This is a genomic window from Pandoraea sp. NE5, from assembly GCF_024363545.1.
Lineage (GTDB): Bacteria > Pseudomonadota > Gammaproteobacteria > Burkholderiales > Burkholderiaceae > Pandoraea > Pandoraea cepalis.
The window spans coordinates 969199-1025806 of sequence record NZ_AP025517.1; the positions used below are offsets into that span (position 1 = coordinate 969199).

Below are 56608 nucleotides of genomic sequence, written 5' to 3' on the forward strand. Positions count from 1 at the left end.
GCCCGGACGATCCGCTCAAGGGCGAAGCCGCCTTCTGGAAGACGGTGCCGATGGTCGTGCTGGTGAATGCCTACTCGGCCTCGGCCTCGGAGATCGTGTCCGGTGCGCTGCAGGATTCGAAGCGCGCGCTGATCATGGGCAAGACGACCTTCGGCAAGGGCTCCGTGCAGACCGTGCGTCAACTGTCGCCGGACACAGCGCTGCGTCTGACCACGGCCTACTACTACACGCCGAGCGGCCGCTCGATCCAATCCATCGGCATCACGCCGGACGTGCCGGTCGACCAGAATCCGAAGGGCGATCCGGAAGACGTGCTGGTTACGCGTGAAATCGACTACCAGAACCATCTGCACAACACGCAGAAGCCCGACGAGCAGAAGGCCATCGACGCCCGCGAAGCCCGTCGCCTGGAAGAATTGCGCCGCCTCGAGGAAGAAAACGCCAAGAAGACGCCGGAAGAGCGCAAGAAGGAGCGAGACGCGCGCCTGCCGGATCTGGGCAGCGCCGACGACTTCATGCTCCAGCAGGCCGTTCATCAGCTCAAGGGCGAGCCGGTCCAACGCACGAAGTCCCGTCTGGAAGCCAACGCCGGCCCGATGCCGAAGGACGCGTCCAAGGCTGCCAGCCCCGCCGCGACGCCGGCCAAACCGTCGGACAAGAAGTAAGCATCGGCTTTACACTACAAACCGTGCCCGCGAAAGCCGGCACGGTTTTTTTATTCTTTTCCGTTTTGCGATGAACGACGACCAGTTGCTGCGTTACTCCCGCCACATCCTGCTCGACGAACTCGGTATCGAGGGTCAGGAGCGTCTGCTCGCGGCCCACGCCGTGATCGTGGGCGCAGGCGGTCTCGGCTCGCCCGCCGCGCTTTACCTCGCGGCCTCCGGCATCGGACGCATCACGCTGATCGACGACGACGACGTCGATCTCACCAACCTGCAACGCCAGATTCTTCACGACACCGACAGCGTCGGTCGGCCCAAGGTGGTCTCCGGACGCGACCGCATTGCGCAGATCAACCCCGGCGTGGTCGTCGACGTCGTCACCGCACGGGTGGACGAAGCGCAGCTCACAGCGCTCGCCCGCGGCGCCACCGTGGTGCTCGATGGGTCGGACAACTTCACCACGCGTCACGCCGTCAATCGGGCTTGTGTCACGGCGAGGGTGCCGCTCGTGTCCGGCGCGGCCCTGCGCTTCGACGGGCAGATCAGCGTATTCGACGTGCGCGACGACGCGTCGCCGTGCTACGAATGCATCTTTCCCGCCGACGAACCTTTCCCCGAGCAGGCCTGCGCCACGATGGGGGTTCTCGCCCCGCTCGTAGGCATTATCGGCAGCATGCAGGCGGCCGAAGCGATCAAGCTCATCACGGGCATCGGGAAGCCGCTCGTTGGGCGCCTACAGATGCTCGACGCCCTCAGAATGAGCTGGCACACCATGCACTGCGCCCGCAATCCGGAGTGCAAGGTCTGCGGCCAGCGCCACTGAAGGCATAGGGTCCGGCCGACGTTGACCGGGCGTCGCACGAACCCTCAAATCGCGCTCAATGCCCGCTGAGCGCGGGCGAAAAAAACGGGCCCCCTGTGACAGGACGCCCGCTTTTTCGTACTTGTGGGGGATGCGCGACGCCCCGGCCTGCCCGTCAGGCCGCCGCCAGGCGCGCCAGCGCCGCCTGCATCTCCTCGGGTTCAGTGGCGGCGAGCAGCTCCTGGACCGGCCGTTCCAGATCCGGCAGATGCGCCCGCAGGATTTCCTGCTTGACCTGCAGCAGTTGGCTCGGATGCATTGAAAACTCGCGCAGGCCCATGCCGAGCAGCAGACGGGTCGCCGTCGGATCGCCCGCCATCTCCCCGCACACTGCCACCGGCACGCCGAACGCATGCGCTTCGCGAATGGTCATGGCGATCAGTCGCAGCACCGCCGGATGCAGCGGGTCGTACAGATGGGCGACGGCGTTGTCCGCGCGATCGATCGCAAGCGTGTATTGAATCAGGTCGTTCGTGCCAATGGACAGGAAGTCGAGCCGCTTCAGGAACATCGACACCGTGAGCGCCGCCGCCGGCACTTCGATCATTGCGCCCAGCTTCACGCCCGGGTCGTAGAGCAGGCCCGCCGCGTCGAGCTGCGCCTTCGCTTCGCGAACGAGTTCGAGTGTCTGGTCGATTTCCTGCGCATGCGCGAGCATCGGGAACAAAACCTGCACCTTGCCGAAAGCCGACGCGCGCAAAATGGCGCGCAACTGCGTGAGGAACATGCGCGGCTCGGAGAGGCTCCAGCGAATGGCCCGCAGCCCCAGAGCGGGGTTCGGCGCCGTCTCGTACGACTCATGACTGTCGAGTGGCTTGTCGGCGCCAACGTCGATGGTCCGGATCGTCAGCGGCAGACCTCGCATCGATTCGACGGCGCGCTTGTACGCCTCGAATTGCGCCTCTTCCGCCGGCGCCTCCTTTTCGTTCATGAAGAGGAATTCCGTGCGAAACAGCCCCACGCCCACCGCGCCGGCGGCGACCGCCGTCGCAGCGTCCTCCGGCAATTCGATGTTGGCCAGCAACTCGATGTGGGTACCGTCGATCGTCTGCGCGGGCGAATGCTTCAGACGCTGCAGACGGCGCTCCTCGAGCGCACGCTCGCTTTGGCGGTAGCTGTACTCCTCGAGCACGATCGGCGCCGGGTCGACGATGACGATACCGTGATCGCCGTCGATGATGATGATGTCGTCCTGCTTGATGAGCAGGCTGGCCTGCGCGACACCGACCGCCGCCGGAATGCCCAGGCTGCGCGCGACGATGGCCGTATGCGACGTCTTGCCGCCAAGATCCGTGACGAAGCCTTTGAACGTCTGCGACTTGAACTGAAGCATGTCGGCCGGCGCGATGTCGCGGGCCACGACGATCATGTCGTCGCGTGGCGTCTCAGCCACCACATGGCGAATGCCGGGCGTACCGGCGAGCGCCTTGAGTACGCGCTCGGTCACCTGTTCGATGTCGGCGCGGCGCTCTCGCAGATACTCATCGTCGATCTCCTCGAAACGGGCGACGAGCACCTCGAGCTGTGTGGTCAGCGCCCATTCCGCGTTGTAGCGGCGCTCGCGAATCAGCTTGATGACGGCGTCGGCGAGCAACGTGTCGTTGAGGATCAGCGAGTGAACATCCAGGAATGCGCCCATCTCGCCCGGCGCATCGTGGGGCAGTTCAACCTTGAGGGTATCGAGTTCGTGCTGGACAGTCGCCTGCGCGCCGTGAAAGCGCGCGATTTCTTCATCGACCTGGGTGGCGTCAAGCAGATAGTGCGGGACATCGAGCGTGGCGGGCGCGAGCAAGTAGGCGCGTCCGATTGCGATGCCGCGGGAAACGGGAATGCCGTGCAGGGTGAAAGACAAGGAAGTCTCCCGGTTCAGAGGCGGATGATTCGACCGAAGTCCGTGTATTTTGCCGCGTACGGGCGGCGCTCGGCACGGTGAGTCGCCATTGGGCACAGGCGCGATCGACGCTCGCGGCGCACCGCGACTCACCGCAACGGCGTGTTACTCCCCTTCGCCGAACTTGCTCGCGATGAGCGCCAGGATTTCATCCATGGCTTGTTGCTCGTCAGTGCCTTCGGTCTCCACTTCGACCGTCGCGCCAATCCCGGCAGCCAGCATCATGACGCCCATGATGCTCTTCGCGTTGATGCGCCGACCATTCCGGGTCAGCCAGACCTCACTCTGAAATTTCGCCGCCAATTGCGTCAGCTTTGCCGATGCCCGGGCATGCAAGCCCAATTTATTTACGATCGTCGTTTCTTGTCGAAGCATGTTTCAGTGTGACGTAGTGTGTGTGGCCGGCGCACCCGCGCCGACTTCCAGAATACCTTTAGATCCGCCCGAAAGCACCTTCTCCACCAGCGTGTCGAGCGGCACCGAGCGATAGCACACCGCCTTGATGAGCATCGACAGGTTCACCCCCGAGAGCACGCGCACCTTTGGATCGACGAGTTGCGCAGCAACATTCGACGGCGTGGCCCCGAACAGATCGGTGAGGACCAGCACGCCGTTGTCTTCGTGCAACTGCGCGAGGCGTTCACGCGCCGTGACGACGAGTGCCGCCGTGTCCTGGTCGGGCACAACGTCGATCGCGCCGATGTGCGCCGGACAACCGCCGTAGATATGCGAAACACACTCGCGAAGTGCCGAGGCGAGCGGTGCGTGAGCAATAATCAGAATTCCAGCCATGATGCTAGGTACGCCAAGCGCCGCGCGTGTTTGGAAGACAAACACAACGGCGAACGCGAACCTGTCGTTTTTGGGACTGTTATTTTAGCAGGCGCGCAAAAAACCCGAATTTTCATCAAGTTAGGGGCTGTCTGAAACGACTCGTCGCCCGACCGGCCCCGGATTTGCCTTACACCGCCCGTTCCAGCGCGTCGATGAACATCTTCGGCACGTCGAAGCCGGTTTGCTCCGTAATTTCCTGGAAGCACGTCGGACTCGTGACGTTCACTTCCGTGAGGCAATCACCGATGACGTCGAGCCCTACGAGCAGCAGACCACGTTGCCAGAGGATCGGCGCCAGTGTTTCGGCAATCTGACGATCGCGCGCCGTCAGGTCGCGCGCCTCGCCCACGCCGCCGGCAGCAAGGTTGCCACGCACTTCATTGCCCTGCGGGATGCGCGCCAGCGAGTGCGGCACGACCTGGCCGCCGATGACGAGAATCCGCTTGTCGCCCAGCACGATCTCGGGAATGAAGCGCTGCGCCATCACCGAGCTGGCCCCGTATTCACCGAGCATTTCGATGACCGACCCAAGGTTGCGGCCATCCGGCCCGATGCGGAACACCCCCGTGCCGCCCATGCCGTCGAGCGGCTTGTAGATCACGTCGCCATGTTCGTCGTGAAAGGCGCGCAGGCGGTTCGCGTCGCGCGTGACCAAGGTCGGCGTCACGAACTGCGGAAACTCGGCGATCGCCATCTTTTCGGAGTGATCACGAATCGAACTCGGCTTGTTGAACACCCGGGCACCGGCGCGCTCGGCGACTTCCAGCAGCCACGTGGCGTTGATGTACTCCATGTCGAACGGCGGGTCCTTGCGCATGAGCACGGCGTCGAACTCGGTGAGCGCGCTCACCCGCGTTTGCACCACGTCGTACCAGGCTATCGCATCGCCCGTCAGGCGAATTTCCCTGACGCGCGCATCGACCGCCGCGTTTTGCCATGCCATCTCGTGCGTCTCGCACGCAAAGATGCGGTGCCCTCGACGTGCGGCCTCGCGCATCATCGAGAACGTGGTGTCCTTGTAGATCTTGAACTGGTCGAGCGGGTCGGCGATAAAGAGAATCTGCATCGATCGGCGGGAGTCTTTGGGGGTTCGGATGCACACACCGCGGGCAGCGGCGACAGGCGTCTATTCTAGCCGAGGCGCCATTTTGCCGCTGTGCGTCGCCTCGACGAGCGGCGCGCCGCGCCCTCCCAGCGCACGTGCGCCGCTTCCGAGCGCCGCCGTCCCGCCCAGCCCGAGCAGCAGCGATGCGTCGCGCACGGGGTCCAGACGGGCGCGCATGAGCGACAAATGCGTCTTGAGCGTTTGCACGCCAATCGCGCAAGCCTCGCGCGTCTGGGCGCGCGACTGCCCAGCCAGCAACCGCATCGCGATCTCGCGCTGCACCGGGGTCAGTCCCGTCTCCCAGAGCCGCAGCAGCAGCCGGATGGCGGGCGGCACGGCCAGGCGCAGGGCAATGCGCACGCGCTCGGTCGCTCGCCCCCCCATCCCGCACAAGTGCGTGGCGTGCAGATGCAGCGTGCCGCCCGGCACCTCGACCGCCGTGCAGACCGGCACACCCGGCGACAAGGCATCCGATGGGTGGAGTCTGAGTTCGTCGACCAGCGTCTGACACGCCTGCACTACGACGCACGCGTCGGGCCAAGCCCGCCCCGGCATGCGTTGCCAGACCCGTCGCATGAGCGTCAGCGCCGCGGGGTCGGCCCACTCCGGCTGACGCCGATGCCAGACAATCGTACCCGCCACGTCATCGCCAATCGCGCCCGACGGCTCGGGCCGAAGGGACTGCGCAGGCGATGTCATCGCGGTCATCGCGGTCATCGGCGGAAAACCGGGGCGCTTGGGTGGCGTGGCGAATTCGGCGGCGGCTGTCTCGAACGCCATCACTTCGCGCGCAGTGAAACGCGGCTGCGACCTGCGGCGCGAAACAAACAATCGCAACACGCCGGGGGGTGCGATGGGCAACAGATCGGCGCCGTCGCTGCGCGCCGCTTCCTCGTCGCACGCCCGGGGCGCCGGCAACAGACAAACGTCGAGCAAGTCCCCGTCGGCGAGGCATCCCGCCAGTTCCGGCGGACGACGCAACGACCAGGGCGCCGCGGCCAGACCGCCCCGCGAGCGCCGCGCATGACCGCATAACAGCTCGCCGTGCGCGAGCGAGCGCTGTAACTCCGCCACCGGCGGCATCGCCCAATCGCTGGCGGCAAACCGCTCGCAGGCCGACAGCGGTGCCTGCGGTGCGTACCAGCAGGTGGCCTCGGCCGTCGCGGCCGGGTCGTCCGACGCATGACACCAGAGCGCGGCGACGCCATCCGCTGCCAGACGTCGGCGCAGCGTCTCCAGCCACAGCGGCAGATAGCCCAGCGTCGGTACCGGCAGTTGATGGATTTGACGAAGGCCCGTGCGCAAATCCCCGTGCATTTCCATGTGCCTCCCAGACACCCCCATTCCGAGGAAATTTCCTATTCCGCATCGAGACGGACGCGCATCCCCCGTTCGGGGGATGTGGTGCACATCAAACGGTCGCATCATCGCTTCAATGCTGACGCGAACGAGACGGCGGATCGGCACAGTACACCGATCCAACCGTCGAAGGGGGAGCGCAGGAAACCAGTTTGCGGGGGGAACCGCCCAGGGAAGCCCCGATTTCCGGTCGTTGCATGAGGCGACCGGTAAATGTGACGCCCGGCTAGTCGGGGGGCCAGCCGGGCGTCTTTTTCTTTTCGCCCCACGGAACTTGAAGCGTTCAAGGCCGCCGCCGCACAGGCAGGGCCTCACCTCAAATTCGGAAACATCTCAAACCAACGCGTGACCGAAAAGGCGTGAACGGATGCCACTGGTCGCCGCGCCGATCGTGCCGCGTCAATACGTTTCCGGATCCGGATCGGTGCGCTCAAGTTCGACCGACGCCGCGAGCAGCGCCAGACGCGCCACCACACCGTACATATAGAACCGGTTGGGCGGTGCCGCCCCCGGCTTGGCGTGGACATCGGGCAGTGCCGTATGCTCGAAGGCGAGCGGCACGAAGTGCATGCCCGGCGCGTTGAGGTTCTCGTCGGTCCCGCGTCCGGTGTGCACCCGGTAGAAACCGCCGACCACGTACCGATCGATCATGTAGACGACCGGTTCGGCCACGGCTTCGTTGATGCGCTCGAACGTGTAGACCCCTTCCTGCACGATCACGTCGTGCACTTCGAGGCCTTCCTTGACCACACTCATCTTGGTGCGCTCGCGCCGGTTCAGGTTTTTGATCTCGGCGGCGTCGTGCACCATCATCACGCCCATGCCGTAAGTACCGGCATCGGCCTTGATCACGACGAACGGCTTCTCGCTGATGCCGTACTCGCGATACTTCTTGTTGATCTTCTTGAGCACGGCGTCGACCGTATCGGCGAGCTTTTCTTCGCCCACGCGCTCGTCGAAATCGATGCCCTCGCACTTGGCGAAGTACGGGTTGAGCATCCAGGGATCGACGTCGATCATCTTGGCGAACTTCTTGACGATGTCGTCATATGCCGAGAAATGCTGGCTCTTGCGGCGCACCGCCCACCCCGCATGCAGCGGCGGCAGGAGGTACTGTTCGTGCAGACCTTCGAGAATCGGCGGAATGCCGGCGGACAGGTCGTTATTGAGCAGGATCGAACACGGATCGAAATTCTTGAGGCCCAGCCGGCGCGGTGTACGCTCGAGCGGCTCGATCACAACGTGCTGACCGTCGGGCAACTCGATGGTGGTCGGCTCGGTGATGTCGTCCGAGAGACTGCCCAGACGCACATGGAGCCCTGCGTGACGCATGATCGTCGACAGCCGCGCAAGATTCTGCAGGTAGAAGGTATTGCGCGTATGCCGTTCGGGAATGAGCAGCAGGTTCTTGGCGTCGGGGCAGATCTTCTCGATGGCGGCCATCGCCGCCTGCACCGCAAGCGGCAGCACCTCCGGCGCCAGATTGTTGAAACCGCCGGGGAAGAGATTGGTGTCGACCGGAGCAAGCTTGAAGCCGGCATTACGCAGGTCGACCGAACAATAGAACGGCGGCGTATGTTCCTGCCACTCGAGCCGGAACCAGCGCTCGATGGCGGGCGTCGCATCGAGGATCTTTTTTTCCAGGTCGAGCAAAGGGCCTTTCAGAGCCGTGACGAGATGCGGAACCATGCTTCTCTCATATCCAGATGGAATATCGATTGTAGAGCATACGCTCGGCGCCCCCCACCCTTGGGCGGGATCGGAGGACGTAGAGTGCGCACGCCGCGGTGAGAGAAGATGGGGACGAAGCGGGGAATCGCAAGCGAAAAAAACGGGTACCCGCCGGGTACCCGTCCAATGCCGGGGGCGGCTGTCCGACCAGCCACCGGCAACCTCTCTTGCTCGCCCTGGGCCGAGGTTGGCAGCGCATCGTTGCCGATTCGCGGGCGCTTGTTGGAAGTCACGCCCGGCCGGAGCCGGGCCTAAACCATGCGATGTCACAGCGTCGAGCGGTGGGGCAAACGCCCCCCACCGACGTCTGCGTCATCAGTTGTGATAAGCGGATTCGCCGTGCGAGGTGATGTCCAGCCCCTCGCGCTCTTCGTCTTCCGGCACCCGCAGACCCAGCACGATGTCGGCGATCTTGAAGGCGATGAAGGCGACCACGCCCGACCAGACGACCGTGGTGAGCACGGCCTGCAACTGGATCCAGACTTGACCGGCGATCGAGTAGTCCGGCGCCACCTTGTTGGCCACGTAGTCGTAGATGCCCGTGCCGCCAAGCGACGGGGCCGCGAACACGCCCGTCAGAATCGCGCCGAGCATACCGCCCACGCCATGCACGCCGAACACGTCGAGCGCGTCGTCGGCCTTGAGCAGGCGCTTCAGGCCATTCACCCCCCACAGGCAGATCAGACCGGCAAGCAGGCCGAGCACGATCGAGCCCATCGGGCCGACGAAGCCGGCGGCCGGCGTCACCGCCACCAGACCTGCGACAGCCCCCGAGGCACCACCGAGCATTGACGGCTTGCCCTTGCCGATCCACTCACCCGCCGTCCATGACAGCGTTGCAGCTGCGGTGGCGAGCAGCGTGTTCACGAAGGCGAGCGCGGCACCGCCGTTGGCCTCCAGCCCCGAGCCGGCGTTGAAGCCGAACCAGCCGAACCAGAGCAGCGAGGCACCGATCATCGTCATCGTGAGCGAATGCGGCTTGAACGCTTCCTTCCCGAAGCCAACACGCTTGCCGACCATGTACGAGCCGACCAGACCGGCGATAGCGGCATTGATGTGCACCACCGTACCGCCTGCGTAATCGAGCGCGCCCTTCTGGAAGAGCCAGCCGGCATGTGCCGTGGCGGCGTCGGCGGCGGCAGGGTCAGTGTAAGCGTCCGGACCCGACCAGAACCACACCATATGGGCGATCGGCAGGTACGAGAACGTGAACCAGATCACGGTGAAGAGCAGCACGGCCGAGAACTTGGTACGTTCGGCAAACGCCCCGACGATCAGCGCACAGGTAATGGCGGCGAACGCGGCCTGGAACGCCATGTACGCGTATTCCGGCACATTCACGCCCTTGCTGAAGGTCGCGGCGATCGAGTCCGGCGTCATGCCCTTCAGGAACAGACGATCAAAGCCCCCGAAGAACGCCCCGCCCTCGGTGAACGCGATGCTGTAGCCGTAGATCGACCACAGCACGACCACGAGCGAGAAGATGATGAAGCACTGCATCAGCACCGAGAGCATGTTCTTCGAGCGGACGAGACCGCCGTAGAACAGGCCCAGGCCGGGCAGCGTCATCAAAATCACCAGCGCGGTACAGGTCAGCAGCCAGGCCGTATCGCCTTTGTTCGGTGGCACGGGCGTTGCGGCGGCGGGTGCCGGCGCAGCGGCCTGAGCCGACGGTGCAGGCGCAGCCGCCGGCGTCGCAGCCGTCGCTGCGGGTGACGCCGTCTCCGACGCGGCGGCAGGCGCCGAAGCGTCCTGCGCGAGCGCGGCGGTCGAGCCGAGGCCCATCGTGCCCGCGACGCCTGCGAAGGCGGCGACGAGCAACAGTTTGGCAAGCAGTTTTTTCATGATTTGTTGTCTCTTTTGTAGGACCTTCACAGCGCGTCTTCGCCGGTCTCTCCCGTACGGATTCGGACGACGTGTTCGACGTTGGACACGAAAATCTTGCCGTCGCCGATCTTGCCGGTGCGGGCCGCCTGCTCGATGGCGTCGATCGCCTGATCGAGCAGGGCGTCGCCGATGACCGCCTCGATCTTCACCTTCGGCAGAAAGTCGACGACATATTCTGCACCCCGATACAGCTCGGTATGGCCCTTCTGGCGGCCGAAGCCCTTGACTTCGGTCACCGTAATCCCCGCCACGCCAATGTTCGAGAGGGCTTCGCGCACCTCGTCGAGCTTGAAGGGTTTCACAATTGCGGTTATCAGCTTCATATTGAGTCGCTCCTTAGAATGTCTTCGACAACCCCACGACGACCGTCGCCTTGGAGAGTACCTTGCCGGAATTCGCGGCGGTGTAGTACTTCTCGTTGGCGTTCGTATCGACGTAGGCGACCGACACGGAGAAGTTCTTGCCCAGGTCTTTCGACAGGCCGATCTTCCAGTCGGTGTAGCCAGCCGCGCTGAAGTTGTGCACCCACTGATGCCCCACGTGACCCACCGCGGAGAGGCCCCAGACGCCGATGTCATAGGTTGCCGTGAGGTCGAGGTAGCCGCTGTTCGACGTATCCTGGCCGTCCGGACTCACGAGGCCGAACAAACGGGTCATGGAGTGCGAGTACTTCAGCGTTACGGTTTTCCAGCCCAGGGCGGCATACAGTTCGAACGTATGCGGACGCGGGAAGAAGGCCCCGGACGGATAGGTGCCCGGGTAGTAGTACTGCAGGCCCCCGACATCGATGGTCCAGTCCGGGATGATTTCCTTCTTCCAGCCGCCGTAGAAATCCATTTCGATCGGCGCGCTCACCGCCGAATTGCCATCCGAAATCCAGCTGATGTTCGACGCCCATACGCCCGCATACAGCCCGGATTCGTGTGCGATATCGAAACCGCCCTGCACCGCCGGGCGCTTGCCCGTTTGCGAGATCCCGCGGAAGCGGTAGTCGGAGAACAGACCGATGTTGGCGGTCACGGTCAGCGGTTCGGCCGCGGCACTCGCCGCTGTGGCGGGCGCCGCGCCATCGGCGCTCGTTTGCGCAAAAGCGCCGGCAGACATCGCCATCGCACCGGAGAACACAACGCCAGCCATCGCAGTTGACACTTTCTTCATCACTTTCCCCTGAGTTGTTATCTAACGTCTTGGTGCAGCGTGCGGCAGTTTCTGACCTGAGTAGAGCAACTCTCGTGCCAGGTCTCGCATCCCCATGCGCTGCGATGCGCAAGATACAAATTCCGGGATAAAAAATTGGCAAAATTGCGGGGACAAAGTGGCGCGCCGGTGCCGGCACCGGCGACAACCCAGCGTGTCGAACGAGATCAAATCCTTGCCGGGTAACGGTTGCGCCGTTGTGTGCGCTGGCTGGGTGCAGGAAACGGTGTTAGAGTTGCGCCAACGTTGGCGGCCGCCCTGATGCACCACCTTGCACCGGTCAGACCGGCGCGCCGAAGCACACTGACGGTGCAAGCACCACGTTGGTGCGAAGAATCGAAGAGAGGAAGGCTTATGAAACCGAACGAGATCCTGCAAGACATGCAAGCCAAGGTGAGTGAGTTGCTCAAGCAATCCCCCGCCAAGGATATCGAGCGCAACGTCAAAAGCCTGCTCAACCAGGGCTTTAACCGGCTCGATCTGGTGACCCGCGAGGAATTCGACGTGCAGGCGCAGGTGCTCGCGCGCACGCGCGAAAAACTCGAGGCGCTCGAAAAGCGCGTGGCCGAACTCGAAGGCCTGCGCAACGAAGCGCAAGACTGACGAAACACAAGGGGCGCGTGGGCGCCCTTTGTCATCTTCGGCGGCCGAAGGCCAACGCCATGCCCCGCTGCGGCGCACCCAACTGCCGCGTGTCGTCACTTCCCGATTCTCAGTCTGAGATCAGAATCCTCCTAAATCGTAGCGGACCTTGCCGAACCGTCGGTGCCGTCGCTCCGAAAACACCCTCCACGCCCCCGATTTCCTCCGATTGAACATTGTGCGCCGCGGCGTTCTGCGACGACTATCGACATCGATGTGATGCGTCGCAATAGTTCGAAGGAGGAGAGATGTCAGTGGCAGTTGTCAGCAGCCGTGCGATCACGGGGATGGCGGCCCGCGCGGTCACCGTCGAAGTGCACTTGGCGAACGGGCTGCCCGGCCTGTCGCTGGTCGGCCTGCCCGATACCGAGGTCAAGGAAAGCCGGGAGCGCGTGCGCTCTGCGTTGCAGAACAGCCGGTTCGAATTTCCCGCCCGGCGCATCACGGTCAATCTGGCGCCGGCCGATTTACCCAAAGCGTCTGGCTGCTTCGATCTGCCGATTGCGCTTGGCATCCTCGCGGCCAGCGGTCAGCTCCCCGACATCGGATTGCGCTCGCACGAGTTTGCGGGAGAGTTGTCGCTCACCGGCGAGTTGCGTCCGGTTCGCGGGGCATTGGCGATGGCGAGCGCCATGCTGGCCGAACCGTCGGCGCGTGCGCTCGTGCTGCCCGCGGCAAGCGCGCAGGAAGCCGCATTGGTGGAGGGCGCCACGGTCTATGGCGCGCGCACCTTGCTCGATGTCTGCGCGCATCTCGCCGAGCCCGACGTGGCGACGCCGCTGCCGCGCGCCGTTGTCCCACTGGCGCTGGCGGCGTCGGCCGACAGCGGCGTCGCGCAAGCAAGCGACCTCCCCGACCTGGGCGATATCAAGGGACAAGAGCACGCCAAGCGCGCCCTGGAAGTTGCGGCGGCAGGCGGACATCACATCTTGTTCTACGGCCCACCGGGTACCGGCAAGTCGATGCTGGCGACGCGGCTCGCGGGACTGCTCCCGGCGCTGAGCAAGGCGCAGGCCGTGGAGGCCGCCACGCTGGCCAGCCTGAGCGCACAGGGATTCGATATGCGCCACTGGGGCCGGCGACCGTTTCGCGCGCCGCATCATACGGCGTCGGCCGCGGCGCTGGTGGGCGGAGGTAGCGCGCCGCGGCCCGGTGAAATCAGCCTGGCCCATCGCGGGGTGCTCTTTCTCGACGAACTCCCTGAATTTCAGCGCCGCGTGCTCGAAGTCCTGCGCGAACCGCTGGAGTTGGGCCATGTCACGATCTCCCGCGCGGGCGGACACGCCACGTTCCCCGCCGCGTTTCAACTCGTGGCCGCGATGAACCCGTGCCCGTGCGGCGACCTGGGACATCCGTCGCGCAATTGCCGCTGTACGAGCGAGGCCGTGGCGCGATATCGCAATCGTCTCTCGGGCCCGCTGCTCGATCGCATCGACCTGCACGTCGAAGTGCCGGCGCTGAGCGCCGAGACATTCGCCGCGCCGGCCAGCGGCGAGCGCAGCGAAGTCGTGGCGACACGCGTCAGGCAGGCGCGGGAGCGCCAGCTATCTCGCCAGGGCCAATTGAACTGCGGCCTGTCGAGCCGTGCGCTGGAGGCGCAATGCGCCCTGCAGCCGAACGCGCAGGACGTTCTGCACCGCGCAGTGACGCAACACCATTGGTCGGCACGCACCTATCATCGCGTGCTGCGCGTGGCGCGCACGGTAGCCGATCTCGCAGGCATTGGCGATATCGATGCCCATCACGTCGCAGAGGCCGTGCAATACCGCGAAGCCCCGTCATCGTAACGGGCGCGAGGCGCAGCGGCGATCACTCCAGCGTGAACGAATCGAGAAATTGGTCGACCTGGTCCTTCGCGGGAGCCTTCGTCGCCAGCACGACCACTTGATAAACGTGATTGCCGCGACCGACGAAACGGGCGGCAACGTAACGCTCCGTCTTGTCGCTGGCCTTGCCTTGCGCGGATACGCCCAGTCCGGGAATCGCAGGCGCGTCGCCCGCCTGACGCACCATGACCTGCACCGGCGTGGCGGCCCCGTCGTTCACGTTCGCGAGCAAGCCATGCTGCAACTCGGCGAGGACTGCTTGACGTAGCGTTGCGTCGTCCTTGGGCAGCGTCACCACGCCCACGGCGAAGAGTGCCGCATCGACGCGGGCAGCTTGCATGCGCATAGGCAGTGGGCCGGAGGCGAACTTCACTTCGCGCGCGTCCTGCGTCGGTTTGGCGGGATAGGTTGCGGCATACCCGCCGTCTTTGTCGTGCACCTCGCGCCAATCGTAGCGAGGGGAACAGGCGGCGAGCACCATGGCCGCGGCAAGCATGACGTAGACACGGATAACGCGATTCATAGACAGGAGGATGAGCCTGAAGGGAAGGAGATTGCCATTATCCGCCATGTGTTGCGACACGAAAAACGCGCCGTTGCAGATCCCGGTATCATCGGCGGCATGGAACCCACCACGGCCGCCTCATCCCGCCCATTGCCTACCGACGTCTGCGACACACGCGGGGCGATTGCATCCGCGCTGGCGCTCAAGCCCGGGTGCCACGCCCCTGCGCCCCGGCAAAGGACCGGTCGCCTGATGCGGGGGCTGGCGGTGCTGACGACGGGCTTCGCCATTGGCGCGGCTGTCGCGGCGCCGGCATCAGATGGTAGCCCGCGCCCTGCCGCGGGGAATTTCGCGTCGGCGCAAACCGCGGGCGTCACGTCACCGCGTGACGGCGGCGGCGGGTCGGCAACGCCCGCGCAGAACGACGGGGCGCGTGCGGTGCAAGCACAGGCCAGCGTGCCGCTGGCGACGGACTTCGCCGCTCACGCCCACCGTGCCGCTTCGCTCGACACCCCGCTGATCGTGCTGGTATCGCTGCGCGACTGCGTCTATTGTGGCCCGATCCGCCAGCGCGAACTTGCGCCGCTCGTGCGCGGCGGCAAGTACGAGGTGCGCGAGATCGGCATGGACAGCACAGCGCCGGTGCGCGAGTTCGACGGCTCGACGACGACGGGCGTTGCCTGGGCGCGCGCTCACGGCGTGAAGGTGTCGCCGACGGTTTTGTTCCTCGATACGAGCGGACACCCCGTCGCCGACCCGCTGATCGGCGCAGGACTCCCCGACTTCTATGGCGCCTATCTCGACAACGCCATCGCGCAGGGCCGCACCCAGCTACGCGCCGGCCGCGCCGCCGCAACGCGCTGAGAATCGGGGCTGCGGAATCGGGGCCGTGGAATCGAAGCAGCAGAATCCGGGCGGCAGAAACCCGGTTGGAAATCAGAGTAGAATCGTCGTCACCCATTGAACAATCCGCCCACACAGCTGTGTCATGAGCGCTACGACCCCCCGCAAGTCTCCCATGAGCAAGATCCTCGCCATTGCGATCGTCGCAATCGTGGCGATCGCTGGGTATTTCACGTTTGTTGGACAGAAGCGCGCGCCCGACGCGACGTTCACGCTGCTCTCGGGACAAAAGCTCGGCACCGAGCAACTCAAGGGCAAGGTCTATCTCGTCAACTTCTGGGCGACGAGCTGCACAACGTGCATGAAGGAAATGCCGTCGATGGTGCAGACGTACGAGAAGTACAAAGGCCGAGGGCTGGAATTCGTGGCGGTTGCCATGAGCTACGACCCGCCGATGTACGTGGTGAACTATGCGCAGTCGCGTCAACTGCCGTTCAAGGTGGCGATGGATTCCGACGGCAGCGTGGCCAAGCAGTACGGCAACGTCCAGCTCACGCCGACGACCTTCGTCGTGGATCGCAATGGCAAGGTGCTCAAGCAATACGTGGGCGAGCCGGAATATGCGGAACTCGACAAACTCATCGAGACGGCACTGGGCAAGCAGGCTTGACGTCGCGGCTCCGGGCCACGTCACCGAATCGCCTGGCCTCCCTCGCCTCAACGCAAGCGCCCTTCGGGGCGCTTTTGTTTTGTCGCCGAATTCGGCGTCCTGCATCACCGAGTCCCCTCAACGCCCGCTGTCGCCGCCCTCGCCCTGACTGCGCGTGTGAAGTCCGTAACGCTTGAGCTTTTCATACAGCGTCGCCTTGGGCACGTGCAGCGCCTCGGCCGTCGCCGCCACGTTGCCCTTGCTGTGCTCCAGCGCCTCTTGCAGCACGGCGCGCTCGAAGCGGTCCACCTGCTCCTTGAGCGGCAGCGGCGCGAGCGAGTCGCCCTCGGGCGCACTCGCCACACCGAGCACCAGACGATCCGCCGCATTGCGAAGCTCGCGCACGTTGCCCGGCCAGTCTGCCTGCATCAGCTCCTGACGCATCCGATCCGAGACCACGGGCGCCGGACGTCCATAGCGCACGGCGGCGTCCAGCATGAAGTGCTCGAACAGCGGCAGGATATCCTCGCGACGCTCGCGCAGCGGCGGCAACGCCAGCGTCACCACATTCAGCCGGTAATACAGATCGCGACGGAATGTGCCCTCGCGCACCAGCGCTTCCATATCGCCCTTCGCAGCAGCGACCACGCGGCAGTCGACACGCACCGACTGATTCGAGCCCAACCGTTCCAGCACACCTTCCTGCAAAACGCGCAGCAGCTTGACCTGCAACGCAAGCGGCATGCTCTCGATCTCGTCGAGAAACAACGTGCCGCCCGACGCATGTTCAAGCTTTCCGATGCGACGTTTGGCCGCGCCGGTAAACGCGCCCACCTCGTGACCGAACATCTCGCTCTCGAAAATCGCCTCGGGCAACGCGCCGCAGTTCAGCGCGACGAACGGCGCATCGCGGCGGCGCGACAGTTCATGCAGACTGCGCGCCACCAGCTCCTTGCCCGTCCCCGTGTCGCCGTTGATGAGCACCGGCGCATCGGTCATCGCCACGTTGGCGATGAGCGTGCGCAGCGTCTCCATTGCCGGACTGCGCCCGATGATGCGCGAGGCGCGGCCGCCCTGTTCCGCCAGTTCGCGCCGCAACGCCTGGTTCTCCAGCATGAGCTTGCGCGTTTCCAACGCACGCTTGGCCGATTCGATCAGACGGTCCGGCGCAAACGGCTTCTCGATGAAGTCGTAGGCACCGTCGCGAATCGCCTGAACGGCCATCGAAATATCGCCGTGACCGGTCACGAGGATCACGGGCACCTCGGGCGCGTGCTGACGCAGATGCGAGAGCAGCTCAAGTCCGCTCATGCCGATCAGGCGAATGTCCGACACGACGATGCCGGCGAAATCCGGCGTGATGCGTTCGCGCGCGGCTTCGGCCGAGGCAAGCCCGAAGGCGTCGAGTCCGGCGAGTTGCAGGCTCTGCAGCGTGGCACGCCGCACGAGTTCGTCGTCTTCGACAAATAAGATCTGAAGGTTCTTGTACATCATGCGATTGTCGCGCCGGTGCGTTGCACGCGGCGCAGCGTCACGAGAAATTCTGCGCCACCGCCAGGAACGTTGCGTGCGACCAACTGGCCGCCGTTCTCCTGGGCGATGGATGACGAGATGGCGAGTCCGAGCCCCATGCCCTGCCCCCCCTCCTTGGTACTGAAAAACGGCTCGAACAGTCGCGGCATATGTGCCTCAGAAATGCCCGGCCCGTTGTCGCGCACGTAAATGCGCACCCACAGGTCGTCGGCCTCCACATCGATCCAGATCGACGGCGGTGCCTGCGGGCTGGAAACGCTTCCTACCGCGTCGATAGCGTTACCCACCAGATTGATCAGCACCTGCTCGAGACGCAGTCCTTCGCAGGCGACGTACACGTCGTCTAATCCGTCGGCAAACGTCGTCGTCAATGGGATGTCCTCCAGACGCCCGCGCAGCAGCGTCACCGTATTGTCGAGCGCGCGGCGCACCGACGCCTCCATGTCGCCACGGCGTGCGCGGCCTGCGAAGAGCCGCAGTTGTCCGGTGATCTTGCCCATGCGATCGGTGAGCGACGCGATGGCCTCCAGGTTCTCTTGCGCCGCCCCGTACTCGGCACGTTCGAGCAACACGCGTGTGTTGTCGGAAAAGCTGCGCAGCGCCGAGAGCGGCTGATTGAGTTCGTGCGTGATACCTGCGGCCATCTGCCCCAGCGCCACGAGTTTGGACGCCTGCACGAGTTCGCTCTGTGCCTCGCGCAGTTCGTGCTCGGTGCGCGAGCGCTCCTGCACCTCTGTCTGCAAGCGTTCATTGGCCGACTGCAGATCGGCGGTGCGCTCGGCCACGCGCTCGCCCAGTTCCGCGTACGCCGATTGCAACAGCTCACGGCTCTTGAGCATGTCGCGTACGCGCTGACGCCGCTGGTTCCATGCCACCCCCAGCAAGCAGGTAAACGCCGCGAGACAGCCCGCCGCCACCGCCGCGATCCGGGCGTTGGCGATCACCTGATCGAGCGGCGCGAAGTACATCAGTGTCCAATTCGGCTCGCCCAGCCTGCGCTGCACAGCAAGAAAGCGGCGCATCTTGCCGGCGCCGCGTCCGTCGCGCACGGTCACGACCTCGCCGTCGGCGTCGAGCCGCTCGTCCTCGCTCCAGGCGAGCGGCGTGATGTGCTGGTTGTAGTACTGACGCGAGCTGTCGAGCGCCGCCTTCACCGCGGGGGTGAGCGGTGCGAGCGCCCGATACTGCCAGCGCGGCTCGGACGACAGGAATATCACGCCGTGATCGTCGGCCACGACGACGGGCTCGGAGGCGTCGGCACCTGCACGCTGGAACCACTCCAGGTTGAGCTTGAGGACCACGACGCCGCGAATCTGGCCATCCACCACAATCGGCTGCGAGACGAAGTACCCTGGCTCGCCCGACGTCGTACCCACGCCATAGAAACGGCCCAGTGCGCCCCGGATCGCATCGATGAAGTACGGGCGAAAACGATATTGCTGCCCCACGAACGTGGCCTTCTCGCGCCAGTTGCTCGCGGCCAGCGCGATCCCGTTCGCGTCGATCACATAGGCGGCCGACGCCTTGGCGCGCTGGTTCACGTCGAACAGATAATCGTTGGCGCGCTGCACGACCGCGGGATCGTTCGGATGAAGCAACAGATCGCGCACATCCGGATGCAGCGAAAGCAAGTACGGCAGGAATTCGTAGCGATCGACGGTGCTGCGCAGACTGCCCGCGTAGCGCTCGACCCGCGCGCCGGCGTTCACGCGCAGGTCGGTCACGCCGCGCTGCCAGCTCAGGGCGTACGTCAACCAGCAGAACAGAACGCTCGCCAACAGCATGACGGCGATCCACGACCAACGGCGCATCGGCACGGTCCTCTCGAAATCGATGGGGACTTCGTCGCGCCGGGGGGGCGAAACGTCCGTACGTGAAGCGGAGGCACCTGCCGGTGCCTGGCGCTCGCGTGGGCGAATCGGGTTGTCGTGCTGAGTGGCCATTGGGTCGCAGCGTACGCCTTGTCGACGTCGATGACGGCCGGTTCTGGCGATGGCGGCAGGCGGCGCGGTCGTGCCGCCTGTCGTCATCGCAAAACCAGGAAAAACCAAAGGACCACCGGGCGGCGAAGCTCAGGCGCTATTGTGCCTGTGCCGCGCCGCCCGGTGGCGAATCTTGCGTTGGCGGGGGGGCCGGTGGCGTCACGCGAAACGACTCACGTGACGCTCCTGCACCCGCCGCCGCCGGCCGTCAGGCCAGCTCAGGTTCGCGGTTCTTGGACATGGCCTGCGCGAGCTGCTTGCGGTCCAGTTCCTTTTCCCAGGCCGACACGACGATGGTCGCCACGCCGTTGCCGACGAGGTTCGTCAGCGCACGGCACTCGCTCATGAAGCGGTCGATACCGAGGATCAGCACCATCCCGGCCACCGGAATCGTCGGGATCACGGCGAGCGTGGCAGCCAGCGTGATGAAGCCGGCGCCGGTCACGCCCGACGCGCCCTTCGAGGTCAGCATCGCCACGGCGAGCAGCGTGAGCTGCTGGCCCCAGGTCAGGTCAATGTTGGTCGCTTGCGCAATGAACAGCACGGCCATCGTCATGTAGATGTTGGTGCCGTCGAGGTTGAACGAGTAACCGGTCGGAATCACCAGACCCACCACCGACTTCGAGCAACCGGCGTTCTCCATCTTCTCCATCAGTTGGGGCAGCGCGGCTTCCGACGAGCTGGTGCCCAGCACGATCAGCAGCTCTTCCTTGATGTAGGCGAGGAAACGGAAGATCGAGAAGCCCGTGAACTTGGCGATCAGACCCAGCACGACGATCACGAACAGGAACGACGTCAGGTAGAACGTGCCCATGAGCTTGGCGAGCGGCACCAGCGAGGCGATGCCGTACTTGCCGATCGTGAAGGCCATCGCACCGAAGGCGCCCAGCGGCGCAACCTTGGTGATGATGTGCACCACGCGAAAGAGCACGCCCGAGACGCTGTCGATCCAGTTCGTCACCACGCGGCCACGCTCACCGATCATGCTCAGGGCGGCGCCGAACAGGATGGCGATCACGAGGATCTGCAGAATCTCACCCTTGGCGAACGCGTCGGTGATCGTGCTCGGGATCAGGTGCATCAGGAAGTCGACGAACGTCTCGCCGTGGGCAGCCTTCGCGGCATAACCGGAAATCGCCTTCGGATCGAGGGTATTGATGTCGACGTTGAACCCCGCACCCGGCTTCAGGATGTGCGTCGCCGCCAAACCGATGACCAGCGCAAACGTCGAGACGATTTCGAAGTAAAGGATCGCCTTGCCGCCGACGCGGCCGACCTTCTTCATGTCTTCCATGCCGGCAATACCGGTCACGACGGTACAGAAGATCACCGGGCCGATGATCATCTTGATCAGCTTGATGAACGCATCGCCGAGCGGCTTCATCTGCACGGCCAGATCGGGCTTGAAGTGACCGAGCACGATGCCGATGACGATGGCGATCAGCACCTGTACGTACAGGATGCGGTAGAAGGGTTTTTTGGTCTGAGTTTGCATGTTGTTTCCTCTTCAGGCGGCGGGGCAAGCCACCGCCCTTGTTATCAATCCGCGGTGACGCCGCGAATTTCGCTTTGCGCAAAGCGCATTTGCTCCTCCATCACCATCTGGGCCAGCGACTTCTTCAATTCATTGAATTCGCTGCCTGCCGTATCGCGCGGACGGGGTAGGTCGATGACCATGTCTCGCTTGACCGTGCCCGGCCGGTACGTCATGACGACGACCCGGTCGGCCAGATAGATCGACTCCTCGATGCTGTGTGTGACGAAAATGATCGTCTTCTTGAACTCCTCCCAGATGCGCAGCAGCTCGTCCTGCAACGTACGTCGTGTGAGCGCGTCGAGCGCGCCGAACGGCTCGTCCATGAGCAGGATCGGGCTGTCGAGCGCGAGCACGCGGGCAATCGCCACGCGCTGGCGCATGCCGCCCGACAGATCGCGCGGAAACCGGTCGCGAAACTCGCGCAGGTTGAGCTTGCCGAGCAGCAGGTCCACGCGCTCGTTGATCTCGGCGCGGCGCATCCCCTTGATTTCCAGCCCGAACGCAATGTTCTGCGCCACCGTCATCCACGGAAACAGCGCGTACTCCTGGAACACCATGCCGCGATCCGGGCCCGGCTCGGCCGCCGCATGCGCACGACCGTCGATACGGATGGCGCCCGAGGTCGGTTGCACGAATCCTGCCAGCGCGTTGAGCAGCGTCGACTTGCCGCAGCCCGACGGTCCCAGCAGGCAGACGAACTCCCCCGCGCCGATGGTCAGGTCGATGTCCTTGAGCGCGTCGACGACACCGCCCGGAATCGGGAACTGCTTACCCACGTGTTCAATTTCGATCAGCATGTCGCTCGCCTCACTTGGTTTCGAGACCACGGTGCCACTTGAGCAGGTGGTTGTTGAGACGATCCATGCCGAGGTCGATCACCAGGCCGAGCAGACCGATGGTCAGCATGCCGGCGATGATCTTGTCGGACCACATGTACTCGCGCGCTTCCAGAATGCGGTAGCCGAGCCCGTTGTTCACGGCAATCATCTCGGCCACGATCACAACGATGAACGCCGTGCCGATGCCGATGCGAATGCCCGACAGGATGTACGGCGTCGCCGCCGGCATGATGACGCGGCGAAAGATCGTGAACTGGCTCGCCCCGAGGTTGCGGGCCGCGCGCAGATAGATGCCGTCGACGTGACGTACGCCTGCGATGGTATTCATCAGCACCGGAAAAAACGCCCCGAGCGCGATCAGGAAGAACGCCGGCGGATTGCCCAGGCCGAACCAGAGAATGGCCAGCGGAATGTAGGCGATCGGGGGAATCGGGCGCACCACCTGCACCAGCGGATTGAACAGCCCGTAAATGCGGCTGCTGGTGCCCATGAGCAGGCCGAGCGGCAACGCGATCACCGCGCCCACGAGGAAGCCCATGACCACGCGATACAGGCTGTTGGCGGCGTCCATGAGCAATTCGCTCGAATTCAGCCACGCGCCGACGCCGTCGGCCATCGTTACGGTCGGTTTGAGGTATTGCCACCACTTGGCGACAACCGCCAGCGGCGACGGAAGAATGATCGGGTTGATCCACCCGAGGCCCGTGACGATCTGCCAGATCACCACGACCGCGAGCGGAATCAACACACCGCGCATCATGCGCGCGGTGCGCGTGGCGCCCGAAGAAGCAAGGACAGCGGCCATCCGTTCGCCTCGCTTTACTTGATGTTCAGTTGGGTCTTCGCCTTGGCGAGCAGGTCGAGCTTGACCCAGTCGTCCGCCTTCGGCACCGGATCCTGCAGCCGGCCCACGCCATACTGTTTCATCAGGTCGGTCGTGAGCTGTACGTGCGAGGTGCTCAGGTCGTAGCTATACGGCGAGTTGCCGATGGCATCCGAGAAGTCCTGCGGCGTGATCTGGTTCTTGAACATGTCCTCGCGCACGAACTTCTCGGCCGCTTGCGGATGCTGGATAAAGAAGTTGGTGGCTTCGACGAACGCATACATCAGGCGCTGCGCCACGTCCGGCTTTTCCTTGTAGAGCTTCTCGGTGATCACGAGCGCCCGCACCGGTTCGCCGAGCGGCGTGTCGTACGGCTTGAGCACTTCCACGCCGAAGCCCTTGTTGATGGCCTGCGACGCCTGCGGCTCCGACTGGCACATCGCATCGATGCTGCCGGCGGCAAGCGCCTGGTTCAGGTCGGCGTAGGCCATGAAGAGGATCTGCACGTCCTTGCCCGGCTTGTCCGACCACGTCAGGCCGGCCTTGGCCAACTCGGCGTACAGAATCAACTCCTGGGCACCGCCACGGGCCACGCCCACTTTCTTTCCCTTGAGGTCGGCCACCTTGGTGATCGGCAAGCCCTTCTTCGCCACGAGGCGCACACCGCCCTTCGCGAACCCGGCCACGGCGTAGATCGGCGCGCCCTGCGCACGCCCCGCAATTGCGGCATCCAGCGCGCTTGCCGACACGTCGACCTGCCCCGCCACAATCGCCGGCATGATGTCCACCCCCTTGGCGAACATCCGCTCCTCGATCTTCAGGCCGTATTTCGGCCCGATGACCTTCATGTACGACACTGCGCCGTAGTGGGCGAACTTCAGATTCCCCAGACGCACGACGTCGTCGGCAAACGCGTGTAGCGAAGCTGCGCACAGTGCCGCAGCGGCAAGACATTGCTTGAACATAAGGTCTCCTCTCTTATTAGGTCGGCTTGCCTGGCACGTCTGGATTCCCGTAGGGACGCCGGATCATGCGGCAGCACGTACTCTACAAAAGCAATACCCATGCCAACAACGCAAGTCTTTGATTTTAATAATGGAAGCTGTGGAAAACCCGAAGATCGATAATACGGAAACCTGGAAAACGACGTCATAAACTTTCTGGATTTCCAGAAAATCCACGACGCGCAGTGTGTCGCACAAGGCGCCAGGGCAAATCCCGAGGTCGCATCAACGACACGGCCCGACCACTCGCTCAGGCGGACAGCGCTTCCGGCAGGGGCGTCTGATAGCCCAGTGCAGCCGAGATCTCGGTGGCACAGGCCGACAGGCGCGACGAGATGTCGGGCAGCAGCGCCCGCGTCATGCGCGACGACGGACCAGACGCCGACAGCGACGCGATCACTTCGCCGGAGGCATCGCGCACCGGCACCGCGACCGATACGGCCTCGGGCGCGAGTTCACCGAAGCTCACCGCGCAGTCCTGACGGCGCACGTTGAGTAGCTCGGCAGCCAGCTCGTCGCGCTCGATGAGCGTGCCTGCGGTGTAGCGCTTGCGCGGACGGCCCAGCACCTGCGCGCGAACATCGTCGGACGCGAATGCCAGTAGCACGCGGCCTGATGCGCCGACATACAGCGGACGACGATTGCCGACCACGCCGTGCACGCGCAACTCGTGGGTCGACTCGACGCGTGCCACGCACAGCGACTCGAGCCCGTCGCGTACGCGAAGCTGGATATTCTCGTTCAGCGCGCGATTGAGCACCTGAAGATGGCGATGGGCGACCTTCACGAGATTGACCTGCTCGTGCCCGGCCACGCCCAACACCAACGCCTGAGCGCCCAGCACATAGGTCACCGGGCTGCCTTCGCGCACCACCCAGCGGTGCTGCTCGAGCGTTGCCAGCAGACGAAAGGCGCGCGACTTGTTCAGGCCGGCGCGATGCGCCAGTTCCGTCACACCCAGGCCAGGACACTCCCCGACCAGCGACAGCAGCGTAAGCGCCGTATCGACCGAAGCGACTGTATAGTCCATCAAACATCCTCACTATGTTGTTCGGCATAGGCGGCGAGCGCCGCCGCGAATTGGCCAAGTTGCGATTGCAGCGTGGAGAAGCCGTCATGCTTCTCCACGCGCGATTCATTCAGATAAAGCGCCTGATTCAGCTCGATCTGCACACTGTGGCGCCGCGCCTCGGGACGTCCGAAGTGACGCACCAGATCGCCGCCGCCGTCCTCACCGCACGGGGTGTTGTACGCCACGCGATAGCCCAGTCGCGTGAACTCGGCAATGATCCAGCGCGAGAAGGCCGGATCGGCCGTGGTCCCACCGCCGTCGCTCACGAGCACGTCGGCACGCGACATGCCGGCATCGACATCGAGCGCCCCGCCGCGCGAACGCATCGAATGACAGTTCAGGTGCCAGACCGCACCGTGCCGCTGCCAGGCGGCATCGAGCACATCGCGCAGGGCGTGACGGTAGGGCAGGTAATAGTCATGAATACGCCGCTCGACTTCGGCCACCGACAGTCGCCGGTCGTAGAGCGGCACGTTCGGCGCGGCAAACCGATGCAGCAGGCCGACACCGCGCTCGCTATAGGCTTGCGGACGCGCGTCGTGCGGCCACAGGCTTGCGAGCAATTCGGGATCGATGTCGTGCTCGGCGCGGTTCGCGTCGATGTAGGCGCGCGGGAAAAGCGCGGCAACGAGCGTCGCACCGTGATGCGTGGCCACGGACCACAGCTCGTCGACGTAAGCATCGCCGCACGCAAGAATCGCAGCCGTCGGCGCAATGGTGTCGAAATCGGGGGGAAACACATGCCCGCTGTGCGGTGCGTCGATCACCAGAGGCAAGCGCCTCCCCAGGCCCCCTTGTGGCGCTTCCACAAAATATCGGCCCTCGGTGACCTGACGGGACATGCAGTCTCCTCGCGTGCGTCGGGAACGTCTGTTCGCGAATTCCCATGACAGCCGCATTGTTTTGTCAAGCAAAACAAGGTTTCAATATTCTGAAACAATGCCGGAGAACCGACAAGGTGAGGGTTGTTACAGCATATTTCGTGGCGCGATGAGGCGCGACTGGCGGGTGAGGCGCCCGATTCGTCGACGTTCACCGCAGATAGCGACACATTTGGAGCGACTTAGTCGGCACGGGCCCACTTGTGCGCGCGTATTGCGTATTGAACCGAGCCCATCCTGTGACGCGTCGTAATCGAAAGGCAAACAAAAACGCGGACCGTCTTTCGACGGCCCGCGTTCTGTGTCTGACGACGAGGTGACGCTGGCGAATCAGATAGCGTCGGCCACACCCGCTTCGTGCGCCTGCACGTCGGCGTGATAGCTCGAGCGCACCATCGCGCCGACGGCCGCATGCGTGAAGCCCATCTTGTAGGCCTCCTCCTCGAACATCTTGAACGTGTCCGGCGTGACGTAACGACGTACCGCCAGATGGTGCTCCGACGGCTGGAGATACTGGCCGATCGTGAGCATGTCGACGTTGTGGGCACGAAGATCGCGCATCACTTCCAGGATTTCTTCGTCCGTCTCGCCCAGGCCGACCATCAGGCCCGACTTCGTGGACACGTCCGGATGCTTCGCCTTGAATTCCTTCAGGAGCGTGAGCGAGTGCTGGTAGTCCGACCCCGGGCGCGCTTCCTTGTACAGACGCGGCACCGTTTCGAGATTGTGGTTCATCACGTCGGGCGGCGCCGCATTCAGAATGCCCAGCGCGCGATCGAGACGCGCGCGGAAGTCGGGCGTGAGGATTTCGATGCGGGTTTGCGGCGACAGCTCGCGCACGTGGCGGATACAGTCGACGAAGTGCTGAGCCCCGCCGTCGCGCAGGTCGTCGCGGTCGACGCTCGTGATCACCACGTACTTCAGGCGCATCGCGGCGATGGTCTTCGCGAGGTTGATCGGCTCGTCGACGTCGAGCGGATCCGGGCGGCCGTGGCCGACGTCACAGAACGGGCAGCGGCGCGTGCACTTGTCGCCCATGATCATGAACGTGGCCGTGCCCTTGCCGAAGCACTCGCCGATGTTCGGGCAGCTCGCCTCTTCACACACCGTGTGCAGGTTGTGCTCGCGCAGGATCTGCTTGATCTCGTAGAAACGCGACGTATGGGTGGCCGCCTTCACGCGGATCCAGTCCGGCTTCTTCAGACGTTCGATCGGCACGACCTTGATCGGGATGCGGGCCGTCTTGGCTTGCGACTTCTGCTTGGCGGTGGCGTCGTAGTCGCCGTCGATCGTGCGAACTTCCTTGTTCGCGGTGTCGTTCTGAGTCACGGTGGTGGTCATGTTGGGGGCTTTCCAGACGTCCAATCAGGCGGCGGCGTTTGCGCTGGGGGCCGGATCGGCCTGCGGCGCGGCTTCGGCCGACGCGGTGTGCTGTTCGAGATGATGACCGAGTTGCTGCGCCAGTCGCGCGGCCACTTCGTCCCAGCGGGGGGCCACGCCGAGCGTGGCCATGTCTACGGTTTGCAGGCCGGCATAGCCGCACGGATTGATCCAGTCGAACGGCCGCAGATCCATCGCAACGTTCAACGACACGCCGTGATAACTGCATCCGTTGCGGATCTTCAACCCGAGCGCGGCGATTTTCGCACCGGCATGCGCTGCGGCACCGTCGCCCGGGCTCACATAGATTCCCGGTGCGCCGGCCCGGCGCTCAACGTCGAGATTATACGCGCCCAGGGTGTCGATCACCGCCTGCTCGATCAAACGCACCATTTCGCGCACGCCGAGCTTGCGCCGGCGCAGATCCACGAGCAGGTAAATCACCACCTGCCCTGGGCCGTGATATGTGATCTGGCCTCCACGGTCGACCTTGACGAGCGGAATACCGGTATTCGAAACGAGCAAGTGAGCGGGGTCGCCGGCCAGTCCAAGCGTGTAGACAGGCGGATGCTGAACGATCCAGAGCTGGTCGGGGCCGTACGCGCCACGCGTGTCGGTGTACGCGCGCATGGCGTCGAACGACGCGGCGTAGTCTTCGGTGCCGCGCCAGCACACTTCGATCGGGGAGGTCATGCCCGCAATTTTAACGAAACCGGCGCAGTCGTGCTCGAAGCCGCGCTCGCGGGCGCGAGATGGCGGCTTCTCCGGCGTAGTTACGCTCTGCGGGCATTCAGCTCATCGCGCAGATTGTTGTGAATTCCATTGACACATCGACGACGTCGACGTCACCCTCTGAAATGAAACGCGCGCCCGTTGGCAACGAAGGCCAAGGGGCGCGCGATGTCGATGACCCCGCGCGCCAAACCTGCGCGCCGGACCCACGACCGGCGTTCGTCAGGCGGCGGCCGCGCAGGCGTTCGCTGCGCGCGATGCCCGGCGCCCGGCGAGCCACCGGCGCAGCACACGAGCCAGTGAGAAACGGTGCGCCACTTCACGCTGCAGCTCGGCTTCCGCCACCCCGTCGGACGACATCCAGTAACGGCGACCCGGTTCGACGGCGAGACGCTGACCGGGCATGAGCCAGTAATCGCGCGGATCGCCTGCACGCGTAACCCAAACCGCCGCGCCGCGTGCCACCAGCGTATGCTCGTGATGCAGGTCGAGGCTGATTACGTCCCCGGGGCGGATACCGTAGAAGTACTGCACCTTTGTTAAATTGTTTTGCATTTTACGACCCCCACTCAGTGCGAGACAATGACTGAATCATAGGGACTGGCGGGCGCTGCACCAAACGACATATTTTCACGGCGTTGCTAACAAAATTCACATGGATATTCGGAGACTTCCTAACCTGAGTGCCCTGCGCGCCTTCGAGGCGGCGGCCCGCCTGGAAAGCTTTTCGCGCGCGGCAGAAGAACTGTTCGTCACGCACGGCGCCATCAGCCATCAGATTCGCGCGCTGGAGCAAGAGTTGGGGACGACGCTTTTCGCGCGCAACGGCAAACGCATCAGCATCACGCCGGCGGGACGCCAGTACGCCGCGTCGATCCGTACCGCGCTCGGCGACATTGCCCAGGCGACGCGCAAGTTGCAAGCGGGCACGCGCAGCGAGCGGCGGCTGGTACTGACCACCATGCCGTCGTTTGCGAGCCGGTGGCTCACACCACGCATCGGGCGCTTCATTGACCGGCATCCGGAGCTGGAAGTGGAGTTGCGGTGCAGTGCCCAGTTGATCGACTTCGAGCGCGAGGATGTGGACGTCGCCCTGCGCATGGGCAAGGGCAACTGGCCAGGGCTGCACATTGAGAAAGTGCTCGACGATGTGTTTTTCCCGGCCTGTAGCCCGTCATACAACCAGGGGCATCTGCCGAAGACGGCGGAGGAATTCCGCCGCAGCACGTTGCTGCGCTCTGAAGGCGAGCCGTGGGCGCCGTGGTTCGCGGCGGCGGGCTTCGATCTGCCCGAGCCGACGCAGGGCATGATGTACGAAGATTCCGGCATGTTGTCGCAAGCGGCCATCGTCGGCCAGGGGCTGGCGCTCGTACGCCGCTCGCTGGCCGTGGGCGACATCATGGCGGGACGTCTTGTCCGGCTGTCCGACGTCGATACGCCGTGTGACTGGGATTATTACTTCGTGTGTCCGCCCGCCGTGCTGGAAACGCAGCGTGTTCAGGCGTTCAGAACGTGGTTTCTGGAAGAGTTGAAGGCGTTCGAGTCGGTGAAGGACATGCAGCGCCGCCCGGCGCGCCCAACATCGGTCGACTGGGAGGCCGACATGGTCACCACTGCGGGTGAGCCCGCACCGGGCATCCAACCGGGGCGCACGGCCTCATCGCCGCCCGACGACGGCGCACCGACGCACGCGTGATGCGCGTACCGCAAGCGCGTTCGTGAGGCGCCTGCGTGCGTCGCCTGCGCCTCACACGCGGTGCACGCTTACAGCACCACCTTGACCATCGGATGCCCAGTCAGCGCGCGATAGATATCGTCGAGATGGGCTTTCGAGTGGGCGCGCACCGTGACGGTCAGGCCGAGATATTTGCCCGTGCTGGACGGGCGCATCTCCACGGTCGCCGCGTCGAATTCGGCATCGAACTCTCGCAGCAATGCCACGATGGCGTCGGCGAAACCGTCCTGCGTCGTCCCCATCACCTTGATGGGAAAGTCGCACGGAAACGCCAGCAGGCTTTCCTTCTTGTCCAGGGTCACAATGCCTCCTTGGCGCGTTGATACGCGGCATACAGCGCCTGGAAGACGGGGCCCGGCCGGCCATCGCCCACGGGCTTGCCGTCAAGCGTGACGACCGCCAGCACTTCCTTGGTCGCGGACGTGATGAGCAGCTCGTCGGCGTTGCGCACGTCCGCTTCGCTGACCAGGCACTCATGGAACCGGATGCCGCATTCGCGTGCAAGTCCTTCGAGCACGCCGTAGCGAATCCCTTCCAGAATACGATTGTCGCGCGGCGGCGCAAACATTTCACCGCCCTTGACGACCCACACATTGCTCGACGACGCCTCGGTCAGATTCCCGTCACGGAACTGGATCGTTTCCTGAACGTCGTGATCGGCGGCGTACTGTGCCATCAGCACGTTGCCCAGCAGCGACGTCGACTTGATATGGCAATTCAACCAGCGTCGATCCTCATGCGTGACCGCGCCCACGCCGTGCGCCACTTTGTCGCGGCTGGGCAGCGTGAGCGGGGTTGCGATGCCGAACACCGTAGGCACGATGTCCTTCGGAAATGCGTGCTGACGCGGTGCCACGCCGCGCGTGACCTGCACATAGACGCTGTGCGGATCGGCCGAACATGTGGCCGACAGGCGCGCGAAGAGCGCCTCCCATTCGGCGCGTGTGTACGGGTTCGCGATGCGGATCTCGGCGAGGCTGCGCTCGAGCCGGTCCAGATGCTGCGCAAGCCGGAAAGGCTTGCCGCGATAGACCGGCACGACTTCATAGATGCCGTCGCCGAACAGGAAACCCCGATCGAGGACGGAGATTTTCGCGTCGCCGAGCGGGATCAGGTCGCCATTGAGCCAGACGGTGGGGTTATCCATGCTTACTTCTTCACGAACATCAGGCGCAGCGCGTCCCATGCGCGGCCGACGAAGCTGGCTTGCGCAACGTCGGCGAGGGCCACAACCGGGAATTCGGCCAGCGACTTGCCGTCGGCCATGACCTTGACGGTACCGACCTGCGCCCCATTGGCGATCGGCGCGATCAGCGGCTCACGCAGTTCGAGTTGCGGCTTGATCTTGTCGGCGGTGCCCTTCGGCACGGTGATGAAGGTGTCCTTCTTCACGCCGATCTTCAGCTCGCTGTCCTTGCCCTTCCAGACCTTGGGCGTGGCCACGACCTGATTGGCGCCGTACACACGCAGCGTGTCGAAGTTCTGGTAGCCGTAGTTCAGGGCCGAGAGGCTGTCCTGCACGCGCGCGCGCTCGGTCGGCTCGCCCACGACCACGGACAACACGCGGCGGTTGACGCCCGCCGCCCCCGGCATCGGACGCGACGCCGTCGCCACGAGGCAGTAACCCGCCTCCTTCGTGTGGCCGGTCTTCAGGCCGTCGACCGTCGGATCGAGGTACAGCAAACGATTACGGTTCGGCTGGCGAATGTTGTTGTACGTAAAGCTCTTCTCCGCGTAAATCTTGTAGTACTCGGGGAAGTCCTGAATCAGGTGCGTCGACGCCGCCGCGATATCCGCCACGGTCGTGTAATGCTGCGGATCGGTCAGCCCGTCAACGTTCGCGTAATGGGTGTGCTTCAGCCCCATGCGCTGCGCCGCGCGGTTCATCAGTTCGACGAAGCCCTGTTGCGAGCCACCGACGAGTTCGGCCAGCGCGATCGACGCGTCGTTACCCGACTGGACGATCATGCCGTAGATCAGATCGTGCACCGAAACCGGCTTGCCCGCCTCGATGAACGTGCGCGACTCGTCGCGACCCACCTTGCGAACCGAATCGCTCGGAATGACCGTCTGCTCCATCGAAATGCGCTTGTCGCGCAGGGCTTCGAAGATCACATAGGACGTCATGATCTTCGTGAGCGACGCGGGCTCCACGCGCGTATCCGCATTACCGGCGGCCAGCACCTGACCACTGTTGACGTCGACAATCGTCCACGCCGTGGCCGACATCGGCGGCGGCGGAATCTGTTGGGCACGAGCGGGAAGCGAGGCAAGCGAGCCGCAAGCGACGAGCGCCGCGGCAGCGGCGGCACGGGACAGCGAAGCGTTGAATTTCATGGGCGATGAGGAAAACGATGTGAGGCTCAGGGGCATCTGCGCTTGAAGAAACGCCGTGCCGCCGACACGTTGACGAGCGCGCGGCACAGCGAAGAAGACGGCGGCACCGGAGCGCCGGGGCCATGCCTGTCGGAACCATAGACCCGACCCGGCATGACAAGGTTCAGGGTCGAATTATACGCGTCGTGATTTCACGTCCCCAGCGGGGCGGGCCTCGACGGTCGAAATCGGCCGAAATTCGCCCCGGGTGTATCAATGACGCCACGCGTCGACCACGAGCTGTTTCAGCAGGGGTAACAGACCGTGGAAAAAGTGTTCGCCGCCCGGTATGACCACTACGGGCAAGGTCTGGGGACGCGCCCAGTCCAGCACCGATTGCAGCGGCACCGTGTCGTCGAGTTCGCCGTGAATGACCAGCGTGTCGGCCGGTACGGTCGCCACCTCCCAATTGCTCGCTGCCGTGCCCACGAATACCAGACGCTGCGCGGCGGTCCCCGCCGCCTCCAGCGTCTTCGCGACATGCGAGAGCACGAAGGTGCCGAACGAGAAACCGGCGAGTGCGAGCGGCAATGTCTCCCAGCCCGGTTGCTGGCGCATCCAGTCGATCACGGCGAGCAAGTCGTCGCGCTCGCCGATGCCGTTGTCGTGCTCGCCCGTCGACTTGCCGACGCCACGAAAATTCGGGCGCACCACGGCGTAGCCGAGCTGGACGAACGCGCGGGCGAGCGTCTGGGCGACCTTGTTGTCGAGCGTGCCGCCGAACAGCGGGTGCGGATGGGCAACGAGCGTGATGCCGCGCGGCGCGCCGGCCGGACGGTCGATGGCGATTTCGATGGCGCCGACCGGGCCGTCGATAGTGAAGCGTTCAGTCTGGGCGTTCATGAGCGATGGTGGGCTGAAGTGCGGCGAGGGCCGTGCGCGGGGCCGTGCCTGTGTCGCCGGGATCAGTCGATCAGCAGACGCTCGACGATCTCGCCTTGCGCCAGATGCTTTTCAACGATCTCGTCGATATCGGTTTCGTCGATATACGTGTACCAGGTCCCTTCGGGATAGATCACCACGACAGGTCCTTGCTCGCAGCGATCGAGGCACCCGGCCTTGTTGATCCGCACCTTGCCGGGACCGGCCAGGCCGAGTTGTTTGACCTTGGCCTTGGCGTACTCCTGCATCGCCTGCGCGTTGCAGTTGGCGCAGGACGGGCGATCGGCGCCGGGTTCGCGCTGATTCAGGCAGAAAAACACGTGATGCTGGTAGTACTGCGGCTGGGTGGCCATGTCGGGGCTTTGGCGGAGTGGCAACGTATTGCGGGCCATTCTAACCGACCTGCCGGGGCACTGCGGCGTCGGCCCCCGTGCGCTCACGAAGCGCAGCATGGCGGGACATCAGGAAATGCGAAATCCGGGACGTCCGGCGCGGCGCAAGGCGGCGCGTGCCGTACGCCTAGCGCAGGCGTCGCTGCACAGCCATAAAGATAGCGCAGAGCGCCGCCAGGCACGCGAAGCCGAAGAACACGTTAACGCAGGCCAGCACGAGCGCCTGTTGCGACGCGAGGCCGCCCACCCAGGCCGACGCCATGTGCGCGGCGGTCGTCGCATCGACACTGGCGCCGAACGCCTGTTGCGCTTGTGAAACGGCCGCGTTGTACGCCGGGTTGAGCGGCGTCATCGACGGCGTGAGTTGATGCATGAAGACCGCCTGCCGGTCCTGCATCAGCACGGCCATCACCGACACCGACATCGAACTCACCAACTGACGCACGATGTTCTTCGTCTGATAGCCGTGCTGGAAGACGTACTCGTCCATGCCTCGAAACGTCAGCTCGGCGATGGGAATCATGGCGAACACGCCGCCCAGCCCGCTCAGCACCATCGGCAGGATCAGCCACTGACTCGACACACCCTGATAGCTTTGCGAGAGCAGGAAGGCATAGCCGAGGAGGCACAAGTAACCGAGCAGCACAAACGGCTTGAGTTGCACGAACTTCGGACGCGCGAGGGTGTATATCACGGCCACGACGAGGCTCGTCACCGACGCCACGGCCTGCAGATAGCCGGTGTGCTCCACGCTCCAGTTGAGCCCTTGCTGCATGTAGATCGGGAACAGATACGACGTCGAATACGAAAAGAAGTAGTACACGGCATAGCCGCCCAGCCCCAGCACATAGGCCGGATTGCGCACCAGCACGCGAAAGTCGATCAGCGGCTTGTGATGCGAATACTGATGCCACATGTATCCCATCGCGCAGATCGCCCCCACCAGGCAGAGTTCGAGCAGATGCAGCGGATCGGAGAAGAAGTCGAAGCGCGAGCGCTGCATCATGACTTCGACGAACAGCACGCCGGCGGCGAAGAAGACGATGCCACGCATTTCAAACTCGCCTTCGTCGCGCAGGCGCTCGCGAAAGTCCGGGATGACGAGCCACGACGCGATCGCCCCCACAAGCGCGATCGGCACGACGGCGAAGAACACCGACGACCAGACGAAGTGATCGACGAGATAGCTCGCGAGCAGTGGCGCGGAGATTTGTCCGCCGAAGAAGCCATAGGTAAAGAAGAGCAACGCCCTGAGCCGAAGCTCCGGCGCGAAACACAGGTTGATGAGAATCCGGCTGGCAGTAAACAGCGACCCCGCGCCCAACCCGAGCACAAAACGTGCGACGGCGAGCTGCGTCGACGTGTGCGCCATGCCGCACAGCCATGCCCCAAACGCCATGAGCGTGAGCGCGCCGGTGAGGAACGCGCGATACCCCAGGCGCGAGGCCAGCCAGCGCTGCTTGAGAATGACGAGGATCCCCGCCACCGCATAGAGCGTCGAGACAAACGCGTACTCTTCGGGGGCGGCACCGACGCCGCCCGCGATATGGGACGACGCGAACACGAACATGCCGTTCTCCAGCATTTCAATGCCTGTGGCGGCGGCAATCACGGCCATCAACACGCGCTGCCGTGTCGTGTGTGCCAACCGCAATCCCCAGGAATTCATCTTCGCCTCGCCAATGAAAACCGCCCGGGATCTGCCTGAAGATGCCGGGCGGTCATGACACACCGAGTGTCAGCGTGCCTTACATGGGAGTCTAGGCGTTGCCGGCTTGCGGACCAATGGGATGGCGGCCAATACGCTATTGCCGATTTGGCAACAATGCGCCGCTCAACAAGCCGTTCGGCCAGGCCGGGGCGACCTTAGCGCCGCACGCCAGCGGTGCGGGCGGGGCCGCGGTGGCTCGGATCGAACATCGCGAGCAGGTAGATCAGCACGAGGTACGGCCATGTCCAGGCGAGCCAGCGCGCCAGCACATTGAAGTGAACGTAGCGGCCTTGCCGCCAGGACTGGAGCGCCGCCTCGTAGTATGGATTCGCGGGCAGGAGATTGACGAACACCAGCAGCACGACAAGCGCGCCCAGCGCGACAGCCCCGCGCAGCGCACGCGGTCCGCGGCCGGCGACGAGCAACACCAGCGCGCCGATGACCACGCCGTAAATGGCGCCCGCCGTCACCCAGTCGAATGCCTGCGCGGGCGAGAATTGCCACGCCGACGCGATGGCTTTGATCGCGAACGCGCTGGTAAACATGGCGCACAACAACGGCACACGCGGTGCCGTCCGGCGCATCGCGAGCGTGGCGAGCAGCCCGGCCAGCACGGTACCGCTGGCGCTCACTACCGTCTCCCACAGGGCATGACTGGCGACGGCATCGAGTTCGGAAAGATAGTCCTGCAACTGCCCCAAGCGCGGTACCCAGTCGATCACCCGACCGGTGACGTCGGGATCCTGCCAAAGCCATATTTGGCGCACCAGATCGCCATCGCCAAAGAGAAACTGCTGCGGGTAAGCCTGTGCCCACGGCCACAGGGCCAGCAACACAAGCAGCAGGCTCGCGTGGCGTTCGAACCATGCGAAGCGCAAATGCCGCAGCCATCCCCGATCGAGCAGCGGACTCGTGAGCGGCACCGCAATGGCGCCGCCGATAAGTGCGCCGAGCGCGTTCGTGGCGAGATCGACGTTCGATGCCACCCGCGTCGGCAAGTACGTCTGCAACGCTTCGATGCCACCGGAAAGCCATGCGCCGAGCACGAAGGCGGCGACGACGGCCCGCACGCCCCGCCAGGCCGGATGCAGGGCCAGTACGGTCAACATGCCCAGCGGCAGGTATCCGAGCACGTTGGTGATCACGTCGAACTGCGTGATCCAGCGAGGTAACGGCGCGAACAGGTAGTCGAACGGCCCCACCGCCGCACCCTGGAATTCGAACGGATACAGGCTCGCATAGGCGATCAGCAGTATCAGGCATAGCAGCGCCTGACGCGCAAGCGGCGAGGCGCGTCGTTGCCAGGGTTTGACGTCCTGCTCGGTCATTGGCGGCACGGCCCTATCGTGCTGTCGCGCCCGAGGCCGACGACGCGGCAGGCAACGTCCGCGACGGCAACGGCGACCGGGCACGTGCCGCTGTCCCGGCCGTAGCCGTTGGCGCCGGCACGCGCCCGGCGAGCCACTGAATCAGTTGCGTCTGCACCGCGTCGCTGGCCGCGGCAAGCGCGCGGGTGCCGCCGGCCGCGTCGGCACTCGCGGCAGGGGCCTGCGCACGTAACGTCGTCTGCGCGAGCAGCTTCGGCCCATCGAACAGCGTGGCGCGTATCTGGACAACGCCGTGGCTTGTCGACGCACTGTCGAAGTACTGCGCAAACTCCTCGAGCTCCACACGTAGCGCCGGCGCAGCGGTCGGATCGCCTGCCGCGAGCACCGGGCGGTCGACCGACAACGCCGCGCGCAGACGATCCCCGAAGAGCCGCGCGGGCGACGCCAGCCATCGGCTGTTCGCATACCCGCGAGCCTGATCGCCATCGCTGGCGGGCAAGCGGTAGTAGATTGTGTCGACGTCGAGCCAACTTGGCGCGTTGACCACCACTTTCAGCGGCGACATTCGCAGGCCACCGGCCGCGGCCACGTCCGATGCCGGGGCGGCGGTGTTGGCGGTGGTGTCCCCGGCATTGGCAGCGACATTGGCCGACGCGGCAGGGATCGTCGGCGGGCCGAGATCGAAGCGCGTCAGCGAGGCCGACGGTGCCGGGGCGGCGCACCCCGCCACCAGCACCACCGCGGCGGCGCAAAGCCACCCGGCGGCGAGCGCACGCTTGCCGCCGGGTGGCGCGACACCTGCCTCGCTGACTTTGCCCGCGTCGATCGGCTCAATCATCTCGATACCCTCTTGCATGACGGTGTTGCGCATTATTGACGTTCTCCCCCGGGCCACGAAAAACCCGCTTCGCCCGGACCGGGCGGCGGCGGCGACGTGCCGAAGAGCAGCGCGCGCGGATTGCGATTGATCGTCTCGGCCGCTTGCCCGACCGCCTGCGTCGTGAAGCGCAGATCGTCCGAGAGCGTGTTCAGGCGCGGCAGCGCTTCCTGTTGCAGCGACCCTTCGAATGTTTCCATCGTTCCCTGGAACGCCGCCAGACTCGACGCCGCCTGATCGGCCGCGCGTCCCACGCTATCCAGGTTGCGCACGAGCGGCCCCTGAGGATCGGTCAATTGATCGGTCAGACGATGGGCCCCGGCAAGCGTGCCGGTGAGTTCGCGCACGGTGTCCGGCAACTGCGCCGTGACGGGCTCGAGCTGCTGCGCCACGCGATCCACGCTTTGCGCCGCGGCCTTCACGCTGTTGATCGAATCGAGCATGGCCTGCCGGTTGTCGGGCGACAACAGCGTATTGACCGAAGACGTTGCCTCTTCGAGCTGATGTACCAGGTTGTTGCCGCGCCGCTGCAGTTCGTCCACAAAACTCGGGCGCAGTCGCAATTGCGCGACGTGCTTCTCGGACGACGGCAGCAACGTTCGGTCATGCCCGTCGTCGTCCAGTTGTACGAAGGCCAGCCCCGTAACCCCTTGATAGCTCAACGTGGCGAACGTCGACCGGGTCATCGGCGTGCCTTCGTTCACGAGAATGCGGATCAGAATCTGCCCAGGCGTGCGCGGGTCGAACTTGATCGACTCGACCTTCCCGACGGACAGACCGCGATACCGCACGGCGGATTCCGGATTGAGTCCGGTCACGTTGGTGTGCGAGACCAGATCGTAGGGAAGGCGCACACGATTGTCGCGATTGAACCAGTACACCGACGCGGCGACAGCGGCAAGCAACACCAGCGTGAAGAGGCCCGCCATGAAAGCGTGCGATTTATTTTCCATCGTCGAGTAACTCCGAAATCTTGGCGCGCCGCGCCGCAGGCAACGCGAGCAACGCGCGTCTGCCGCGTTCACCGAGGAAGAAGCTGTGGATGAACGGGTGATCGACACGGACCACGTCTTCCACCGGCGCATTGACGAGCACCCGACGCTCGGCGAGCACCGCCACGCGCGTGGCGAGCATCATCACCGTGTCCAGATCATGCGTGACCATGACGACGGTCAGGCCCAGCGAGCGGTGCAGGCCGCGAATCATGTCCACGAACTCGTCTGACGCCTGCGGATCAAGCCCAGCCGTGGGCTCGTCGAGAAAGAGCAGTTCCGGCTCCAGCGCAATGGCCCGCGCGATCCCAACGCGCTTGATCATCCCGCCCGACAGCTCCGACGGCATGCGGTTGGCCATGCGCCCCGACAGCCCCACCATCTCGAGCTTGTACATCACGACATCGCGAATCAGATCTTCCGAGAGCGTGTGCAGTTCGCGCAGCGGTTGCGCAATGTTGTCGAACACCGTCATCGCGGAGAACAGTGCACCGCGCTGAAACAACATGCCCGAGCGGCGGCGCAGCAGGTGCGCGCTGCGCCGATCGATCGTCGTGATGTCGTGACCGAAGACGCTGATGTGGCCAGTGGTCGGCGACTCCAGCCCGATGATCTGGCGAATCAGCGTGGTCTTGCCCGAGCCTGAGCCGCCGACAAGCGCAATGATCTCGCTTTGCCGTACGGTGAGATCCAGATGCTCATGAATCGTGTGCGTACCGTAGCGCTTCGTGAGATCGTGCACCTCGATCACCGGGTCGGCGTCGCCCGGCAGGCTTGACGACACAGGCGGACAACCCGCCGCGGCGCCGGATATCACATCGCTGGCGTAAGCCTGCGCGACGGGAGCGGCCGCGACGGCCGACGTGGCGAGCGCTGGGGCCCGATCGGGCACGGGGGATTGGGACATCAGCCGATCCCCGTGTTGCGAAACAGAATCGCGAAGATGGCATCGGCCAGAATCACGACGGTGATCGAGGTCACCACGGACTGTGTCGTGCCCTCCCCCAGGCTCTGCGTGTTCGGTTTGACCCGCATGCCGAAATGGCAGGCCACGAGTGCGATCAGCATGCCGAAGACGCCCCCTTTTCCCAGGCCGATCCACAGATTGGCGATGGGCACGGCATTGGGCAACGTGGTGAAGAAGTAGCGCAGTCCGATACCGAGTTCGTACTTTGCCGCGAGCGCGCCGCCGAGCAGCGCGATGATGTTTGTCCACATGACCAGCAGCGGCATGGCAATGGCCAGCGCAATGACCTTCGGCAGAACGAGCCGCAACCCGTGCGGAATATCCATTACGCGCATCGCGTCGAGTTCTTCGGTCACGCGCATCACGCCGAGCTGGGCGGTGATGGCCGACCCCGAGCGACCCGCCACGAGAATCGCGGAAAGCACCGGGCCGAGTTCGCGGATCACGGCGAGACCGAGGATGTTGACGATGAACGTGCTCGCCCCATACAACTTGAGTTGCTGGGCCGACAGATAGGACAACACGATGCCGATCAGAAACGCCACCAGCGCCGTGATACCGAGTGCCTTGGCCCCCGCGCTGTAGATATTGGCGGACATCTCCAGCCATGGCGCGCGAACCGGATGACGAATGACGCGGCCGAGGTCGATCACGAAGCGTCCGAACATCGTGACGCCGTCGCGCAAATGCTCGCCCAGCGTGAAGAGCGACGCCCCCAGCCGGCTGATCGGATCGAGGCGGCGGGTGGGCGCCGGACTCTGTCGCGAGCGATCGAATTCGGCGAGGTGATCGAAGAGCGCCCGCTGTGTCGGCGTAAGCGCGACGCGCTCGGGAAACCGACGTTGCCAATAGCGCCACAGCGCCTGCGCGCCGACGTGGTCGAGCCGTTCGACGCGGGTCAGGTCCCACGCCAGGTCGCCCTGCGGCAGCGAATCGACCAGGCGCAGCAGCGTCTTCTTGCGCTGCGAGAGGGCGAGCGCTGTCCACAGGCCGTGCAGCATGACCACCGGGCCTTGCGCCGTGGTGGTCAGCTCCAGAGTGGGCACGGCATCGAGGTTCAAAACAGACGATCTCCTGGCGACAAACTCGTCGAAATCCGGCAAAACGCGGTCATTGTACGGTACAGGGGCGACCGGTCGATGGCAACCCGGCGCAGGCTGAAAACGCGTCGGCGCTGGCCGATCGGGTCCTCGGACAATACCGAAAAACGGGGACGACGGCAGTGCAGACCGGCGCGGCGCCGGCCTCGCCGCTACAATAGCAACCATGAATAAAGCCGCGCCCTCCTCGCCGAACGCCCCCCTCGCCCCTATGGCGGCGGATTCGTCTGAACGCCCCGCCGACGCGGGTGGCGAGCCGTCGCGCGACACCGCATCCCGCCAGCTCGATGGCGACCGAATTCGCTCGGCGCTGGCCGCCACTTGCCGCGACTGGCAGATCGACGTGGTCGAGACCACGGGCTCCACGAACCTCGATCTGCTGACCCGCCTTCGCCGGGACGCGTCGTGCGCGCCCCTGCTGCGCGCCGCGATGCGCCAGACGGGCGGTCGCGGACAACGTGGCCGCGCATGGCAGAGCGTGCCGGGCGACAGCCTGACGTTTTCGCTCGCCTATACGATGCCTGGCGGACCGGCCGAACTGGCCGGGTTGTCGCTTGCGACAGGCGTCGCGGTGGTGGAAGGGCTCTCTGATCTGCCGCTGTCGGCGCCGCACGCGCTCGGCCTCAAATGGCCCAACGATGTGCTGCTGCGCGGCGGCAAGCTGGCGGGCATCCTGATCGAGACGCTCCCGGCCGGACCGGGCCGCATCGGCGTCGTGATCGGCATCGGGGTCAATCTTCGGCGGGCTGCGGACGTCGCCGCCCGCATCGACAACGCCGCGCCTTCCGACGACGGCACGACCTCATCTGCCGCCGTGCCGGTCACGCCGCCGGCGGCGCTCGAATCGGTGCTGGTCGATCCGGATATGTCGACGGTGTTGATCGCATTGGTCCAGCGTCTCGCCACCATGCTGAATCGCTTCGCCGTGCATCGTTTCGGTGTCTTCCGTGACGACTGGGAAGCCATGCACGCCTATGGCGGAGCGTCGATTCGCGTCATCGAAAATGGTCGCGATCTGTTGCAGGGCGTGGCGCTCGGCGTCGACTCGCAAGGTCGGCTGCGCGTCGCGACCCCTGACGGCGAGCGCACGATTGCCAGCGGAGAAGTCTCCGTGCGATTGCTCGATGCGTCTGGCACGCGTGACGCCCAACGGGGCCGTGGATGAGCGCCGCCCGACAGACGCCGCCCCCACGACCGGTGGACACCGCGAAGTCCGCGGCAACGGCGGCGGACACTCGCCTTGCGAAGACATCGCGCGGCAGCCTCGACACACAGGGCGCAAGCAGCGCTGACGGTGCACCTTGGCTGCTCGTCGATGCCGGCAACAGCCGGATCAAATGGGCGCTTGCGCCGGCCGTGCGCCCAGAGGGTTGGAGCGCAGCGGCGCCGTCCTTTCTGGCCAGCGGTGCGGTCGATCACGCCGAATGGCGCACGCTCGCCACGCAAATTCGCGCGGGCTGGGCCGCGCTGGTCTCGGGCTCGGGAGAGGCTCACTTCGCGCCGAACATGGCACCGCTCGCCACCGGCCAGGGCCGACAGGACGAAAGCTTCGTCTGCCCTGCACCCGCGGGTGTCTGGCTTGCCAATGTGGCGGGCGAACCCGCGGAACAAGCCGTGCGCATGACACTGCAAACGCTGTGGGGCATGGCGTCGACCGATTGGCTGCAGGTCTTGCGCGCCAGCGAATCGCGAGCGGGGGTGCGCAATGGTTATCAAGTCCCCACACAGCTCGGCAGCGACCGCTGGGCCAGCCTGATCGGCGCGCACGCCGCGTGGCCGGGCGAACATCTGCTGATCGTCACGTTGGGCACGGCCACCACCGTCGAAGCCTTGTGTGCCGACGGCGATTATCTCGGCGGGCTGATCGCCCCGGGGCCCGCACTGATGCTCCAGTCGCTGGCCCACGGTACCGCACAATTGCCGACGCTCGACGCCACCATGCCAACCGGCGGACAAGCATTCGCATGCAGCACGACCGATGCCATCCTGCGCGGATGCGCCGCGGCGCAAGCCGGCCTGGTCGAGCGCAGTCACGCACAACTGCAGGCACAACTCGGCGCACCCGTGCGTTGCGTGCTCTCGGGCGGCGCACGCCAGGCGCTCGCGCACACCCTGACCATGCCCGTTACCGAACACGATCAACTGGTACCGGCCGGCTTATACGAGGTGGCACTTCGGGCTGCCGAGTGCGGCGCAGCGGCGAGCGCGACATCCGCCCCCCACATGACCGATATTTCGGTATCCCCATCGCAAGATGCCGATCCATCCCCCGGGGGTGCTTGAGATGTTGCGTGCGCTGTTGCTTGTCATGTTTCTCGCGGCGAATGCAGCACTCGCCGCTGTGCAGTTCGGCTGGCTGAAATGGCACGATGTGCTGCCTGCCACCGGCCGCGAACCGGCGCGGGTCGAAAGGCAACTCGAACCGGAGCGAATCCGCTTGACCGGAGCAGCGATCAGCGGTCAGTCGCCCGCCGCCTCCCTCCCTGTCGGTGCGTCGGGCGGGAGACACGAATCGCAAGCCTCAGGAGCGGCGACGTCGGCCGGCGCTTCAGGCGCTTCAGGCGCTTCAGGGGCGACCGCCGCATCGGCAGGGTCTTCCAGCCCCGGAACGTCCGAGTCGGCATTGACGACGATGGCCGCAAGCCGGGCCGTCGCCGCCGCGACAACGAACGCGGTATCGGGCGATGCGGCGGCTTCGCAGGCCGCCGCCGCGAAGGTCGCGCCCATCTGTCTGGAAGTCGGCCCGTTCGCCGCCAACGACGCGCAGCAAGCGCGCGGCCTTTTGCTCGCCGCGCTGCCTTCAGGGCAAGGTGACATTCAATCGGTGGCGCTCGACAAGCGGTACTGGGTACATCTCGATCCGGTGCCCAACAAACCCGCCGCCGATAAACAGGTTGCGCAATTGCGTGCAGCAGGGGTGACGGAGTATTTCCTGCTCAACGGCGAAGGCTCGACGCTCGTCGTCTCGCTCGGACTGTTCAACGACAAGGAGCGTGCGGTGCGCTTGATGACCGCCGCGCAGAAGCGAGGCATCACGCCGCAACTGAGCGAAAGGCCCAATGCCAAGAGCCGGATCGTCTACCGGATTGTCGGCATCAACGCGAACGCGGCCGCCCAGATTCGCGGCGTCGTGACACAACAATGGACGGCGCAGTGGGTGCGGACATGCCCCGCCCCGGCCGGTAGCGCGCCGGGGTAATTGAACCGGCCTGCGCCTGGCTCAGCCGACGCGCTTCAACGACACGACCGGCCGCACAATCCCGGTCTGGATACCCCGTGCGTTCTTGACGATCGGCGACACCCACGGCGCCAGTCCGGTCGCCTCGGGCGACTCGACCAACCCGAGAGCCTTGAGTACGGCCACCGCTGCGGTATATAGCGCACGCATATTGCCGTCGACAACTTTGATGGCAATGCCCAGGCCCGCCGAGCGAACGCCGATCGTCTGCACGCCATCGGCGCCGATCTTGGCCACCCAGTCCCCGGGCGCCATGCGCATGAACGCCAGATCGTTGCGCGCCGTGCCGGACACCATCTCCGGCTGCTGCGTCATGGCGGCGAACAAGGTCGAGAGTGCCGCGTCGTCGCTCGCGGCGAGTCGGGCGTACGCGGCAGCGAGCCTGTCGAGCGGCAACGCGTAGTTCGGCGCGGAGCATCCGTCGATGCCCAACGCCAGCGTCTCGCCCTTCACGCCGACGACATCGCCGACGCGTGCGCGAATCGCCTGTTGCAGCGGATGCGCCGGATCCAGGTAGGTATCGAGCGGCAAGCCGTGCTGCGCGCAATACGCGAGAAAGCCCGCATGCTTGCCCGAACAGTTGTGATGCAGCGACGTCGGCTTCAGATCCGCCGGGGCACGTTTTCCGGTGGCGGAGTAAAACGTCGGCATGTGACAGCCGCACTGCAAATGATGCTCGTCGCAACCCGCCTTGCTCAGTAGGCTTTTCACACCATCGACGTGAAACGCCTCACCGGAGTGGCTCGCGCACAGTAGCGCCAGCTCCGGCTGCGTCAGACCGAAATGCGCGACGCCGTCGCCCTCGACGAACGGCAGCGCCTGAAAGGGCTTGAGCGTGGAGCGCGAAAACGTCAGAAACGACGGGTCGCCTGCGGCGTATCGCAAGTGCCCTTGCGCGTCGACCACCGCTACGGCGCCGTAATGCACGCACTCGACGGTATCGACGCCCATCGCGCCGCGCGTGACTTCAACGAGCGGGGCCAGATTCATGATTGGGCGCGCACCTTCTTGAGCAGCGACGTCGTCGAGCGCTGATGTTCGAACGGAATGGCCAACGCCTTGCCGCCCCAGCCACGCACGAGCGCAGACTCCGGCAGCGTGTCCATCTCGTAGTCGCCGCCTTTGACGAGAATGTCGGGACGCACGGCGGCAATCAGCGCCTCGGGCGTCGATTCGCCGAACGTCACGACATAGTCGACGCTTTGCAACGCCGCCAGCAGTGCGGCGCGGTCGTTTTCATTATTGATCGGCCGGTCGTCGCCTTTGCCGAGCGTGCGCACCGAGGCGTCGCTGTTCACCCCGACGATGAGGCACGCCCCCAACGCGCGCGCCTGCGCGAGATAGGTCACGTGACCGCGATGCAAGATGTCGAACACGCCGTTGGTGAACACCAGCGGTCGCGGCAGCGTCGGCGCCAATGCGGCGAGCGCCTCGCGCGGGAGAATCTTGGCCTCGAAATCGGCCGGAGGAATGACTTGGGAAGCGGACATGACGATCGTTCGAAATAGATGCGCTATTGTCCCACGCCGCGTATGTGGCAACAAAAAAGGGGCCGAAGCCCCTTTCCTGTCGATACCGTCGGCGCCGAACGCGCGATTACGATGCCGTGGCTACGGCCGGTGCGGCCACTGCCGCCAGACGGCTGGTGATTTCCTTGCGGTAACGGTTCAAGTCCTGCGCCGTCGCGAACGTGTGCTCGAACAGCAGCGACATGTTGTGCAGAATACGCTCGACGACCTTCTTCTCCCAACTGTCGTCGAACTTGATTTGCTCGTCGAGCCAGTGTTCGAGCCACTCCGGTTCCGGCAAACGCGACTGCACCGTGTCGTTCGGGAACAGGTCCTTGTTCACGTGCAGGTTGGTCGGGTGCAGCGGCTTTTCGGTGCGACGCGCCGACGCCATCAGCACGCCGATCTTCGCGAACGCGGCGCGCGCGTTATCGCCGAAGCTCGTCAGTGCCTTCTTCATGTAGCGCAGATAAGCGCCGCCATGACGCGCTTCGTCGCGCGAGATGATTTCGTAGATGGCCTTGATGACCGGCTCGGTGTGCCATTCGGCCGCACGGCGATACCAGTGATTCAGGCGAATTTCGCCGCAGAAGTGCAGCATCAGTGTCTCGAGCGGCGGGGCCGGGTCGAACGGGAAGCGCACGGCGTGCAGCTCGGCTTCGGTCGGCACGAGGTCCGGGCGGAAGCGGCGCAGGTATTCCATGAGCACCAGCGAGTGCTTCTGCTCTTCGAAGAACCAAACGCTCATGAACGCGGAGAAATCGCTGTCGTCACGGTTGTCGCGCAGAAACATCTCGGTGGCCGGCAGCGCCGCCCATTCCGTGATGGCATTCATCTTGATGGTGCGCGCCTGATCGTCGGAGAGTTGGCTTGCGTCGAACTTGTCCCAAGGAATGTCCTTCTCCATGTTCCAACGCACTGCCTCCAACGACTTGTACAGTTCGGGATACAGCATTTCGTTCATTTCAATTACCCCCAAGGTCGCGAGACCTTACACCAGGACTCAAGATAGTATTGTGAAAGTTTACGCCGAATTTCGACAGACAAAACGGTGAGCGTGTCGTGGGCGGCCCCCGCCGTCCGACTTCACGTCTTGAACCCTGCCGTCGCTGAAGGACGACGAATTAACGCCTGTAATCTGGCCGCATCCTGGCGATATGGCTTAGAGCGAGCCTACTAAAATATGGCCAAACTCTTGAATCATAACATAAAAGCCGTTTAATCCCGCCAACGTCGCCCCTCGCGTGACAGTAATGCGTCGTAATGTTGACGCCCGTCAAATTGTCACGCAAAGCACCTATGCTCAATGGGCGACAGGCTTTCCGACACACCTTCGGCGGCCAGCCCGGCGCGTGGCCAGCCGCTTGGGCGTCTTGAGCATCAACGCCTGCGAATGCGGACATCACGGCAGCGCGTCAGGGTTTGCCCTTGTGCCATGGGCCTGCGCGCGCGGCGTCCGATGGTCTACGCTGAAATCAATCGTTCCGTAAGTGCGACCGGGTGACAGCCCCCATCCCTGCCGACGCCGACGTTTCCTTTTTCCGCGCCGCGCTTTGAGGAAAGTTCTCAGTCGCAAATACGCAACACGTTGTATCGGCCGGCGCACCGGCAGAACGAGCCATGCGCCGCCAACGGGCCTACCGACTCGACTGGATCCTTGACCGATAAGGAGCCGAGCATGCCCACTCGTCCCGCACTTGCCGCATGGCTACGCACCGTCTGCTTTCTGGCGACGGTGGCAACGGCCCCCGGCGCCCTGGCGTTCGACGCCGGGCAACTCGCGTCGCAAGAAATCCCCACCGCCCATCTGGTCGGCCACGGCTCCTTCACGCGCCTGGGTTTTCATCTCTACGACGCGGAACTCTTCTCAGGCGCCGAGCGCGTCAGCGCGAACTGGAGTGCGCATCCGCTGGTGCTCGATCTGCGCTACGCGCGCAGTTTCAAATCTCATACGCTCGTGCAGCGCAGTCTGATCGAAATGACCAAGCTGCAAGTGGCCACCGATGCGCAACGGGAGCGCTGGGCCGAAGAACTGGCGCGCATCCTGCCCGACGTGACGGCCGGGCAGCACTTGACCGGCGTGTTCCTGCCCGGCGACGGCACGCGGTTCTTCTCGGACGGCAAACTGATCGGTCAAATCGCGGGCGACGCCTTCGGCCGTGCTTTTTTCGCCATATGGCTGGATCCGCGCACCAGTGCCCCCGACCTTCGCGCCGAATTGATCAGCGACGCGCGATAGGTCGCCGGGGCGGCCGACGCCGTCGGGTGTCTCATCCGCGCCACGCACGCTGCAACATCGCGGTGCAAACGTGCGTTGCCGTTGATAATTGACCGAAAGCCGATCCCGACGCCGCGCGCCCGGGATGACGGAGAGCGGCCCCGCCCCGGCCATGGACGGGTCCATCGAATCGCGCTGTCCAGGCGCCCACGCGAGCATGCCTATGGATATCGATCATGCGGCTGCGCTCACGCGCCTGACGCGCTACTTCGAGACCCTCACCCGCCAAAGCGTCGGGAATCTGGGCGAGTTCTACGCGCCCAACGTCTATCTCAAGACGCCGCTGCACGAGGTGCGCAGCGCCGCCGAAGTGGCGACGCTGCTCACGCACCTATTCGAGCGTGTCGACGTGCCGCGCATTGAATTTACCGCCACGCTGCTGCAACACAATCAGGCGCTGCTGGTGTGGAATCTGCATTTCCATACCAAACGGTGGCTTGACGACGAACAGGTCATTCATGGCGCATCGCACCTGCGTCTCGCTGTGGACGGACGCGTGGCCTATCAGCGCGACTATTGGGACGCCACTGAAGATATCTACGTCAAGCTCCCCATCTTTGGACGTTTATTGCGTTGGCTACGCCATCGACTGTTTCGTTGAGACGTCGGCACGCGGCCATTTGCCAGAGGGCAGTTTTCTTCAATACACGGCGTCCGTCGCCGCCTACATTCGGAACCTCGCTTCACCCGCTTTCTTCAGTATCGAGGGATCCGATGACACTTTTCTATTCAATGGCGGCGTTCGCGCTGGCCGCTTCGATCACGCCGGGTCCGGTCAATGTCGTGGCGCTGGGCGCGGGCGCGCGCTATGGCCTCGGACCGAGCCTGCGTCACGTGACCGGTGCGACGGCGGGCTTCGTCGCGTTGCTCGTTGCGGTCGGCTTCGGCGTGCACGAGTTACTGCACCGGATGCCCGTACTGATGCGCGCGATTCAGTGGTTCGGCGTGGCGTTCCTGCTTTATATGGCCTACAAACTGGCGATCGATAACGGCGTGTTGAACGACGCCGACACGCAGCGTGGCCCGACCATATCGAAAGGCGCCGTCATGCAGTGGCTCAATCCGAAAGCCTGGCTCGCGGCGCTGGCCGGAATGGGTGCGTACACGGCAGGTGATCCCGCGCGCATCTGGCAATTCGCTGCGATCTACTTTGTCGTTTGCTGGTGCTCGGTGGGATGCTGGGCCGCCGCGGGTGCGATGTTGCGTCATCGCATGCGCGACGCGCGGCGCGTGCGGCGTCTGAACTGCGCGATGGCGGCGCTGTTGGCGGGAAGCGCCGTGTATCTTGTCGCGACCAGCTAAGGAAACATGCGCCTTCGCGGCGTCGAATCACGCTGCGTGCGGCTCCCGGTAATGCCCCGGCGTCGTGGCGAGGCGTTGTTTGAAGGCGCGTTGGAAATGCGCCTGGTCCGCGAAGCCCGCATCGAGCGCCACCTCGGCAATGGCATGTCCACGACGCAGTCGGCGCCGTGCATATTGAATCCGCTGGTCCATGAGAAAGGCGTGCGGCGTGAGTCCGTATTGCTCTCGAAAGACGCGTGTCAGATAAGAGGCCGACAGGCCCGCCGCCGCGCAAATCTGCGCAAGCGTCAGCGCCTCTGTGCAGTGCGCACGGATGAAATCGGCGGCGCGGCGCAGCTTGTGCGAGTCGTCCCGCATCGATTGCGGCGCAGGGTTCAACCGCTCATGCACGTCGATGAAAAACTGCTGCACCACGCTCTCGCGCTCAAGCCGGTCGCGCGTCGCGTCGGTGCAAACGTCATAGAGCCGGTTAAGCCCCCGGTACAACACCGGATCGTCAGCGGACATCGGGTCGAACAAATGCAGATCCTGTCCATGCCCGAAACCCAGTTCCCGCTGCGTTTCGCGCAACCACGCCGTGTCGACGAACAGCATCCGATAGGCCCACGCCTCGTCGTCAATGGGATTGCAAGCATGCACCGCGTCAGGGTTCATCACGACAACGCTGCCGCGGCCCACCGTCTCGTGTGCCCGACCATTCCGATAGGTACTACGCCCTCCCGTCACGGCGCCGATGGAAAACGTCTCATGGCTGTGCAACGCGTAGCAGACGCGACGCCCATCGCGCACCTCTCGCGCTTCGAGAAACGGCAGCGCCGGATCGCGCCAGAACGTCGACGGGTACGGACACGCAACAGTGGATTTCGACATAGGGGCGGGATCAGTGAGGACAACAACTCATGCGGCCGGCTTGCCAGTATCCGCCACGGCGGCGGGCGACTCCGCCGATAGCGGTGAATTCGCCGGCAATCCGCCGCCCCCGACCGCGCCGGCCTCGACACGATGGAGCGGGCTCGTGCCATCCGCTTCCGCCACGAGCCATGCGGCAATCGCGTCGCGCTGCGCGTAGGCGTCGGCCTCGCCCAGCGCAATGAGTTCCTGCGTATAAGACGACTCGAACAGCAGGTAGCTGGCGAAGGCCGCGCCGCGCGCTTCGTCCGCCCCGATCGCGCCGAGGATCGTACGAACGGCCCGCGGCAACTGCTGCAGATGACGCGCTGCAATCGGCTCGATGCGCTGGCTTGGCGAGATCAAAAGCGTCTCGATGGGCCGCCAGCCGCTGGATTCGCGTTGCGCCTCGGGCACATGCCGCAACACATTGTTGATGTGCTGGAGGCGTTCCAGATCCGCCGACAGGCCGTCGATGAACACGCTTGCGAGCGCCTGCCCGCCGATCTGCGCCAGACTGGGATAGCCACCGATGCGCTCGCCGCTGCTGTCGAGTCCGTACTGTCCGTGCGCCGCGCCAATGATGAGGATGCGGGTGGCGCCCAGATGGATCGGTGGACTGAGCGGCGCAATCTGGCGCATCGATCCGTCGCCGAAATACTCGGGCTGCCCGTCGAGATCGAGCTCGACGGCGGGGAAAAGAAACGGGATCGCACTCGATGCCAGCAAGTGCTGCACGCTCAGCGGCACCGCGCGCGCCAGGCGCAGCGAACGCTTCCAGGCCTGAATCGGCTCGGCGCTCTGGTAGAAGGTGACATGCTTGCCTGACGAGTACGAAAGCGCCGTCACCGACAAAGCCTCGAGCGCCCCCGACGCGAACACGTCGGGCAGTCGATCGAGACGGATCGCACTGCGCAACATGTCGCCGAGTGGCGACCAATCGAACAGCGAGCGCGGTGAGCGACGCAGCGCCCAACCGAGCGAAAGCGCCGCCAGCCAGCGTGCCCCGGTGCCCGCCATGCCCAGCGAGTCCGCGCGGAACACCTGGCCGGCGTGAAATTGACGCCACACCGCGTCCAGCTTCATGACCCCATGCTGGAAATCGTCGGCGTGCGACGCGAGCGCGGCAGCATTGATCGCGCCGGCCGAGGTGCCACAGACAATGGGAAACGGAATCGCGCGACGCGACGGCAGAACCTCGCGTTGGATCGCGGCGATCGCGGCCAGCACGCCCACCTGATACCCCGCGCGTGCGCCACCGCCCATCAGGACGAGGCCGGTACGTTCGCCTGAAATCATGGGGGCCTCCTCCCGCCGTGGTCAACGTTGTGGTTGTCGTTGTCGTTGTCGCTATCGCTATCGCCGTGACCGAAGCCGTCGTCGCGTCTACCGCATGTGCCGTTCGTGCGACCGCCCTACCACTTCCAGGCGGCCTGCTTACCCGGCGTCTTGCCTGCGGCGGGCGCGGCCTTCGCCGACGTCTTGGCAGACGTTTTTGCCGCGGCCGACTTCGCCGGCGGCGTCTTGCTGGCCGGCGCACGCTTGGCAGCGGTCTTGCCCGCCGCCTTGCTCGTACCCGCCGACCGCTTGGCGGTGCCGGCCTTTGCCGTGGCCTGGCCAGACGCCTGCGTGGGCTTTGCGGGTTTTGCGGGTTTCGCCGGTGCGCTCTGCGTCGCCTTGGCAGCGGCATCCGACATTTGCGCCGCAGCGGCTTCCGTCATTTGGGCCGCCGATACACCGGCCGCCTGCGCAGCAGCGGCAATCTGGTCGAACTGCGTGCGCATGGCGTTGAACCAAAGCGACGGGTCCAACGCACCATAAGCGTTGCCCGCCTGCGCGAACGGCGACTGTGTGTCGCCGCCCGCCGGGGCTTCCTCGGCCGCGGCCGCCTTGGGTTCCGGTTGCGGATCCGGTTCCGGCTCGGGTTCCGGTGCGCTCGCCTGCGGCTCGACGTCTTGCGCCGGCGCCTCGGCGGCAAACGGCGAGCGCCAGAAGTTCGCCGCGCCCGCCTGTCCGAACGGCGACGCACTCGCCTGCGCGTCGCTCGCGGCGCCGAAGGTGCCGGTGCCGAACGAGCGAAGCGTGGCATAGGTGGCCCGTTGCACTTCGAAGGCCTGGATCGTCGAGCGCAGCACATTCAGATTGAGCGTGAGCCACTGCTCCACCGCTCGCATCTCGGCGATGCGATTCTCGATCTCGTCGGGATCGAGCAATGGCGCCGCGCTCTGCATCAACTGCGTGAGCGGCGAGGTGAATGTCGCGGGCGGGCTGAACGCTTCCCACATCTTCTTGAGAATGTCGAAGCCGTTGGGCATGGCACTCGTCGAATCGCTCATTACAGTCTCCAGTCACGGTCGGGGACGCACGGCCCGCGGGGCAATCCCGGCAAGTCGCGCACATCCTGAGCGCCTTTGCGCGCACGTCGGCGCGCGGAGGGCGTATGGATATGGATCATACGCCGAGCGTGCGCCAGTGGTGTGTCAGAACGGGGCGTCGCCGCTGTAATCCGGCGCGCGGCGCTCGCGCAGCGACGCAATGCCTTCGCGCACGTCCGGCCCCGCGAAGCCCATGAATTCGAGTGCGAGCGACGCATCGAACGAGGGCCCCGCGCTGCGCAACCAGTTGTTGAGCGCGTACTTGGTCCAGCGAATGGCCGTGGTCGAGCCACGCGCCAGCTTGTCGGCCACTTCGAACGCGCGCGGCAGCAGGTCGGCCTCGTCGACGGTAAGCGACACGAGCCCGATGCGCTCGGCCTCTTCGCCCGTGACCGGCTCGCACAGCAGCAGGTAGTACTTCGCCTTCGCCATGCCGCAGAGCAGCGGCCAGACGATGGCGGCGTGATCGCCCGCCGCAACCCCCAGCCGCGTATGGCCGTCGATGATGCGCGCCGTCTTCGCGGCAATCGAGATGTCCGCGAGCAGGCCCGCGACCAACCCGGCCCCCACGGCCGGGCCGTGCATGGCGGAGACGATCGGCTTGCTGCAATTGATCACGTTGTAGACGAGATCGCGCGCTTCGCGCCACACGCGGGCGCGCACGGCGAAATCGTCGGCCATGTCTTCCACGAGCGACAGGTCGCCGCCGCCGGAGAACCCCTTGCCTTCGCCTCGAATGACGACCGCGCGCGTCTCGGTGTCGCGATCGATGTCGCGCCACACATCGGCCAGTTCCTGGTGCATGCGATGGTCGGCCGTCGACAGGCCGCTCTTGTTCGCCCCGGCGCCCATGATGAGTTCGAGTACGCCATTGGGATGCCGATTGAATTGCAGCGACTGGTAGTGTTGATAGGGGTCTTGCGACATGGCTTACCGCTCCAAAAAAATATCCCCGCGCAAGCGGGGATGGGGAGACGGCGGCACCGGACAACGCCGATACCACCGACGGTCAATCTGTGGTCGATGCGCGCAGCGTCGGCCGCCTCACCGTCATGCGAGATCGGCAGGACTCACAACTTTCGCGCGGCACTCACGGCGCGAGTTGCCACTTGCCATTCTCGATTTCGACCATCACACGGGCCCGCTGGTCGAGGCCGAGGTGATCGGTCGGGCTCATGTTGATCACACCATTCGTGACGTGCATGTTCTTGCTCGTCTCGAGCGCGTCGCGCAACGCCTTGCGGAATTCCGGCGTGCCCGGCTTGGCCGTCTTCAGCGCGATCGGAATGGCGCGCTGGAGCAGAATGCCGGCATCCCATGCATACGAACCGAAGGCGGCCACCGTGCCGGCACCGAACTTGGCTTCGTACTTCTTGATGTAGTCGAGCGCCACCGCCTTGGCCGGATGATCGTTCGGCAGTTGCGACGCCACGAGCACCGGGCTCGCCGGCAGGTACGTGTTGTTGCAATCCTTGCCGCACACGCGCAGGAAGTCGTTATTGCCCACGCCGTGGTTGTGATACACGAGCCCCTTGTAGCCGCGCTCGGCCAAGGCCTTCGGCGGCAGCGCGGCCGGCGTGCCGGCGGCGCCCACGACGACGGCGTCCGGGTGCGCGGCCATGATCTTCAGGATCTGCCCCGTCACGCTCGGATCGGTGCGGGCGAAGCGCTCGCTGGCGACCATCTTGATCTTGTGCAGCGCGGCGAACTTGGCGACTTCCTCGTAGAACGCTTCACCCAGCGCGTCCCCCTGACCGATAAACGCCATCGTCTTCACGCCATGACGGCTCGCATGCTCGGCGATGGCTGAAGCCATCTGCGCGTCGGTCTGCGGTGTCTTGAACATCCAATAACGCTTGGCGTCGACCGGTTCGATGATGCGGGCCGACGATGCCAGCGAAATCGTGGGCGTCGTGCCGCTGGCGATCACGTCGATCATCGCGAGCGTGTTCGGCGTGATCGACGACCCGATGATGGCGTCGACATGATTCTCGGAGATGAGCTTCTTGGTGTTCTGAACGGCGGTCGTGGTGTCCGACGCGTCGTCGAGCATGATGTACTCGACCTTCTGGCCACCGATCTCGGTCGGCAGCATGGTGATCGTGTTGCGCTCGGGAATGCCAAGTGACGCGGCAGGCCCGGTGAGCGAGATATTCACGCCGATCTTGACCTGAGCGGCGGCACCGCCGGCCATCGCCAGCAACATCGCACCCAGCAGGGCAGTGCGCACGGGGTTTCGCATGGAGAGTCTCCTGATCTGGTCTGGCCCGCGCTCGGTTTTTCTCTTGCGCGGGCCCCCTGGAAAAGGGGCCTCGCGCCGCGCCGGCGAAAATTAGGGCCGGTTCGCCGACCCGATAGGGGTGCGAACCGACTCAAGGAGACAAAGCATAGCGGAGCCGGAATTCCCTGCCATATCCGGGTTCACCCTATTGACGCATCGCCGCGAACGCCGCAAAGGTCCGCGGGACGCCGACTTTCAAGGCCCACAGGCATTTCCCGCCGCGTTGGCGACAAGAAGTCACTCATCCAGCGGCGAGACGGCCTGATCGATGGCGCCGAAGATCGACTTGCCCTGCGCGTCGAACATTTCGATGCGCACGCGATCGCCGTAGCGCATGAACGCGGTCTCCGGCGCGCCCTTGTCGATTGTCTCCAGCATGCGCTTCTCGGCAATGCATGCGCTGCCGCGACTGCGATCCTTATTGGAGATCGTGCCCGAGCCCACGATGGTGCCCGCGCGCACATTGCGCGTCTTGCACACGTGCGCCACGAGTTGGCCGAAGTCGAACACCATGTCTTCGCCGCATTCGGGCGCACCGAACTTCTTGTCGTTCCACTTCACGGTAAGCGGCCGGTGCACCCGGCCAGCGTGCCAGGCATCGCCCAGCTCGTCGGGCGTGACGGCCACCGGCGAGAAGCTGCTTGCCGGTTTGCTCTGGAAGAAGCCGAACCCCTTGGTCAGTTCGGCGGGAATCAGGTTGCGCAGGCTCACGTCGTTGACGAGCATCAACAGACGCACGCCTTCGAGCGCGCGCGCCGGGGTGGCGCCCATCGGCACATCCGACGTCACCACGGCAACCTCGCCTTCGAAGTCGATGCCGAAGTCTTCGGACGCGCAGACGATGTCGTCCGTCGGTCCAAGGAAGTCATCGCTGCCGCCCTGGTACATGAGCGGATCGGTCCAGAATTCGGGCGGCATGTCGGCCCCGCGTGCGCGGCGCACCAGCTCGACGTGGTTCACATAGGCCGAGCCGTCGGCCCATTGGTACGCGCGCGGCAGCGGCGCCATGCATTCGGCCGGATCGAACGCGAAGGCGTTTCGCGCACGCTGGTGATTGAGTTCGGTGTAGAGCGTCTGGAGCTGAGGCGCGTAGAACGTCCAGTCGTCCAGCACGCGTTGCAATGTGGGCGCGATGGCGTCGGCAATGCAGGCGCTCGACAGGTCGCGCGACACGACGATCAGTTGGCCGTCGCGGGTGCCGTCCTTGCGGGTAGCGAGTTTCATGGGATGGAGTCTGCGGGCCACCTGAGGCCCGATAGAATGGCGCGTGAAGCCGAAGATTCTACCTGAGGGCATCGCCCGCCCGTTGAACGGCCGCCGACACGATCTGTCGAACCGAGTGCATCGCAATGTGAGATCCTGAGCCCGTGACGTTCCGGTGGATTGTGGCTCGTGCCGTCGCTCGCTAAACGTCGGAATCGCCCGCATTGTCCGTCTCGCCCTTATTGCTCCTTTTGCCAAGCAGTGCCCAACGTGCCTCCGGCCCCCATCGATTCCCAGGACGCGGTCTTGCCGCCCGCTGGCCCGACACCGTCAGCGGCGGCTCGCCAGCGCGGGCTTTGGCGCACGCGTGGATTCGTCTGGGCGGGCGTGATGGCCGCCGTGCTCGCCGTCCACGGGCTCATCGCATTGTGGGTCGCGAGCGACCGGTCGTCGATGGAAGACACGCCGATTCCCGAGATTCCGGTCACGCTGATTCCGCTCAAACCTGTCGCACCTCCCGCACCGCCGGCGCCGCCCGCACTCCCCGCGCCGTCAGCGCCCAAGCCGGCCGTCAAGCCGCCCCCCCGCAAGCTCGCCCCCCCCGCGCCGCGGGCCGCCCCCAATACGCTTGCCGCACCGGCCACGGCGAACACGCCCGGGCCGCAGGCGGCCTCGCAGACCGTCGCAAGCGAAGGCGACACGTCTGGAGCGCCCGCCAGCAGCGCGCAAGCCACCTCGCCGCCCGGCCCGCCGCTCACGGCAGCCGCCGCCAATGGCGACAGGTTCGATCCGCCGCCCTCCGCCACGATGGCGTACGACGCGTACATGAACGGCGTGCGCAATCAGACCGGCGAACTGCAATGGGTCAACGCAAACGGCCATTACCGTCTGCGCGTGGCGGTGCCGATCATCTTCTTCGGCACGTTCGAGTTCATCAGCGAGGGCGGTTTTGACGTGAACGGCATTGCGCCATCTCGTTATGTGGAAAAACGCGGTCGTCGCGCCGAATACGTCAGTGACTTCCATCGCGATGGCACGCCGATGCTGCACTTCTCGCGCTCCGGCCAGTCCATGCCGCTCGCGCCCGGCGCCCAAGACCGATTCAGCGTGATGATGCAGCTGGCAAGCTATGCGAGAGGCAATCCGGAACGCTACGCACAGGTCGGCGTGACGCACGAGTTCACGGTGGTCGACACGGACAGCAGCGAAGTCTGGCCAGTGCAGTACGTTGGCCAGGAAACCTTGCGCACGCCGCAGGGCTATGTCGAGACCCGCCACTTCACGCGGTTGCCGCGTAAGGCGGGTGACGAGCGACGCGTCGACATCTGGCTCGCGCCATCGCTCAACTGGATGCCGGTGCGCGTCAAGCAAACCGAGCCGTCGGGCAACGAATTCG

54 protein-coding genes and 1 pseudogene (2 of these 55 running past the window's edge) are annotated in these 56608 nt (G+C 64.8%); 14 read left to right on the top strand and 41 right to left on the bottom strand.

The window, feature by feature from the left end; translation table 11 throughout:
• Both PanNE5_RS04515 and PanNE5_RS04520 read left to right on the top strand, forming a co-directional pair.
• On the top strand, positions 1 to 665 hold the 3' end of the coding sequence (locus PanNE5_RS04515; RefSeq protein WP_017232709.1) for a S41 family peptidase. 859 nt of this gene lie to the left of the window's left edge; the window shows 665 of its 1524 coding nt (coding positions 860-1524); its start codon lies off the left edge, out of view; it ends in the stop codon at positions 663 to 665.
• A 70-nt stretch (positions 666 to 735) separates the two neighbouring features.
• Positions 736 to 1488, top strand: coding sequence for a HesA/MoeB/ThiF family protein (locus PanNE5_RS04520; protein WP_017232710.1), 753 nt, complete (start codon positions 736 to 738; stop codon positions 1486 to 1488).
• Between the two features lie 154 nt (positions 1489 to 1642).
• Here the strand turns inward: PanNE5_RS04520 and ptsP are convergent, their stop codons facing one another.
• The 9 genes from ptsP to PanNE5_RS04565 form a co-directional block, all read right to left on the bottom strand.
• Positions 1643 to 3379: a phosphoenolpyruvate--protein phosphotransferase gene (gene ptsP / locus PanNE5_RS04525; protein WP_410007558.1), complete on the bottom strand. Its 1737-nt coding sequence runs from the start codon at positions 3377 to 3379 to the stop codon at positions 1643 to 1645.
• A gap of 144 nt (positions 3380 to 3523) precedes the next feature.
• Positions 3524 to 3793, bottom strand: coding sequence for an HPr family phosphocarrier protein (locus PanNE5_RS04530; protein ID WP_261939314.1), 270 nt, complete (start codon positions 3791 to 3793; stop codon positions 3524 to 3526).
• A 3-nt stretch (positions 3794 to 3796) separates the two neighbouring features.
• Positions 3797 to 4210: a PTS sugar transporter subunit IIA gene (locus PanNE5_RS04535; RefSeq protein ID WP_017232713.1), complete on the bottom strand. Its 414-nt coding sequence runs from the start codon at positions 4208 to 4210 to the stop codon at positions 3797 to 3799.
• 169 nt (positions 4211 to 4379) lie between these two features.
• Entirely contained in the window at positions 4380 to 5318 is a 939-nt protein-coding gene (gene gshB, locus PanNE5_RS04540; protein ID WP_017232714.1) for a glutathione synthase, read from the bottom strand.
• Positions 5319 to 5378: 60 nt separating this feature from the next.
• A complete protein-coding gene (locus tag PanNE5_RS04545; RefSeq protein WP_261939315.1) occupies positions 5379 to 6680 on the bottom strand; it encodes a helix-turn-helix transcriptional regulator in 1302 nt (433 codons plus the stop codon).
• Between the two features lie 435 nt (positions 6681 to 7115).
• On the bottom strand, positions 7116 to 8405 hold the full coding sequence (gshA, locus tag PanNE5_RS04550) for a glutamate--cysteine ligase (protein WP_017232716.1): 1290 nt from the start codon (positions 8403 to 8405) through the stop codon (positions 7116 to 7118).
• 357 nt (positions 8406 to 8762) lie between these two features.
• Entirely contained in the window at positions 8763 to 10232 is a 1470-nt protein-coding gene (gene amt / locus PanNE5_RS04555; RefSeq protein WP_246181717.1) for an ammonium transporter, read from the bottom strand.
• 86 nt (positions 10233 to 10318) lie between these two features.
• A complete protein-coding gene (locus PanNE5_RS04560) occupies positions 10319 to 10657 on the bottom strand; it encodes a P-II family nitrogen regulator (protein WP_010804740.1) in 339 nt (112 codons plus the stop codon).
• A 13-nt stretch (positions 10658 to 10670) separates the two neighbouring features.
• Positions 10671 to 11492, bottom strand: a complete 822-nt coding sequence (locus PanNE5_RS04565; protein ID WP_261939316.1) for a TorF family putative porin — start codon at positions 11490 to 11492, stop codon at positions 10671 to 10673.
• Between the two features lie 393 nt (positions 11493 to 11885).
• Here PanNE5_RS04565 and PanNE5_RS04570 point away from each other — a divergent pair, with 393 nt between their 5' ends.
• On the top strand, positions 11886 to 12134 hold the full coding sequence (locus tag PanNE5_RS04570) for an accessory factor UbiK family protein (RefSeq protein WP_017235617.1): 249 nt from the start codon (positions 11886 to 11888) through the stop codon (positions 12132 to 12134).
• Between the two features lie 287 nt (positions 12135 to 12421).
• Positions 12422 to 13960, top strand: coding sequence for a YifB family Mg chelatase-like AAA ATPase (locus PanNE5_RS04575; protein ID WP_261939317.1), 1539 nt, complete (start codon positions 12422 to 12424; stop codon positions 13958 to 13960).
• Between the two features lie 22 nt (positions 13961 to 13982).
• Here the strand turns inward: PanNE5_RS04575 and PanNE5_RS04580 are convergent, their stop codons facing one another.
• On the bottom strand, positions 13983 to 14522 hold the full coding sequence (locus PanNE5_RS04580) for a hypothetical protein (RefSeq protein WP_261939318.1): 540 nt from the start codon (positions 14520 to 14522) through the stop codon (positions 13983 to 13985).
• Between the two features lie 99 nt (positions 14523 to 14621).
• On the opposite strand from PanNE5_RS04580, the gene PanNE5_RS04585 reads away from it, so the two are divergent.
• Entirely contained in the window at positions 14622 to 15368 is a 747-nt protein-coding gene (locus tag PanNE5_RS04585; RefSeq protein ID WP_261939319.1) for a hypothetical protein, read from the top strand.
• Between the two features lie 154 nt (positions 15369 to 15522).
• A complete protein-coding gene (locus tag PanNE5_RS04590) occupies positions 15523 to 16017 on the top strand; it encodes a TlpA disulfide reductase family protein (RefSeq protein WP_017235612.1) in 495 nt (164 codons plus the stop codon).
• A gap of 117 nt (positions 16018 to 16134) precedes the next feature.
• On the opposite strand, the gene PanNE5_RS04595 is transcribed toward PanNE5_RS04590, so the two are convergent.
• The 11 genes from PanNE5_RS04595 to PanNE5_RS04645 form a co-directional block, all read right to left on the bottom strand.
• The gene (locus PanNE5_RS04595) at positions 16135 to 17490 is read right to left on the bottom strand and encodes a sigma-54-dependent transcriptional regulator (protein WP_017235611.1); all 1356 of its coding nucleotides are present in this window, start codon (positions 17488 to 17490) and stop codon (positions 16135 to 16137) included.
• Positions 17487 to 19472 (bottom strand): ATP-binding protein, encoded by a 1986-nt coding sequence (locus tag PanNE5_RS04600; protein ID WP_268567190.1) that lies wholly within the window; start codon positions 19470 to 19472, stop codon positions 17487 to 17489. The genes PanNE5_RS04595 and PanNE5_RS04600 overlap by 4 nt, the downstream gene beginning before the upstream one ends.
• A gap of 247 nt (positions 19473 to 19719) precedes the next feature.
• Entirely contained in the window at positions 19720 to 21006 is a 1287-nt protein-coding gene (locus tag PanNE5_RS04605; RefSeq protein WP_017235609.1) for a dicarboxylate/amino acid:cation symporter, read from the bottom strand.
• A gap of 44 nt (positions 21007 to 21050) precedes the next feature.
• Positions 21051 to 21845, bottom strand: a complete 795-nt coding sequence (locus PanNE5_RS04610; RefSeq protein ID WP_017235608.1) for an ABC transporter ATP-binding protein — start codon at positions 21843 to 21845, stop codon at positions 21051 to 21053.
• A 10-nt stretch (positions 21846 to 21855) separates the two neighbouring features.
• Positions 21856 to 22692: an ABC transporter permease gene (locus PanNE5_RS04615; RefSeq protein ID WP_017235607.1), complete on the bottom strand. Its 837-nt coding sequence runs from the start codon at positions 22690 to 22692 to the stop codon at positions 21856 to 21858.
• A 14-nt stretch (positions 22693 to 22706) separates the two neighbouring features.
• Positions 22707 to 23675 carry an ABC transporter substrate-binding protein gene (locus PanNE5_RS04620; protein ID WP_017235606.1) on the bottom strand — a complete coding sequence of 323 codons (969 nt, stop codon included), beginning with the start codon at positions 23673 to 23675 and terminating at the stop codon, positions 22707 to 22709.
• A gap of 289 nt (positions 23676 to 23964) precedes the next feature.
• Positions 23965 to 24744, bottom strand: a complete 780-nt coding sequence (locus PanNE5_RS04625; protein ID WP_017235605.1) for an IclR family transcriptional regulator — start codon at positions 24742 to 24744, stop codon at positions 23965 to 23967.
• Complete coding sequence (locus tag PanNE5_RS04630) at positions 24744 to 25628, bottom strand: N-formylglutamate amidohydrolase (RefSeq protein WP_017235604.1); 885 nt, start codon at positions 25626 to 25628, stop codon at positions 24744 to 24746. Before PanNE5_RS04630 ends, PanNE5_RS04625 begins: the two co-directional genes overlap by 1 nt.
• A gap of 369 nt (positions 25629 to 25997) precedes the next feature.
• Entirely contained in the window at positions 25998 to 27008 is a 1011-nt protein-coding gene (gene lipA / locus PanNE5_RS04635) for a lipoyl synthase (protein WP_017235603.1), read from the bottom strand.
• 24 nt (positions 27009 to 27032) lie between these two features.
• Positions 27033 to 27740 (bottom strand): lipoyl(octanoyl) transferase LipB, encoded by a 708-nt coding sequence (lipB, locus tag PanNE5_RS04640; protein ID WP_017235602.1) that lies wholly within the window; start codon positions 27738 to 27740, stop codon positions 27033 to 27035.
• Positions 27741 to 28001: 261 nt separating this feature from the next.
• On the bottom strand, positions 28002 to 28334 hold the full coding sequence (locus PanNE5_RS04645; RefSeq protein ID WP_017235601.1) for a DUF2917 domain-containing protein: 333 nt from the start codon (positions 28332 to 28334) through the stop codon (positions 28002 to 28004).
• A gap of 100 nt (positions 28335 to 28434) precedes the next feature.
• Here PanNE5_RS04645 and PanNE5_RS04650 point away from each other — a divergent pair, with 100 nt between their 5' ends.
• On the top strand, positions 28435 to 29475 hold the full coding sequence (locus PanNE5_RS04650) for a transcriptional regulator GcvA (protein WP_261939320.1): 1041 nt from the start codon (positions 28435 to 28437) through the stop codon (positions 29473 to 29475).
• Between the two features lie 68 nt (positions 29476 to 29543).
• Here the strand turns inward: PanNE5_RS04650 and PanNE5_RS04655 are convergent, their stop codons facing one another.
• From PanNE5_RS04655 to PanNE5_RS04705, 11 genes are all read right to left on the bottom strand, one after another.
• Positions 29544 to 29756, bottom strand: a complete 213-nt coding sequence (locus tag PanNE5_RS04655) for a DUF493 family protein (protein WP_051060344.1) — start codon at positions 29754 to 29756, stop codon at positions 29544 to 29546.
• A gap of 56 nt (positions 29757 to 29812) precedes the next feature.
• On the bottom strand, positions 29813 to 30661 hold the full coding sequence (locus PanNE5_RS04660) for a D-amino acid aminotransferase (protein WP_261939321.1): 849 nt from the start codon (positions 30659 to 30661) through the stop codon (positions 29813 to 29815).
• A 2-nt stretch (positions 30662 to 30663) separates the two neighbouring features.
• Positions 30664 to 31851, bottom strand: a complete 1188-nt coding sequence (locus PanNE5_RS04665) for a D-alanyl-D-alanine carboxypeptidase family protein (protein WP_150562233.1) — start codon at positions 31849 to 31851, stop codon at positions 30664 to 30666.
• A 252-nt stretch (positions 31852 to 32103) separates the two neighbouring features.
• Positions 32104 to 32733: an alpha/beta hydrolase gene (locus PanNE5_RS04670; RefSeq protein ID WP_017235596.1), complete on the bottom strand. Its 630-nt coding sequence runs from the start codon at positions 32731 to 32733 to the stop codon at positions 32104 to 32106.
• A 62-nt stretch (positions 32734 to 32795) separates the two neighbouring features.
• Positions 32796 to 33125 carry a (2Fe-2S) ferredoxin domain-containing protein gene (locus tag PanNE5_RS04675; protein ID WP_017235595.1) on the bottom strand — a complete coding sequence of 110 codons (330 nt, stop codon included), beginning with the start codon at positions 33123 to 33125 and terminating at the stop codon, positions 32796 to 32798.
• 166 nt (positions 33126 to 33291) lie between these two features.
• Positions 33292 to 34833, bottom strand: coding sequence for an MFS transporter (locus PanNE5_RS04680; protein WP_261939322.1), 1542 nt, complete (start codon positions 34831 to 34833; stop codon positions 33292 to 33294).
• A 197-nt stretch (positions 34834 to 35030) separates the two neighbouring features.
• The gene (locus PanNE5_RS04685; RefSeq protein WP_017235593.1) at positions 35031 to 36203 is read right to left on the bottom strand and encodes a VanZ family protein; all 1173 of its coding nucleotides are present in this window, start codon (positions 36201 to 36203) and stop codon (positions 35031 to 35033) included.
• 13 nt (positions 36204 to 36216) lie between these two features.
• On the bottom strand, positions 36217 to 37074 hold the full coding sequence (locus PanNE5_RS04690; RefSeq protein WP_261939323.1) for a PqiC family protein: 858 nt from the start codon (positions 37072 to 37074) through the stop codon (positions 36217 to 36219).
• The gene (locus PanNE5_RS04695) at positions 37074 to 38033 is read right to left on the bottom strand and encodes an MlaD family protein (protein ID WP_026131916.1); all 960 of its coding nucleotides are present in this window, start codon (positions 38031 to 38033) and stop codon (positions 37074 to 37076) included. The genes PanNE5_RS04690 and PanNE5_RS04695 overlap by 1 nt, the downstream gene beginning before the upstream one ends.
• Positions 38023 to 38979 carry an ABC transporter ATP-binding protein gene (locus PanNE5_RS04700; protein ID WP_017233756.1) on the bottom strand — a complete coding sequence of 319 codons (957 nt, stop codon included), beginning with the start codon at positions 38977 to 38979 and terminating at the stop codon, positions 38023 to 38025. Before PanNE5_RS04700 ends, PanNE5_RS04695 begins: the two co-directional genes overlap by 11 nt.
• Positions 38979 to 40100, bottom strand: a complete 1122-nt coding sequence (locus PanNE5_RS04705; protein WP_017233757.1) for an MlaE family ABC transporter permease — start codon at positions 40098 to 40100, stop codon at positions 38979 to 38981. The genes PanNE5_RS04700 and PanNE5_RS04705 overlap by 1 nt, the downstream gene beginning before the upstream one ends.
• A gap of 205 nt (positions 40101 to 40305) precedes the next feature.
• Here PanNE5_RS04705 and PanNE5_RS04710 point away from each other — a divergent pair, with 205 nt between their 5' ends.
• The 3 genes and pseudogenes from PanNE5_RS04710 to PanNE5_RS04720 all read left to right on the top strand — a co-directional run bounded on the left by PanNE5_RS04710 (position 40306) and on the right by PanNE5_RS04720 (position 43338).
• Positions 40306 to 41304, top strand: a complete 999-nt coding sequence (locus tag PanNE5_RS04710; RefSeq protein WP_083902290.1) for a biotin--[acetyl-CoA-carboxylase] ligase — start codon at positions 40306 to 40308, stop codon at positions 41302 to 41304.
• Positions 41301 to 42335, top strand: a pseudogene (locus PanNE5_RS04715) (type III pantothenate kinase); the annotation flags it as partial. The gene PanNE5_RS04710 and the pseudogene PanNE5_RS04715, both read left to right, overlap by 4 nt.
• Before the next feature lie 58 nt (positions 42336 to 42393).
• Entirely contained in the window at positions 42394 to 43338 is a 945-nt protein-coding gene (locus tag PanNE5_RS04720) for an SPOR domain-containing protein (protein WP_261939324.1), read from the top strand.
• Positions 43339 to 43359: 21 nt separating this feature from the next.
• Here the strand turns inward: PanNE5_RS04720 and PanNE5_RS04725 are convergent, their stop codons facing one another.
• From PanNE5_RS04725 to PanNE5_RS04735, 3 genes are all read right to left on the bottom strand, one after another.
• Positions 43360 to 44367 carry an asparaginase gene (locus tag PanNE5_RS04725; RefSeq protein ID WP_017233761.1) on the bottom strand — a complete coding sequence of 336 codons (1008 nt, stop codon included), beginning with the start codon at positions 44365 to 44367 and terminating at the stop codon, positions 43360 to 43362.
• Entirely contained in the window at positions 44364 to 44867 is a 504-nt protein-coding gene (rfaE2, locus tag PanNE5_RS04730; RefSeq protein ID WP_017233762.1) for a D-glycero-beta-D-manno-heptose 1-phosphate adenylyltransferase, read from the bottom strand. Before rfaE2 ends, PanNE5_RS04725 begins: the two co-directional genes overlap by 4 nt.
• A gap of 106 nt (positions 44868 to 44973) precedes the next feature.
• On the bottom strand, positions 44974 to 45840 hold the full coding sequence (locus tag PanNE5_RS04735) for a hypothetical protein (RefSeq protein ID WP_026131919.1): 867 nt from the start codon (positions 45838 to 45840) through the stop codon (positions 44974 to 44976).
• Positions 45841 to 46563: 723 nt separating this feature from the next.
• Here PanNE5_RS04735 and PanNE5_RS04740 point away from each other — a divergent pair.
• The 3 genes from PanNE5_RS04740 to PanNE5_RS04750 all read left to right on the top strand — a co-directional run bounded on the left by PanNE5_RS04740 (position 46564) and on the right by PanNE5_RS04750 (position 48465).
• The gene (locus PanNE5_RS04740) at positions 46564 to 47124 is read left to right on the top strand and encodes a chalcone isomerase family protein (RefSeq protein WP_261939325.1); all 561 of its coding nucleotides are present in this window, start codon (positions 46564 to 46566) and stop codon (positions 47122 to 47124) included.
• Between the two features lie 202 nt (positions 47125 to 47326).
• A complete protein-coding gene (locus PanNE5_RS04745; protein ID WP_017233765.1) occupies positions 47327 to 47764 on the top strand; it encodes a nuclear transport factor 2 family protein in 438 nt (145 codons plus the stop codon).
• Between the two features lie 113 nt (positions 47765 to 47877).
• The gene (locus tag PanNE5_RS04750) at positions 47878 to 48465 is read left to right on the top strand and encodes a LysE family translocator (RefSeq protein WP_261939326.1); all 588 of its coding nucleotides are present in this window, start codon (positions 47878 to 47880) and stop codon (positions 48463 to 48465) included.
• Positions 48466 to 48492: 27 nt separating this feature from the next.
• Here PanNE5_RS04750 and PanNE5_RS04755 read toward each other — a convergent pair whose 3' ends face one another.
• The 6 genes from PanNE5_RS04755 to PanNE5_RS04780 all read right to left on the bottom strand — a co-directional run bounded on the left by PanNE5_RS04755 (position 48493) and on the right by PanNE5_RS04780 (position 55233).
• A complete protein-coding gene (locus tag PanNE5_RS04755; protein WP_261939327.1) occupies positions 48493 to 49335 on the bottom strand; it encodes an AraC family transcriptional regulator in 843 nt (280 codons plus the stop codon).
• Positions 49336 to 49362: 27 nt separating this feature from the next.
• Complete coding sequence (locus PanNE5_RS04760; RefSeq protein WP_017233768.1) at positions 49363 to 50652, bottom strand: patatin-like phospholipase family protein; 1290 nt, start codon at positions 50650 to 50652, stop codon at positions 49363 to 49365.
• A gap of 116 nt (positions 50653 to 50768) precedes the next feature.
• Positions 50769 to 51689, bottom strand: coding sequence for a PhaM family polyhydroxyalkanoate granule multifunctional regulatory protein (locus PanNE5_RS04765; RefSeq protein ID WP_261939328.1), 921 nt, complete (start codon positions 51687 to 51689; stop codon positions 50769 to 50771).
• 144 nt (positions 51690 to 51833) lie between these two features.
• Entirely contained in the window at positions 51834 to 52655 is an 822-nt protein-coding gene (locus tag PanNE5_RS04770) for an enoyl-CoA hydratase/isomerase family protein (protein ID WP_261939329.1), read from the bottom strand.
• A gap of 163 nt (positions 52656 to 52818) precedes the next feature.
• Positions 52819 to 53970, bottom strand: coding sequence for an ABC transporter substrate-binding protein (locus PanNE5_RS04775; protein WP_017233771.1), 1152 nt, complete (start codon positions 53968 to 53970; stop codon positions 52819 to 52821).
• Positions 53971 to 54246: 276 nt separating this feature from the next.
• On the bottom strand, positions 54247 to 55233 hold the full coding sequence (locus tag PanNE5_RS04780; protein WP_261939330.1) for a fumarylacetoacetate hydrolase family protein: 987 nt from the start codon (positions 55231 to 55233) through the stop codon (positions 54247 to 54249).
• Between the two features lie 249 nt (positions 55234 to 55482).
• Here PanNE5_RS04780 and PanNE5_RS04785 point away from each other — a divergent pair, with 249 nt between their 5' ends.
• Positions 55483 to 56608, top strand: partial view of a DUF3108 domain-containing protein gene (locus PanNE5_RS04785; RefSeq protein WP_261939331.1) — the 5' portion only. It continues 32 nt past the right edge of the window; only the first 1126 of its 1158 coding nucleotides appear in the window; the start codon lies at positions 55483 to 55485; its stop codon lies beyond the right edge, outside the window.

Coding starts and splice junctions, on each gene's coding strand:
- PanNE5_RS04520 (WP_017232710.1), top strand. CDS start 736: ATGAACGACGACCAGTTGCTGCGTTACTCCCGCCACATCCTGCTCGAC.
- PanNE5_RS04530 (WP_261939314.1), bottom strand. CDS start 3,793: ATGCTTCGACAAGAAACGACGATCGTAAATAAATTGGGCTTGCATGCC.
- PanNE5_RS04535 (WP_017232713.1), bottom strand. CDS start 4,210: ATGGCTGGAATTCTGATTATTGCTCACGCACCGCTCGCCTCGGCACTT.
- gshB (WP_017232714.1), bottom strand. CDS start 5,318: ATGCAGATTCTCTTTATCGCCGACCCGCTCGACCAGTTCAAGATCTAC.
- PanNE5_RS04545 (WP_261939315.1), bottom strand. CDS start 6,680: ATGGAAATGCACGGGGATTTGCGCACGGGCCTTCGTCAAATCCATCAA.
- gshA (WP_017232716.1), bottom strand. CDS start 8,405: ATGGTTCCGCATCTCGTCACGGCTCTGAAAGGCCCTTTGCTCGACCTG.
- amt (WP_246181717.1), bottom strand. CDS start 10,232: ATGGGCCTCGGCTCGACCGCCGCGCTCGCGCAGGACGCTTCGGCGCCT.
- PanNE5_RS04560 (WP_010804740.1), bottom strand. CDS start 10,657: ATGAAGCTGATAACCGCAATTGTGAAACCCTTCAAGCTCGACGAGGTG.
- PanNE5_RS04565 (WP_261939316.1), bottom strand. CDS start 11,492: ATGAAGAAAGTGTCAACTGCGATGGCTGGCGTTGTGTTCTCCGGTGCG.
- PanNE5_RS04570 (WP_017235617.1), top strand. CDS start 11,886: ATGAAACCGAACGAGATCCTGCAAGACATGCAAGCCAAGGTGAGTGAG.
- PanNE5_RS04575 (WP_261939317.1), top strand. CDS start 12,422: ATGTCAGTGGCAGTTGTCAGCAGCCGTGCGATCACGGGGATGGCGGCC.
- PanNE5_RS04580 (WP_261939318.1), bottom strand. CDS start 14,522: ATGAATCGCGTTATCCGTGTCTACGTCATGCTTGCCGCGGCCATGGTG.
- PanNE5_RS04585 (WP_261939319.1), top strand. CDS start 14,622: ATGGAACCCACCACGGCCGCCTCATCCCGCCCATTGCCTACCGACGTC.
- PanNE5_RS04590 (WP_017235612.1), top strand. CDS start 15,523: ATGAGCAAGATCCTCGCCATTGCGATCGTCGCAATCGTGGCGATCGCT.
- PanNE5_RS04595 (WP_017235611.1), bottom strand. CDS start 17,490: ATGATGTACAAGAACCTTCAGATCTTATTTGTCGAAGACGACGAACTC.
- PanNE5_RS04600 (WP_268567190.1), bottom strand. CDS start 19,472: ATGGCCACTCAGCACGACAACCCGATTCGCCCACGCGAGCGCCAGGCA.
- PanNE5_RS04605 (WP_017235609.1), bottom strand. CDS start 21,006: ATGCAAACTCAGACCAAAAAACCCTTCTACCGCATCCTGTACGTACAG.
- PanNE5_RS04610 (WP_017235608.1), bottom strand. CDS start 21,845: ATGCTGATCGAAATTGAACACGTGGGTAAGCAGTTCCCGATTCCGGGC.
- PanNE5_RS04615 (WP_017235607.1), bottom strand. CDS start 22,692: ATGGCCGCTGTCCTTGCTTCTTCGGGCGCCACGCGCACCGCGCGCATG.
- PanNE5_RS04620 (WP_017235606.1), bottom strand. CDS start 23,675: ATGTTCAAGCAATGTCTTGCCGCTGCGGCACTGTGCGCAGCTTCGCTA.
- PanNE5_RS04625 (WP_017235605.1), bottom strand. CDS start 24,744: ATGGACTATACAGTCGCTTCGGTCGATACGGCGCTTACGCTGCTGTCG.
- PanNE5_RS04630 (WP_017235604.1), bottom strand. CDS start 25,628: ATGTCCCGTCAGGTCACCGAGGGCCGATATTTTGTGGAAGCGCCACAA.
- lipA (WP_017235603.1), bottom strand. CDS start 27,008: ATGACCACCACCGTGACTCAGAACGACACCGCGAACAAGGAAGTTCGC.
- lipB (WP_017235602.1), bottom strand. CDS start 27,740: ATGACCTCCCCGATCGAAGTGTGCTGGCGCGGCACCGAAGACTACGCC.
- PanNE5_RS04645 (WP_017235601.1), bottom strand. CDS start 28,334: ATGCAAAACAATTTAACAAAGGTGCAGTACTTCTACGGTATCCGCCCC.
- PanNE5_RS04650 (WP_261939320.1), top strand. CDS start 28,435: ATGGATATTCGGAGACTTCCTAACCTGAGTGCCCTGCGCGCCTTCGAG.
- PanNE5_RS04655 (WP_051060344.1), bottom strand. CDS start 29,756: ATGGGGACGACGCAGGACGGTTTCGCCGACGCCATCGTGGCATTGCTG.
- PanNE5_RS04660 (WP_261939321.1), bottom strand. CDS start 30,661: ATGGATAACCCCACCGTCTGGCTCAATGGCGACCTGATCCCGCTCGGC.
- PanNE5_RS04665 (WP_150562233.1), bottom strand. CDS start 31,851: ATGAAATTCAACGCTTCGCTGTCCCGTGCCGCCGCTGCCGCGGCGCTC.
- PanNE5_RS04670 (WP_017235596.1), bottom strand. CDS start 32,733: ATGAACGCCCAGACTGAACGCTTCACTATCGACGGCCCGGTCGGCGCC.
- PanNE5_RS04675 (WP_017235595.1), bottom strand. CDS start 33,125: ATGGCCACCCAGCCGCAGTACTACCAGCATCACGTGTTTTTCTGCCTG.
- PanNE5_RS04680 (WP_261939322.1), bottom strand. CDS start 34,833: ATGAATTCCTGGGGATTGCGGTTGGCACACACGACACGGCAGCGCGTG.
- PanNE5_RS04685 (WP_017235593.1), bottom strand. CDS start 36,203: ATGACCGAGCAGGACGTCAAACCCTGGCAACGACGCGCCTCGCCGCTT.
- PanNE5_RS04690 (WP_261939323.1), bottom strand. CDS start 37,074: ATGCGCAACACCGTCATGCAAGAGGGTATCGAGATGATTGAGCCGATC.
- PanNE5_RS04695 (WP_026131916.1), bottom strand. CDS start 38,033: ATGGAAAATAAATCGCACGCTTTCATGGCGGGCCTCTTCACGCTGGTG.
- PanNE5_RS04700 (WP_017233756.1), bottom strand. CDS start 38,979: ATGTCCCAATCCCCCGTGCCCGATCGGGCCCCAGCGCTCGCCACGTCG.
- PanNE5_RS04710 (WP_083902290.1), top strand. CDS start 40,306: ATGAATAAAGCCGCGCCCTCCTCGCCGAACGCCCCCCTCGCCCCTATG.
- PanNE5_RS04720 (WP_261939324.1), top strand. CDS start 42,394: ATGCCGATCCATCCCCCGGGGGTGCTTGAGATGTTGCGTGCGCTGTTG.
- PanNE5_RS04725 (WP_017233761.1), bottom strand. CDS start 44,367: ATGAATCTGGCCCCGCTCGTTGAAGTCACGCGCGGCGCGATGGGCGTC.
- rfaE2 (WP_017233762.1), bottom strand. CDS start 44,867: ATGTCCGCTTCCCAAGTCATTCCTCCGGCCGATTTCGAGGCCAAGATT.
- PanNE5_RS04735 (WP_026131919.1), bottom strand. CDS start 45,840: ATGCTGTATCCCGAACTGTACAAGTCGTTGGAGGCAGTGCGTTGGAAC.
- PanNE5_RS04740 (WP_261939325.1), top strand. CDS start 46,564: ATGCCCACTCGTCCCGCACTTGCCGCATGGCTACGCACCGTCTGCTTT.
- PanNE5_RS04745 (WP_017233765.1), top strand. CDS start 47,327: ATGGATATCGATCATGCGGCTGCGCTCACGCGCCTGACGCGCTACTTC.
- PanNE5_RS04750 (WP_261939326.1), top strand. CDS start 47,878: ATGACACTTTTCTATTCAATGGCGGCGTTCGCGCTGGCCGCTTCGATC.
- PanNE5_RS04755 (WP_261939327.1), bottom strand. CDS start 49,335: ATGTCGAAATCCACTGTTGCGTGTCCGTACCCGTCGACGTTCTGGCGC.
- PanNE5_RS04760 (WP_017233768.1), bottom strand. CDS start 50,652: ATGATTTCAGGCGAACGTACCGGCCTCGTCCTGATGGGCGGTGGCGCA.
- PanNE5_RS04765 (WP_261939328.1), bottom strand. CDS start 51,689: ATGAGCGATTCGACGAGTGCCATGCCCAACGGCTTCGACATTCTCAAG.
- PanNE5_RS04770 (WP_261939329.1), bottom strand. CDS start 52,655: ATGTCGCAAGACCCCTATCAACACTACCAGTCGCTGCAATTCAATCGG.
- PanNE5_RS04775 (WP_017233771.1), bottom strand. CDS start 53,970: ATGCGAAACCCCGTGCGCACTGCCCTGCTGGGTGCGATGTTGCTGGCG.
- PanNE5_RS04780 (WP_261939330.1), bottom strand. CDS start 55,233: ATGAAACTCGCTACCCGCAAGGACGGCACCCGCGACGGCCAACTGATC.